This window comes from Mycobacterium parascrofulaceum ATCC BAA-614 (genome assembly GCF_000164135.1).
Taxonomy (GTDB): Bacteria; Actinomycetota; Actinomycetes; order Mycobacteriales; family Mycobacteriaceae; genus Mycobacterium; species Mycobacterium parascrofulaceum.
In genome coordinates this window covers 1,777,530-1,834,067 of the sequence record NZ_GG770553.1, presented here as the reverse complement: position 1 = coordinate 1,834,067, position 56,538 = coordinate 1,777,530, and the positions used below count along the sequence as shown (strand labels likewise).

Below are 56,538 nucleotides of genomic sequence, written 5' to 3'. Positions count from 1 at the left end.
CTGCGGTTCGAGTGTGGTCATATGCCAAACCTCCTTGTGAGTCACGCCACCTTGAAGATTGACAATATCGCCATTTGCGTCTCTTGTCTAGACATACAACATACATTTGTAAAGCCATCGAGCCGAGCGGCGGATGCGGGCGCAGTTCCGCCGCTGGGTGTGCGCCTACGGCATTGAATGTGCGGTCAGGGCGCGGATCCGGCCCGTTTTCCGCCCACGATGCACCGCGAAAGCCGCGCGCGCACGCGCAAAGCCCACGCGCATGGTGGACGGGCTGAACTCCCGCGAGCCGGTCGGCCTACGCCGCCGCGGACGTCGCGTCGGGGTCGGGTTCTTTATCGGGATGCCCGGCGTCCCGGCGGCCCTGCACGGAGTGCCGGTACCCGTAGCCGACGTAGATCGCGGTCCCGACGACCAGCCACACCGCGAATCGCACCCAGGTCAGCGCCGTGAGGTTGACCATCAGCCACACGCACGCGCAGATCGAGGCGATCGGCAACACCGGCACCCACGGCGCCCGGAAGCCGCGCTCCAGGTCCGGCCGGGTGCGGCGCAACACCATGACGCCCGCCGAGACCAGGACGAACGCGAACAGCGTTCCGACGTTGACCATCTCCTCGAGCTTGGCGATCGGGAACACCGACGCGGTCGCGGCCACCACGATCGCGACGAGCACGGTGATCCGGACCGGGGTGCCGTGCGAGCCGGTCTTCGCCAGCTGCCGCGGCAACAGGCCGTCGCGCGCCATCGCGAACAGGACCCGGCACTGGCCGAGCATCAGGACCATCACCACGGTGGTCAACCCGGCCAGCGCCCCGATCGCGATGATCTTGCTGGCCCAGTGGATGCCGTTGGCCGTGAACGCCGTGGCGAGGTTGGCCGGCTTGTGGCCGGGCACGGTCTTGAGCTGGGTGTAGGACACCATCCCGGACAGCACCACCGAGACCGCCACGTAGAGCACGGTCACGATCGCCAGCGACGCCAGGATCCCCCGCGGGACGTCGCGCTGGGGCCGCTTGGTCTCCTCGGCCATGGTCGCGACGATGTCGAACCCGATGAAGGCGAAGAAGACGATCGACGCGCCCGCCAGCACGCCGTACCAGCCGTAGTGGCTGCTGTGCGCCCCGGTCAGCAGCGACAGCACCGACTGGTTGATGCCCGAGGCCTCATGCCCGGCCTCGGGCTTGGGAATGAACGGCGAGTAGTTGGAGCCCTTGATGTAGAAGGCCCCGACGACGACCACCAGCAGCACCACCGACACCTTGATGCCGGTGATCACCGCGGAAAACCGCGACGACAGCTTGGTGCCCAGCGCGATCAGGGTCGCCACCCCGGCCACGATCAGCAGCGCGCCCCAGTCCAGGTTGACCGACCCGAGCTCGGTTGTGCCACCGGCGAATCCGAACACGTTGCCCAGGTAGCTCGACCAGCCCTTGGCCACGACCGCCGCGCCGATCGCCAGCTCCAGCAGCAGGTTCCAGCCGATGATCCAGGCCAGGAACTCCCCGAAGGTGGCGTAGGAGAAGGTGTAGGCGCTGCCCGCGACCGGCAGCGTCGAGGCGAACTCGGCGTAACACAGCGCCGCCAGCGCGCAGGTGATCGCCGCGATCACGAACGAGATCCAGATGGCCGGGCCGGTGATGTCGCCGGTGGTCGACGCGGTCACCGTGAAGATACCGGCGCCGATCACCACCGCGACCCCGAACACGACGAGGTCCAGCCAGGTCAGGTCCTTGCGGAGCCGGGTGTCCGGTTCGTCGGTGTCGGCGATCGATTGTTCGACCGACTTCATCCGCCATCGGTTGGCCATCCGTCGCCCTTTCCCATCTCCTGGGACCCATTGGTCCGTCACAGTACTGGGTACCCTGCCGAAATGGCGGACACCAAAGCAAACACCAGGGACCATGCGGTGGTCATCGGAGGCAGCATCGCCGGCCTGTGCGCCGCGCGGGTGCTCTCGGACCACTACGCCCGCGTCACCGTCTACGAACGCGACGAGTTGCCGAGCACGCCGTCGAACCGGGCGACGGTGCCGCAGGACCGGCACCTGCACATGCTGATGGCCCGCGGCGCAAGGGAGTTCGAGAGCCTGTTCCCCGGACTGCTCGACGACATGGTGGCCGCCGGCGTGCCCATGCTGGAGAACCGGCCCGACTGCATTCACCTCGGCGCCGCGGGCCACGTGCTGGGCACCGGCCACACCCTGCGCGACGAATTCACCGCCTACGTGCCCAGCCGTCCGCACCTGGAGTGGCAGTTGCGCAAACGCGTGCGCGACACCGACAACGTCACGATGGCGCGTCGCTCGGTGACCGAACCGCGGTTCGACCCGGCGCGCCAGCGGGTGACCGGGGTGCTGCTGGACGCCGACGGCGCCGCCGGCGGGGACCCCGAATTCGTCGCCGCGGACCTGGTCGTCGACGCGGCGGGGCGGGGCACCCGGCTGCCGGTGTGGCTGGAGCAGTGGGGATACGACCGGCCGCGGGAAGACCTCCTCGACATCGGCATCAACTACGCCACCCAGCGGTTCCGCATGCCCGAGGGTTTGATCAAGGAGAAGGTCGTGGTCGCCGGCGCCGCCCACGACAAGTCGCTCGGGCTGGGCATGCTCTATTACGAGGACGGGACGTGGGTGCTCACCACGTTCGGGGTGGCCAACGTCAAGCCCCCGCGCACCTTCCCGGAGATGCTGACGCTGGCCGGGGAGCTGCTCCCGGCCCACTTCGGCACCGCCCTGGCGCGGGCGGAACCCTTGGGGGACCCGGCCTTTCATGCCTTCCCGGCCAGCCGATGGCGCCGCTACGACAAGCTGGACCGCTTCCCCGCCGGCATCGTCCCCCTGGGCGACGCCGTTGCCAGCTTCAACCCCACCTTCGGGCAGGGCATGACGATGACGTCCCTGCAGGCCGGTCACCTGCGGCGCGCGCTCGCGGGCCCCGACGACCAGTTGGCCGCCGACCTGAGCCGGGCCACCGCCAAGACCACGTTCCCCGTCTGGATGATGAACGCCATCGGTGACGTCACCTTTCACCACGCCGGCACCAAGGGACCCGTCCCCTGGTGGTGGCGCCCGTCCGGCGCGCTCTTCGACCAATTCCTGGGGGCCGCCGAGACGGATCCGGTTCTGGCGGAATGGTTTTTGCGCCGGTTCTCGCTGCTGGACAGCCTCTATATGATCCCGCCGCCGCGCATCGTCGGCCGGGCCATGGCGCACAACCTGCGGCTGTGGCTGGGCGAGCGCCGCCGGGCCGCCCGTGGCGATCGCGAGCGCGGCGAAGCCGGGCGATGCGGGTCGCCACTATAAGACCGCCGGCGCCCCGTCACAGCCCCACGGTCGCCCTGAACAGCTTGGTGGGCTCGCGCGCGACGAGCCGGATCGGGGTGTCGTCGGCCGCCACCCAGGCGGCCATCCCCCGTCGCAGGGTCAGCGACCCGGACTTGCCGTGCACGGTCGTGCACCCCTCGGTGCACAGCAGGATCTGCGGACCCTCGTGGCTGCACGAGGCGTCGACCTCGTGCCCCAGGTAATCGCCGTCGAGCTCGAGCAGCGCGACCGCGAACTCGTCGGCCGGGGTCTCGTAGATCAGGCCGAAGCCCTCGCGGCGGACCGCCGGCCGCACCTGGGCCTCGGTGGTCGGGGTGAAGTCCAGCACCCGCAGCAGCTCGGGGACATCGACGTGCTTGGGGGTCAGGCCGCCGCGTAACACGTTGTCGGAATTGGCCATCACCTCCACCGCGAAACCGCGCAGATAGGTGTGCAGGCTGCCGGCCGACACGAAGATCGCCTCGCCCGGGGCGAGCATGATGCGGTTGAGCAGCAGGGCCGCCAGCACCCCGGCGTCGCCCGGATAGCGCTCACCGAGCTCGAGCACCGTCTTGGCCTCGCCGGCGAATTCCGTTGCCCCGGAGCTGATGTACTCGATGGCGCCGTCCAGCACGGCGGGCACCAGCGCGTCGATGTCGGGCTGCGGCGCGGTGATCCAGGTGGTGAACAGCGCCCGCAGGCCGTCGGCGTCGGACTGGTCGTTGAGCAATTCGATGTAGGGGTCGAGGTCGGACACGGCCAGGGCCCGCAGCAGCTCGACGGTGCGGGAAGCCTGCCGGAAGCCGGCGAGCGCCTCGAACGGCTGCAGGGCCACCAGCAGTTCGGGTTTGTGCGAGGTGTCGCGGTAGTTGCGCACCGGGGAGGACAGCGGGATGCCCAGCCGCTCCTCACGCAGGTAGCCCTCGGCGGCCTGCGCCGCGCTGGGATGGGCCTGCAGGGACAGCGGCTCGTCGGCCGCGAGCACCTTGACCAAAAACGGCAGCACGTCACCGAACCGGGCGCGCGCCCCGGGGCCGAGCTGCCCCTCGGGGTCGGCGACCAGCGCGTCGAGCAACGAGACCTCGCCGGTGCCGGTTTCCAGCCAGGCCGGGTCGCCCGGGTGCGCGCCGAACCAGAGCTCGGCCTCCGGATGGGCGGCCGGAACCGGGCGTCCGGTGAATTCCGCTATGGCGGTACGCGATCCCCAGGCGTACGTGCGTAAGGCCCCGCGAAGCAGTTCCACTGTCCTATCTATCCCCGCGCCAGGCGCGCGTAAACCGCGGCCATCTCCAGTCGAACGGCCAATACTGCCAGTTGCTGCTCGGCGCTGATGGCGCCACCCAGCGCCGGCGCGACCGTCGAACCGGCCGAGCCGCCGGGTCCGTCGGGCACGTCCTCGGCGGCGAGCAGGTACACGTCGTCGAGCCCGGCGGTGCGGGCCGCCACGATCGGTTGTTCCCCCGACAGCGTCAGGGCCAGCACCAGCAGCCGCCGGGGCAGCGGCCCGTCGATCTGCTCGTCGTGGAAGAGCGCGTCGGCGGGGTCCCCGAAGCCGCCGGACGGCCCGGCCCGCAGCGCGACGACGGCGTCCGACAGCCCGGTGGCGGCGACCACCTCGTGCGCGATCCGCAGCAGCACCGAGCTGCCGTGCCGCGCCAGCGCCAGCGTCGCGGCGCAGTCGCCGGCCAGCGCCACCTGGCGGCCGGCCATGCGCGCGGCGATCGTCTTGGCGGGGTTGGTGAACAGCTCGCGGCCCGCGCTGTTGCGCAGCGCCTCGGCGTCCAGCTCGTCGGCCAGCGCCCGCAGGTCGGTGCCCGGCCGCTGCTCGACCGCGTGCACGACGGCCAGACCGGCGGCCAGGTACCGGCACAACCCGAACTCGTCGGGAATCGGCAGCCGCGGCGCCAGCACCGCGGCCCGGCCGGCCGTGGCGTCCCGCAGCGGACCCTCGTACGGGGCGGCGACCACGACCCGCGCCCCGCGGCGCGCCCCCATCGCGGCGGCCGCGGTCAGCGCGGGATCGCCGGGATCGTCGCCCGCGACGATCAACACGTCGAGCGGGCCGATCCACGGCGGAACCTCGGCGGCCAGCGCGATCGGCTCGGAAGCCGTGCCGCCCACCGTCGCGGCCAGTATGGCGCCGGCGTTGTCGGCGGTGCCGCGACCGGCGACCCAGACCAGGCTGCGCGGCCGGCCGTCGGCGCGCAGCGAATCCAGCGCCCCCTCGTCGACCGCCGCGGTGATCGCGCGCACCTGCGCGCCGGCCGACGACGCCGAGCGCAGCAGGCCGTCGCGGTCGGCGGCCAGCAGGCCCTCGGCGTCCTCGAGATCGATCGCCCCGACGGCGTTCACGGGGCGGCCCCGGCGGGCGCGGACTGCGCCTCGATCTGCGCGCTGATCTGCGCGACCACCGCGCCGACGTCCTCGGCGCTGCGCGCCTCCACGTTGAGCCGCAGCAGCGGCTCGGTGTTGGAGCTGCGCAGGTTGAACCAGCTGCCGTCGCCAAGGTCGACGGTCACCCCGTCGACGTGGTCGATGGAGTGGATCCGGCTGCCGAAGGACTTCAGCACGGCCTCGGTGCACAGCGCGGCGTCGGACACCGTGAAGTTGATTTCGCCCGACGATTCGTAGCGCTGGTAATCGGCGGTCAACTCCGAGAGCGGGCGGTCCTGCTCGCCGAGCGCGGCCAGCACGTACAGCGCCGCCAGCATGCCCGAGTCCGCGCCCCAGAAGTCACGGAAGTAATAGTGCGCCGAATGTTCGCCGCCGAAGATCGCGCCGGTGTCGGCCATCATCGCCTTGATATAGGAGTGTCCGACCCGGGAGCGCAGCGGCGTGCCGCCGCGCTCGGTGACCAGCTCGGGCACCGCGCGGGACGTGATCACGTTGTGGATGATGGTGGCGCCGATCTCCCGGCCGAGCTCGCGGGCCGCCACCAGGCTGGTCACCGTCGAGGGCGACACCGGCCGGCCGCGTTCGTCGACGACGAAGCAGCGGTCGGCGTCCCCGTCGAACGCCAGCCCGACATCGGCGCCGGTCTCACGCACGTAGGCCTGCAGGTCGACCAGGTTGGCCGGATCCAGCGGATTGGCCTCGTGATTGGGAAACGAGCCGTCGAGCTGGAAGTACAACGGCAGCAAGGCGATCGAGTCGATCGCGCCGAGCACCGCGGGCGCGGTGAGACCGGCCATGCCGTTGCCGGCGTCCACGGCCACCCGCAGCGGCCGCAGCCCGGAGGTGCTGACCAGCGAACGCAGGAACGCGCCGTAGTCGTGCAGCACGTCGCGGTCGCTGACCGTCCCGGGCGGACCGTCGTAGCGCTCGACCCCGGCGATCACGTCCTCGGCGATGGTGCCCAGGCCGCTCTCGGCGCCGACCGGCTTGGCCGCCGCCCGGCACAGCTTGATCCCGTTGTAGGCGGCCGGGTTGTGGCTCGCGGTGAACATCGCGCCGGGGCAGTCCAGCGAGCCGGAGGCGAAGTAGAGCTGATCGGTGGAGGCCAACCCGATCCGCACCACGTCCAGGCCCTGGCCCGTCACCCCGGCGGCGAAGGCCGCCGCCAGGGTCGGCGAGCTGTCGCGCATGTCGTGGCCGATCACGACCTGCCGGGCGCCCTCGCCGCGCATCAACCTGGCGAACGCCGCCCCCAACGCGGTGACCAGCGGCTCGTCGAGCTCTTCACCGACCAGGCCTCGCACGTCGTAAGCCTTGACGACGCGGTGCACGGTCGCGGCGAGCCGAGACATGCGGTGGCCTCCTGACGCCTTGAGAGTGTTGCGTTCCTGAGTCTCTTGGCCGCCAGCCTATCGGCCCCGGCGAAACACGGGCCGCAGCGGTGCGCGGGGACCGCGCGCGAAGCCGGAACGGCTAGTCACTGGGGTCGGGCAGCACCCGCAGGTGCCCGCGGCGCCGGCCGGACCGATGCTCGGGCGGCGCGAGCACACTGCTGCTGGGCGCGGTGGCCTGCGACCCGGAGTGGGGGATGTGCGGGTCGGCGAAACCGTTGATCGGCGCGCCGCCGTAGGGCATGGCGCGCTCGCCGGGGGCACCCTCGCGCACCGCGTCGGCCAGGGCGACCAGGTCGTCCTCGTCGGGGTGGGTGGGCTCGGAAAAGAGGGGACCGGCGTGGCGCACGAGATCCCATCCGCGGGGGGCGGTGATCCGGCCGGCATGGCCGACGCACAGGTCCCACGAATGCGGTTCGCGCGCGGTCGCGAGTGGACCGACCACCGCCGTCGAGTCCGAGTAGACGAACGTCAAGGTCGCCACGGCGTAGTGCGGACACCCGGGCCGACAACAGCGACGGGGAACGTTCACGAGCGAAAGGCTATCGTGCGCAAACGTCCGGGAAGCGCCGGACACGCGCAACTTCCCGGCCCCCGATGTCCAACCGTTACCATCGGCGCGTGGGCGATTCGCGCAGCTCCCCGCGAAGGGATCGGTCCCCGGGCCGGTTCGCTTCTCATCGGTCCTCGCGGCGGGGCCGCGATGTGCGCGGCCCGCTGCTGCCCCCGACGGTGCCCGGGTGGCGCAGCCGCGCCGAGCGATTCGACATGGCCGTGCTGGAGGCCTACGAACCCATCGAGCGGCATTGGCAGGCCCGCCTCGCCGACCTCGACGTGGCGGTCGACGAGATTCCCCGCATCGCCGCCAAGGATCCCGACAGCGTGCAGTGGCCGCCGGAGGTGATTGCCGACGGCCCGATCCCGCTGGCGCGATTGATCCCGGCCGGCGTCGACGTCCGCGGCAACGCCACGCGGGCGCGAATCGTCTTGTTCCGCAAGCCGATCGAGCGACGGGCCAAGGACACCGTCGAGCTCGGTGATTTACTGCACGAAATCTTGGTGGCCCAGGTGGCCATCTACCTCGATGTCGAGCCGTCGGTCATCGACCCGACGATCGACGACGAATAGCCCTGACGTGCAGGCGCCTTCGGCGCCTTAGATGATGCCGCGCTTGAGGCGGCGGCGCTCGCGCTCGGAGAGCCCGCCCCAGATGCCGAAGCGCTCGTCGTGCTCCAGGGCGTACTCCAGGCACTCGTGGCGCACCTCGCACCCCAGGCAGATCTTCTTCGCCTCGCGGGTGGAGCCGCCCTTCTCCGGGAAGAACGCCTCGGGATCGGTTTGGGCACACAGCGCCCGGTCCTGCCACTGGTCCGCGACGGGGGCCGGCATCGGCTCGGGCTCGAATGCGACTGGCGCATCGGGAACCACGGTCAGGTGCGGCCGGGCCGGTCGGACCGGCGCCGAGACGATGGGGGTGTGCGGCGTGCTCGCCATGACTCCTCGAAGATGTTCGTAAGACATACGGTCGTCCGCCTCCTCAGTTTCATTGAGAGAGTGAGTGGTTCCCACTATTTCTGATGTACAGACAATTCGAACAAGTGATCGAATCTCGGTCTGCGACACCGGAACCGGCCGGCCAACCGGGAAATGACACTGTTGTGATTAGACACGGGTTGATCTGCCGGGTCAAGCATTAAGGCGCATTTCCATACCATCTCGTGACCGATTTACGGCGTTTCCGTTGTTTTGCGCATTCGGCGTGTCGATCACACCGCCCGCGACTACGCTTAAAGGCCGCGTAACGGCCCCGCCACCGCACGGTCGCCGGGCAGTACTGTCGTCCACGTGAAGGTCACCGTTCTGGTCGGTGGGGTTGGCGGCGCCCGCTTCCTGCTGGGGATTCAACAGTTGCTCGGGCTGGGTCAGTTCGCAACGCAACAGGGCCCAGACGCGGGAGCCGACAACCACGAACTTAGCGCAATCGTCAACATCGGCGACGACGCCTGGATCCACGGACTGCGGGTCTGCCCGGACTTGGACACCTGCATGTACACCTTAGGTGGAGGGGTCGACCCCGAGCGAGGGTGGGGTCACCGCGACGAAACCTGGCATGCCAAAGAGGAATTGGCGCGCTACGGCGTGCAGCCGGATTGGTTCGGGCTCGGCGACCGGGACATCGCCACCCACCTGGTGCGCACCCAGATGCTGGGCGCCGGCTACCCGCTGTCGCAGATCACCACGGCGCTGTGCGACCGCTGGCAACCCGGCGCCCGGTTGTTGCCGGCCAGCGACGACCGCTGCGAGACGCATGTGGTGATCACCGATCCGGACGACGGTACCCGGCGGGCGATCCACTTCCAGGAGTGGTGGGTGCGGTACCGGGCCGACGTGCCCACGCACAGCTTCGCCTTCATCGGCGCCGAAAAGGCCACCGCCACAAGTGAAGCTGTCGAGGCCATCGCCGACGCCGACGTGATCCTGCTGGCGCCGTCCAACCCGGTGGTCAGTGTCGGCGCCATCCTGGCGGTCCCCGGCATTCGGGCCGCGCTGCGCTCGGCGACCGCGCCGGTCGTCGGCTACTCGCCGATCATCGGTGGAAAACCCTTGCGCGGCATGGCCGATGCGTGCCTGTCGGTGATCGGCGTGGAATCCACCGCCGAGGCGGTCGGCCGGCACTACGGGGCGCGCCGCGGCACCGGGATCCTGGATTGCTGGCTGGTGCACGAGGGCGATCACGCCGACATCGATGGTGTGGCGGTGACCCCCGTGCCGCTGTTGATGACCGACCCCAAGGCGACGGCCGAGATGGTGCGCGCCGGGCTCGAGCTGGCGGGCGTGACGGCGTGAGCGGCGCGGGCTCAGCGTCGCCGCCGAGCGGCGAACACGGCACCGGCGCGGCCATCGAGATCCTGCCCGTCGCCGGGCTCCCCGAGTTCCGGCCCGGCGACGACCTGACCGCGGCCCTGGCCGCGGCCGCGCCCTGGCTGCGCGACGGCGACGTCGTGGTGGTCACCAGCAAGGTGGTCTCCAAATGCGAGGGCCGGCTGGTGCCGGCGCCGCGGGACGCCGAGGCCCGCGACGAACTGAGGCGCAAGCTGGTCGACGCCGAGGCGGTGCGGGTGCTGGCGCGCAAGGGCCGCACGCTGATCACCGAGAACCGCATCGGCCTGATCCAGGCCGCCGCCGGCGTCGACGGATCCAACGTGGGCCGCGACGAGCTGGCCCTGCTGCCGGTCGACCCGGACGGCAGCGCCGCGGCGCTGCGCGCCGGGCTGCGCGACCGGCTCGGCGTCGACGTCGCCGTGGTCATCACCGACACGATGGGCCGCGCGTGGCGCAACGGCCAGATCGACGCGGCGGTCGGGTCGGCCGGGCTGGCCGTGCTGCACGGCTACGCGGGGGCGGTCGACAAGCACGGCAACGAGCTCGTCGTCACCGAGATCGCGGTCGCCGACGAGGTCGCGGCGGCGGCCGACCTGGTCAAGGGCAAGCTGACCGCGATGCCGGTGGCGGTCGTGCGCGGCCTGTCCTTCTCCGACGACGGCTCGACGGCCCGGCAGCTGCTGCGGCCCGGCGAGGAGGACCTGTTCTGGCTCGGCACGGCCGAGGCACTCGACATGGGGCGCCGGCAGGCGCAACTGCTGCGCCGGTCGGTGCGCCGGTTCAGCGCCGAGCCGGTCGCCCCCGGGCTGATCGAAGCGGCGGTCGCCGAGGCCCTCACCGCCCCGGCCCCGCACCACACCCGCCCGGTGCGGTTCGTCTGGCTGCAGACGCGCGACATCCGGCTGCGGCTGCTGGACCGCATGAAGGACAAGTGGCGGTCCGATCTCGCCGGCGACGGGCGGCCCGCGGACTCGGTGGAGCGCCGCGTGGCGCGCGGCCAGATCCTCTACGACGCACCCGAGGTCGTCATCCCGATGCTGGTCCCCGAGGGCGCGCACGCGTATCCCGACGCCGCCCGCACCCGGGCCGAGCACACCATGTTCACCGTCGCCGTCGGGGCGGCCGTGCAGGGCCTGCTGGTCGCGCTGGCGGTGCGGGGGGTGGGCAGCTGCTGGATCGGCTCCACGATCTTCGCCGCCGACCTGGTGCGTGCCCAACTCGACCTGCCCGCCGATTGGGAGCCGTTGGGGGCCGTCGCGATCGGCTACCCCGAGGAGCCCCCCGGGCCGCGCGACGCGGCGGACCCCGGAGATTTGTTGCTCCGCAGGTGATACTGGGCCGATGAGATTCGCGGGCAAGGCGGCGGCGTCCGCCGAGAAGGCCCGTGGCGGCTACTACACGCCGGCGCCGGTGGCCCGGTTCCTGGCCCGCTGGGTGCGCGAGGCCGGCCCGCGGATCCTGGAACCCTCCTGCGGCGACGGTGCGATCCTGCGCGAGCTGGCCCGCCTGGGCGGCCGGCCCCGCGGCGTCGAGCTCGTCGCCGAGGAAGCGGCCAAGGCAAGGGAATTCGCCCCCGTCGACGCCGCGAACCTGTTCACCTGGCTCGCCGCCACCGAGCCCGGCGAGTGGGACGGGGTCGCGGGCAACCCGCCCTACATCCGGTTCGGCAACTGGGCGTGCGAGCAGCGCGACCCGGCGCTGGAGCTGATGCGGCGCGAGGGCCTGCGGCCCACGCGGCTGACCAACGCCTGGGTCCCGTTCGTGGTGGCCAGTTCGATCCTGGTGCGCGACGGCGGCCGGGTGGGCCTGGTCCTTCCCGCCGAGTTGCTCCAGGTCACCTACGCCGCACCGCTGCGCGAGTTCCTGCTGAGCCGGTTCCGCGACATCACGCTGGTGACGTTCGAGCGCCTGGTGTTCGACGGCATCCTGCAGGAGGTCGTGTTGTTCTGCGGGCTCGCCGGCGCGGGGCCGGCCCGGGTCCGCACGGTCCACCTGGCCGACGCCGATGCGCTGGCCGCCGCGGACCTGGACGTCGAGGCGGCGCCCGCGCTGCTGCACGAGAACGAGAAGTGGACCCAGTACTTCCTGGACCCGGCCGCGATCCGGCTGCTGCGCTCGCTCAAGGCGTCGACCGCGATGACCCGCCTCGGGTCGGTCGCCGACGTGGACGTCGGGATCGTGACCGGCCGCAACAGCTTCTTCACGTTTACCGACGCGCAGGCCCGCGAGCTCGGGCTGCTCCCCCACTGCGTCCCGCTCGTCTCGCGCAGCGCCCAGCTGTCCGGGTTGGTCTACGACACCGACTGCCGGACAAGCGATGTCGCCGCGGGGCGCCGCGGCTGGCTGCTCAACGCGCCGCGCGACCCGGCCGACCCCGCCCTGCTGGCGCACATCGGGGCCGGCGAGGCCGCCGGGGTGCACCGTGGCTACAAGTGCTCGATCCGCACGCCGTGGTGGACCACGCCGTCGCTGTGGACACCCGACCTGTTCCTGCTGCGCCAGATCCACCTGGCGCCGCGGCTGACCGTCAACGCCGCCGCGGCGACGAGCACCGACACCGTGCACCGGGTCCGGCTCGCGGCCGGTGTCGACGCGACCGCGCTGGCGGCGGTGTTCCACAACAGCGTGACGTTCGCCTTCGCCGAGATCGTCGGCCGCAGCTACGGCGGGGGCATCCTGGAGCTGGAGCCCCGCGAGGCCGAGCAGCTGCCCATTCCCCCGCCGGCGCTCGCCGGCGGGGGGCTCGCCTGCGACGTCGACCTGTTGCTGAAGGCCGACGAGGCCGAGAAGGCGCTCGACCTCGTCGACCGCCACGTCCTGATCGACGGGCTGGGGCTCGAGCCCGGCGTGGTCGCGCAATGCCGCGCCGCCTGGGCCGCGCTGCGGGATCGCCGCACCCGGCGGGGTGCCCGATGAGCGTGCGGGAGTCGGCGATCGCGCTGCTGTCCGGCTGGCGGGCCCCCGACCCGGCGCAGGATTCCCTGCGGCACGCCGTGCTCGCGTTCGTGCACGCCCGCCCCGACGCCTGTCGCCGCGACTGCGTGCCGGGCCACGTCACCGCCTCGGCGCTGGTGCTCGACCACACCGGCTCGCGCGTCCTGCTGACCCTGCATCCGCGTGTGGGCCGCTGGGTGCAACTGGGCGGCCACTGCGACGACGACGACCCCGACGTCGCCGCCGCCGCGCTGCGCGAGGCCACCGAGGAGTCCGGCGTCGCCGGTTTGCGCCTCGAACCGGAATTGGCGGCGGTGCACGTGCATCCGGTCACCTGCTCGTTGGGCGTGCCCACCCGGCACCTGGATCTGCAGTTCGTGGCGCGCGCGCCCGCCGGCGCGCAGATCGCGATCAGCGACGAGTCCGACGACCTGCGGTGGTGGCCCGCCGACGCGCTGCCCGACGGCACCGACCACGCGTTGGCGTATCTGGTGTTGCGAGCCGTCGGCACCGCCAGGCCCCGAGCGTCACGCTAGCGTGGCCGCCGGCGGCGGGCGCCACGCTGGCGTGACGCTCGGCGCGAGGAGGCTCAGACGTCGCTGGAGTACCGGATGCCGCCGTCGGGGATCGACACGCCGGGCCACACCCGCGCGCCGCGCAGCAGCTCGCAGCGCGCGCCGATGTCGGCGCCGTCGCCGATCACGCCGTCGCGGATCAGCGCCCGCGGGCCGATACGCGCGCCGAAGCCGATGATGGAGCGCTCGATCACGCTGCCGGCCTCGACCTTGACGCCGTCGAAGATCACCGCGCCGTCCAGCCGCACCCCCGGCCCGATCTCGGCGCCGCGCCCCACGACCGTGCCGCCGATCAGCACCGCGCCCGGGGACACCGCCGCGCCGTCGTGCACCAGTTGCTCGCCGCGGTGGCCGTGCAGCGCCGGCGACGGCGCGATCCCGCGCACCAGGTCCGCCGACCCCCGCACGAAGTCCTCGGGGGTGCCCATGTCCCGCCAATAGGTGGCGTCGACATAGCCGCACACCTTGACGTCGGGGTCGGAGAGCAGGGCCGGGAACACCTCACGCTCCACCGACACCTCGCGGCCGCGGGGGATCCGGTCGATGATGGCGCGCCTGAAGATGTAGGTGCCGGCGTTGATCTGGTCGGTCGGCGGGTCCTGCGTCTTCTCCAGGAAGGCGGTGACCCGACCGTCCTCGTCGGTGGTGACGCAGCCGAACGCGCGCGGGTCGCTCACCCGCACCAGGTGCAGGGTGACGTCGGACTGCTGGGCGCGGTGGAAGTCGATCATCTGGCCCAGGTCGGCGCCCGAGAGCACGTCGCCGTTGAACACCATCACGGTGTCGTGACGCAGCTGGCCGGCGACGTTGGCGATGCCGCCGCCGGTGCCCAACGGGCGCTCCTCGGTCACGTAGTCGATCTGCAGGCCCAGCTTCGACCCGTCGCCGAACTCGGCCTCGAACACCTGGGCCTGGTACGAGGTGCTCAGGACGACGTGCTCGATGCCCGCCGCGGCGATCCGCGAGAGCAGGTGGGTCAGGAACGGCAGCCCGGCGGTGGGCAGCATGGGCTTGGGCGCCGACAGCGTCAGCGGCCGCAGCCGGGTGCCCTTGCCGCCGACCAGAACCACGGCATCGACCTGCGGGTTAGCCATTTCAGCGCCGCCCTTCCGCCAGTTTGCGTCTCCGACTGCGCAGCGCGCCGCGCACCATCAGGCGGGAACGCAGCGCCAGCGAGGCCCGCAGCATCCAGCGCAGCGGCGCCCGCCACCAGCCCGAATGCCGGTCGGCCAGGAACAGGTAGGTGCTCCGGTGGTGGGCCGCCAGGTGGCTGGCCGGGTCGTCCCCGGTGGAGTGGCCCTTGTGGTGCAGCACCTCGGCCGACGGCACGTAGACGCTCAGCCAGCCGGCGCGGCCCAGGCGGTCCCCGAGGTCGACGTCCTCCATATACATGAAGTAGCGCTCGTCGAACCCGCCGACCTGGGCGAAGGCGGACCGGCGGACCAGCAGGCACGATCCCGACAGCCAGCCCACGGGCCGTTCGGTCGGCTCCAGCCGCTCCTGGCGGTAGGCCGCCGTCCACGGGTTGCGCTTCCAGACCGGGCCGACCACCGCGTGCATGCCGCCCCGGACGAGGCTGGGCAGGTGGCGCGCCGACGGGTACACCGAGCCGTCGGGGTCGCGGATGAGCGGGCCCAGGGCGCCGGCCCGCGGCCAGCGGGCGGCGGCGTCCAGCAGCGCGTCGATGCTGCCCGGCCCCCACTGCACGTCCGGGTTCGCGACGATCACCCAATCGTCGTCGTCGTCCAGCCGCGCGACGGCGCGGTTGACCGCGGTGCCGTACCCGAGGTTGGCCCCGGTGTGGAACAACCGCACGTTCGGGTAGCGCTCGACGGCGGCCTCCGGGGTGCCGTCGGTGGAGCCGTTGTCGGCCATCAGCACGCAGACCGGGCGCTCGGTGGCCAGCGAGAGCGAGGCCAGGAACCGCTCGAGGTGTGGGCCCGGTGAGTAGGTCACCGTCACGACCGGCAGGACGTCAGTCACGCGTAGAGGGTAACGGTCGAGCACCGGCGGATGCGGCCAGCGCCGCGACAAGCGCAGCGCGCCAGGGCCTTAGCGGCCGCAGCCCGGCCGCGGCGGATTCGCGGCCCGACAGCGCCGAGTACGCCGGGCGCGGTGCGGGGCGGGGGAATTCCGCGGTGCTGACCGGCAGCACCCGCTCCGGGTCCGCGCCGCATTCGGCGAAGATCGCCCGGGTCTGTTCGAAACGCGACACCGCGCCCTCGTTGGCGGCGTGCAGGATGGGGCCCGGCACGTCGTCGTCGACGATCTGCAGCAGCGCCTCGGCCAGGTCGCCCACGTAGGTCGGCGAACCCACCTGGTCGGCGACCACCTTCACCGGGCCGTCCCCCGCGGCCAGCCGGCGCATCACGGCGACGAAGTCCTTGCCGTCGCCGCCGGTGTACACCCAGGCGGTCCGCACCACGACCGCCCCGGGCAGCGCCGTCAGCACGGCCTGCTCCCCCGCGAGCTTGCTGCGGCCGTACACGCCGGCCGGGGCGGTCGGATCGCTGGGCTCGTGGGGGCGCGCGCCGCCCGCGTGGTCGCCGCCGAAGACGTAGTCGGTGGAGACGTGGATGAACCGGGCGCCGGCGCGCGCGCAGGCCTTGGCGATGTTCCCCGGGCCGGTGGCGTTGACGGCGTAGGCGCCGGCCTCGTCGCTCTCGGCGCCGTCGACGTTCGTGTATGCCGCGCAGTTGATCACCACGTCGCCGGGCTCGACGATCCGCTCGGCGGCGGCGGGGTCGGTGATGTCCCACTCCGACGACGTCAGCGCCAGCACGTCGCGGCCCTGACTGGCCGCCAGCGAGCGCAAAAAGCCGCCCAGCTGCCCGCCGCCGCCGGCGATCACGATCCTGCTCGACATGGTTCGAGTCTGGCATGCGGGGGACAGCGCGGGTGACGCCCGGGGCGCGCGGGGGTGCGCTACCCGCGAAGCGCCTGTGTCGCAAGTAACCTAGTGGGATGCCTGTGCAACGTGTGATTCGTGTGATTGCCACTGCGCTCGCGCTCGCGGTCGTCCTCGGCACCGGGCTGGCGTGGAGCAACGTCCGCTCCTTCGAGGACGGCATCTTTCACATGTCCGCACCCTCACTCGGCAAGGGCGGCGACGACGGCGCGATCGACATCCTGCTGGTCGGCATGGACAGCCGCACCGACGCCCACGGCAACCCGCTGTCCCAAGAGGAACTGGCCACCCTGCGGGCCGGCGACGAGGAGGCGACCAACACCGACACGATCATCCTGATCCGCATCCCCAACAACGGGAAGTCCGCGACCGCCATCTCGATCCCCCGCGACTCCTACGTCGCGGCCCCCGGGCTGGGCAAGACGAAGATCAACGGCGTCTACGGCCAGACGCGCGAGGCCAAGCGCGTCAACCTGGTCAAGGCCGGCGACTCGGCCGAGGACGCCGCGGCGCAGGGCACCGAGGCCGGGCGCGAGGCGCTGATCAAGACCGTCGCCGACCTGACCGGCGTCACCGTCGACCACTACGCCGAGATCGGCCTGCTCGGGTTCTCGTTGATCACCGACGCGCTGGGCGGCGTGGACGTCTGCCTCAAAGAGCCGGTGTTCGAACCGCTTTCGGGCGCCGACTTCCCGGCCGGCCCGCAGCGCCTCGACGGCCCGGAGGCGCTCAGCTTCGTCCGGCAGCGCCACGAGCTGCCGCGCGGCGATCTGGACCGCGTGGTGCGCCAGCAGGTGGTGATGGCCTCGCTGGCCCACCGGGTCATCTCCGGCAAGACGCTGTCCAGCCCCACCACGCTCAAGCGGCTCGAGGCGGCCGTGCAGCGCTCGGTGGTGATCTCCTCGGGTTGGGACGTCATGGATTTCGTCCAGCAGATGCAGAAGCTGGCCGGCGGCAACGTCGCGTTCGCCACCATCCCGGTGCTGGACGGGGCCGGCTGGAGTGACGACGGCATGCAGAGCGTGGTGCGGGTGGACCCGCGCCAGGTCGCCGACTGGGTCAGCGGGCTGCTGCACGAGCAGGAGCAGGGCAAGACCGAGGAGGTCGCCTACACCCCGGCGAAGACCACCGCCAGCGTGGTCAACGACACCGACATCAACGGGCTGGCGTCGGCGGTCTCGCAGGTGTTGACGGCCAAGGGATTCGGCGCCGGCACGGTCGGCAACAACGACGGCGGCCACGTCAAGGGCAGCCAGGTGCGGGCCGCCAAGACCGACGACCTGGGCGCCCAGGAGGTGTCCAAGGAGCTGGGCGGACTGCCGGTGGTCGCCGATCCGTCGGTCGCGGCCGGCTCGGTCAAGGTGGTGCTGGCCAACGACTACAGCGGCCCCGGCTCGGGGCTTTCCGGCACCGGGACGGTGATGCCGGCCCGGGTGTCCAACGTCGGCGCGGTGGCGGCCGACCCGAACGTCCCCGCGCCCTCACCGATCCTGACCGCCGGTTCCGACAAGCCGGAGTGCATCAACTGAGCACGCTGTCGGGCGCCATCCTGGATCCGCTGCTGCGGGCCGACCCCGTCGGCCCGCGCATCACCTACTACGACGACGCGACCGGCGAGCGCATCGAGCTGTCCGCGGCGACGCTGGCCAACTGGGCGGCCAAGACGGGCAACCTTTTACGCGACGAGCTGGGCGCCGGGCCGGGCAGCCGGGTGGCCATCCTGCTGCCGGCGCACTGGCAGACGGCGGCCGCGTTGTTCGGGGTGTGGTGGATCGGCGCCGAGGCGGTGCTCGAACCGGGCGGAACGGACGTGGCGCTGTGCACCGCCGACCGGCTGGACGAGGCGGAGGCGACCGGGGCCGGGGAGGTCGCGGTGTTGTCGCTGGACCCGTTCGGGCGCCCGGTTCCCGACCTGCCGATCGGTGTGACCGACTACGCCACGGCGGTGCGCGTGCACGGCGACCAGATCGTGGCCGAGCGCCGTCCCGGCCCGGCGCTCGCCGGGCGATCGGTCGACGAGGTCCTGGCCGATTGTCAGAGTTCAGCCGCCGCAAGGGGATTGACTGCCGCCGACCGGGTGCTTTCCACCGCGGCGTGGTCCGGGCCCGACGACTTGGTGGACGGCCTGCTCGCGATCCTGGCCGTCGGCGGGTCGCTGGTGCAGGTGGCCAATCCCGACCCGGCGGCGCAGCAGCGCAGGATCGAGACCGAAAAGGTCACCCGGGCGCTGTAGGCCCCCGCCGGCCCGGACCACGCCGCGGGGCGATTCATATTGATATCGCTATATTTCAATGTTAACGTCGGCAGAACTTGCCCATACGTGTCCGAGGAGGGATTTGTGATAGCGCACGGAGCATTCGGGAAGGCGGCGGCCTGGCTGGCCACCGGAGTCGCGGGTGCGGCCGCGTACGACCTGGTGCGCAAGGCCGTGGCCAAGGCCCCGCTGCACGAGACCGCGGTGTCGGCGGCCGAACTGGGGTTGCGCGGGACCCGCAAGGCCGAGGAGGCCGCCGAGTCGGCGCGCCTGAAGATCTCCGACGTGATGGCCGAAGCCCGCGAGCGCGTCGGCGAGGAGGCGCCCACGCCCGCCGTCGGTAACGGCCACGACCACGAGCACTGATCCGTCGGCATGACCCTCGCGATCACCAAAGACAGCGCAACCACCGACGACCCCACCCTGGCCATCATCTCGGACGCCGCCGGCCGCATGCGGGTCGCCGCGAGCTGGGTGCGCGGCGACTCCCGGCGCGCCGTGGCGGTCGAGGAGGCCGTCGCCCAGCAGGAGGGCGTGCGCGTGGTGCACGCCTACCCGCGCACCGGATCGGTGGTCGTCTGGTATTCGCCGCGGCGCTGCGATCGCTCCGCGGTGCTGGGCGCGATCAGCTCCGCCGCACACGTCGCCGCCGAGCTGATCCCGGCCCGCGCGCCGCATTCGTCGGAGATCCGCAACACCGACGTGTTGCGGATGGTCATCGGCGGGGCCGCGCTGGCCCTGCTGGGCGTGCGCCGCTACGTGTTCGCGCGGCCGCCGCTGCTCGGGCCGAGCGGCCAGCTGGTGGCGGGCGGCGTGGCGATCTTCACCGGCTACCCCTTCCTGCGCGGCGCGCTGCGCTCGCTGCGCTCCGGGAAGGCCGGCACCGACGCCCTGGTGTCGGCGGCGACGGTGGCGAGCCTGGTGCTGCGCGAGAACGTGGTGGCGCTGACGGTGCTGTGGCTGCTCAACATCGGCGAATATTTGCAGGACCTGACCCTGCGCCGCACCCGGCGGGCCATCTCCGAGCTGCTGCGCGGCAGCCAGGACACGGCGTGGATCCGCCTGGCCGACGGGGCCGAGGTCCAGGTGCCCACCGACAGCCTGCAGATCGGCGACGAGGTGATCATTCACGACCACGTCGCCATCCCGGTGGACGGCGAGGTGGTCGACGGCGAGGCCATCGTCAACCAGTCCGCGATCACCGGCGAGAACCTGCCGGTTTCCGTCGTCGTCGGCGCGCACGTGCACGCCGGCTCGGTCGTGGTGCGCGGGCGCCTGGTGGTGCGCGCCGAGGCGGTCGGCAACCAGACCGCGATCGGGCGCATCATCAGCCGCGTCGAGGAGGCCCAACACGACCGGGCGCCGATCCAGACCGTCGGCGAGAACTTCTCCCGGCGCTTCGTCCCCACCTCATTCATCGTCTCGGCCCTCACCCTGGCGGTCACCGGCGACGTGCGCCGCGCGATGACCATGCTGCTGATCGCCTGCCCCTGCGCGGTGGGCCTGTCCACCCCGACCGCGATCAGCGCCGCGATCGGCAACGGGGCGCGCCGCGGCATCCTGATCAAGGGCGGCTCGCACCTCGAACAGGCCGGCCGGGTGGACGCGATCGTGTTCGACAAGACGGGAACGTTGACCGTCGGCCGCCCGGTGGTCACCAATATCATTGCGCTGCACAAGGATTGGGAGCCCGAGCAGGTGCTGGCGTACGCGGCCAGCTCGGAGATCCACTCCCGGCATCCGCTGGCCGAGGCGGTGATCCGCTCGACCGAGGAGCGCCACATCACCATCCCGCCGCACGAGGAGTGCGAGGTGCTGGTGGGTTTGGGCATGCGCACCTGGGCCGACGGCCGCACCCTGCTGCTGGGCAGCCCCGGGCTGCTGCGGGCCGAAAACGTGCGGGTGTCCAAGAAGGCGTCGGAGTGGGTGGACCGGCTGCGGCGCCAGGCCGAGACCCCGCTGTTGCTGGCGGTCGACGGCAAGCTGGTGGGGCTGATCAGCCTGCGCGACGAGGTGCGGACCGAGGCGGTCGAGGTGCTCAAGCAGTTGCGGGACAACGGCATTCGCCGGATCGTGATGCTGACCGGCGACCACCCGGACATCGCGCAGGTGGTCGCCGATGAGCTGGGGATCGACGAGTGGCGCGCCGAGGTGATGCCCGAGGACAAGCTCGAGGTGGTGCGCGGCCTGCAGGACGAGGGCTACGTGGTCGGCATGGTCGGCGACGGCGTCAACGACGCCCCCGCGCTGGCGGCGGCCGACATCGGGATCGCCATGGGCCTGGCCGGAACCGACGTCGCGGTCGAGACCGCGGACGTGGCGCTGGCCAACGACGACCTGCACCGCCTGCTCGACGTGCGGGACCTGGGTGCCCGGGCCGTCGACGTCATCCGGGAGAACTACGGCATGTCCATCGCGGTGAACGCCGCCGGGCTGATCATCGGCGCGGGCGGGGCGCTGTCCCCGGTGCTGGCCGCGATCCTGCACAACGCCTCGTCGGTGGCGGTGGTGGCCAACAGTTCCCGGCTGATCAGGTATCGCCTCTAACCGCCGCGAAACTGTAACTGGCTACGGCATTACCCGGCGAACGCGTCGCGGAATACAGTTTCGCGGCGAAAACTAACAGCAGTCGTGGCCGCGCCAGGCGCGCACGCCCTGCCAGGCGGCAATGACGGCGACGGCGAGGCCGATCGCGGGGTCGAACCACCAACCGTCGGCCCACACGGCGGTGACGCCCAAGCCGGCCAGCACCCCGGCGGCCTGGACGGCGCACAGGTAGTTCTGGGTCCCCTCGCCCTCGGTGGCCGCCGAGCCCAGGCGCGCGCCGACCCGGTGGTTGGCCCAGCCGAGGATCGGCATCAGCATCAGGGCCAGCGCCGTCAGGGCGATGCCGACCACCGAGGTGTCCGCGCGCCGCCCGTCGGCCAGGTGCGCGACGGAATCGGCGGCGATATAGGGGGCGGTCAGCCAGAAGGACACCGCGACGCCGCGCTGCGCGCGCCGCTCGGCCGTCGGCGACAGCGTACGGTCACCGGTGAAGCGCCAGAGCACCATGGCACTGGCCAGGGCCTCCGAACCACCGCCGAGCGCCCAGCCGGTCAGCGCGACCGAGCCGACCGCCAGGCCCTGCCACAGGCCGATGGCGCCCTCGACGAGCAGCGCGGCCAGGCTGATCCAGGCCAGGCGGCGCGCCCACCCCGCGTCGCGCCGCCACCCGGCACCCCGCGTCGCGGCGACGGCGCATTCATCGGCGCTCAGCGAGGAGGCGCTCAGCGAGGAGGTGGTCACCTGCGCGAGGGTAGCGGCGATCGCGGACGGCCGCGACCCCCGACACCCGGTGGTAACACAACCGTTTTCAATGCCCCGACCTGCGCCGGAAAGACATGTCGTTACTGTGGTTAACGACTCCACCGAAAGGGCAATGCCGATGACGCGCACCGACAACGACACTTGGGACCTGGCCACCAGCGTGGGGGCCACCGCAACCATGGTGGCGGCCGGACGGGCCCGGGCCACCCGCGACGGGTTGATCGACGATCCGTTCGCCGAGCCCCTGGTGCGCGCCGTGGGCGTCGACTTCATGACGCGGTGGGCCGCCGGCGAATTGAGCTCGGCCGACGTGGACGAGCCCGGTGCGACGTGGGGCATGCAACGCATGACCGACATGCTGGCCGCGCGCACGCGCTACATCGACGCGTTCTTCGCCGAGGCCGGCGAAGCCGGCATCCGCCAGGTCGTCATCCTGGCCTCCGGCCTGGACGCGCGCGCCTACCGGCTGCCCTGGGCGGCGGGCACCACGGTGTTCGAGATCGACCAGCCGCAGGTCATCGAGTTCAAGACCGCGACCATCGCCGAGCTGGGCGCCGAGCCCACCGCCGAGATCCGCGCCGTCCCGATCGACCTGCGCCACGACTGGCCGGCGGCGCTGCGCGAGGCCGGGTTCGACACCGCTCGGCCGACCGCCTGGGCCGCCGAGGGCCTGCTCGGCTTCCTGCCGCCCGAGGCGCAGGACCGGCTGCTCGACGACGTCACCGCGCTCAGCGCCGACGGCAGCCGGCTGGTGGCCGAGGTCTTCATCAACTCCGGCGACAACGGCGACGCGCTGAACGCCGCGAGCCAGAAGTGGCGGGAGAACGGCCTGGACATCGCGCTGGGCGACCTGGGGTGCCCGGGCGAGCGCAACGACGCGGCGACGCACCTGGAGCGGCACGGCTGGCACCCGGTTCGCACACCCCTGAATCAGTTGTTGGCCGACAACGGGTTACCTTTGCAGCGCACCGACCCCGGTGCGCCGTTCGCGCAGAATTACTACTGCATCGCGGAGTTGCACACGGCCCGTTGACGGAAGGCCACCCATGGCAGACAGCACGCCCGCCAAGCCGCTTGACGGGTTCCGGGTACTGGATTTCACCCAGAACATCGCCGGCCCGCTGGCCGGGCAGGTGCTGGCCGACCTGGGCGCCGAGGTGATCAAGGTCGAGGCGCCCCTCGGTGAGGCGGCCCGGCAGATCACCGCGGTGCTGCCCGGGCGACCGCCGCTGCCCACGCTGTTCCTGCCGCACAACCGCGGCAAGAAGTCGGTCGCGGTGGACCTCACCGACGACGAGGCCAGGCAACAGATCCTGCGGCTGGTCGACACCGCCGACGTGGTGCTGGAGGGGTTCCGCCCGGGCGTGATGGAACGCATGGGGCTGGGCCCCGACGAATTGCGTGCCCGCAACCCCAGGCTCGTCTACGCGCGGCTGTCCGCCTACGGCGGCAACGGCCCGCACGGCAGCAGGCCGGGCGTCGACCTGATGGTGGCGGCCGAGTCCGGCATGACCACCGGGATGCCGACGCCGACCGGCAAACCGCAGATCATCCCCTTCCAGCTCGTCGACGCCGCCAGCGGCCACGTGCTGGCGCAGGCGGTGCTGGCCGCGCTGCTCAACCGGGAGCGCCACGGCGTGGCCGACGTGGTGCGGGTCGCCATGTACGACGTCGCGGTCAACCTGCAGGCCGGCCAGCTCACCATCCACCTGAACAAGCCGAGCGAGGCGCCCGGGCCCGACGCCGCGCCGAAACCCAAGAAGCGCAAGGGAGTCGGCTTCGCCACCCAGCCCTCCGACGCATTCCGGGCAGCCGACGGGTACCTGGTGATCAGTGCGTACGTGCCCAAGCACTGGGCGAAGCTGTGTCAGCTCATCGGCCGGCCGGACCTGCTCACCGACGAGCGGTTCATCGACCAGCGTTCGCGCGCAATGAATTACCCGGAGTTGACCGAGGAGCTCGAGTCGGCGCTGGCCGCCAAGACCGCGGCGGAATGGGTCGAGCTGCTGCAGCAGGGCGGCCTGATGGCGTGCCTGGCCTACACCTGGAAGCAGGTGGTCGACACCCCGCTGTTCGCCGAGAACGAGCTCGCGCTGCGCGTGGGCGCCGGCGACGACGCGATCACGGTGGTCCGCATGCCGGCGCGCTACTCGAGCTTCGACGCGGTGGCCGCCGAACCGCCGCCGGCGCCGGGGCAGCACAACGAGGAGTTCCTCACCGCGCCGCAGACCACCCCGTAAGCCGTCACTGGCTGGGCAGCCGCACCACCTGGACGAAGAACTCGTCGATCTGCCGGACCGCCTTCATGAACTGGTCCAGGTCCACCGGCTTGGTGACATAGGCGTTGGCGTGCAGCTTGTAGCTGCGCAGGATGTCCTCCTCCGCCGAGGAGGTGGTGAGCACGACGACCGGGATGCGGGCCAGGTCCGGGTCGGACTTGATCTTCTCCAGCAGCTGGCGGCCGTCGTATTTCGGCAGGTTCAGGTCCAGCAGGATGAGGTCGGGCCGCGGCGCGTCCTGGAACGGGTCGCGCCGATAGAGGTAGTCGAGGCCTTCCTCGCCGTCGTGGGCGACGTGCAGCCGGTTCTGCAATTTGTTGTGCTCGAACGCTTCGCGCGTGATGAGCTCGTCGCCCGGGTCGTCCTCGACGAGCAGGATGTCGATCGCCCTGCCTTCTGATGTCATTGATGCGCTCCTTCCAAAGCGTCTGAGTCTGCTTCGCCAACGGGCTCGGGCGCGGGCATGGGCAGGGTGAACTCGAACCGTGTTCCCTCGGTACGGGTGGGGTCGATCCGGATGGTGCCGCCGTGGTGCTCCACGATCTTCTTGACCAGCGCGAGGCCCACCCCGGTTCCGGCGTACACCTCGCGGCCGTGCAGGCGCTGGAAGATGACGAAGACCTTGTCGGAGAATTCCTCGGGGATGCCGATGCCGTTGTCCGACACCGTGATCAGCCATTCGCCGTCGTGGCCGCCGGTGCCCGGTTGGCATTCGATGACGACGCGGGGCCGGCGATCCTTGTGCCGGAACTTCACCGCGTTGCCGATGAGGTTCTGCCACAGCATCGTCAGCAGCATCGGGTCGCCCTTGATCCGGGGCAGGGCGTCGGGGCGCACGATCTCGGCGTCCGACTCCTCGATCGCGACGGCCAGGTTGGCCAGGCCGGAATCCAGCGTGGTGTCGAGGTTGACGTCGGTTTCCGTGGTGCCGAGCCGGCCGACGCGGGAGAACGTGAGGAGGTCGTTGATCAGCGCCTGCATCCGTTTGGCGCCGTCGACCGCGAATCCGATGTATTCGATGCCGCGCTCGTCGAGCTGGTCGCCGTACCGCCGCTCCAGCAGCTGACAGAAGGACGCGACCTTGCGCAGTGGCTCCTGCAGGTCGTGCGACGCGACGTAGGCGAACTGCTCGAGTTCGGTGTTGGACCGGCGCAATTCGGCGGTCTGCTCGTCGAGCTGCGCCTGCGCCGAACGGGAGCTCTCGAGCTCCTCGACCATCCGCTTGCGCATGTTCTCCACGTCAAGTGCCATGTCGCGAACGTCCTTGGGCCGGCGCGGCGGCGAGATCCTCTCGTCGAAGCTGCCCTCGGTGATCCGCCGGCACGCCGCGGCCAGCGCCGCCAGCGGGCGGGCGACCGTGTCCCGGATCAGGAGTCCCAGCAGAACGGCGGTGACGAAGAACAGCAGCACCATCGCGCCCAGGGCCCGGTCGCGCCAGGCGTCGACGCGCTTGAGCTCGGCGGCGGCGGCCGCCCGCGCCGCCGCCAGGTTCGCGTCCTGCTTGTCGAAAAGCGTTCGCAGATGGTCGAATTCGGTCTTGCCACGCTCCGCCGACGGCTTGCTGGTGACGTTCTTGCCGTTGGGCAGCACCGTGGCGATGACCGGTTCGGCATAGCTGGCCCGCCACTTGGCGGCGGCGTCCTCGATCGCGTCCAGGTCACCCATGAGGTCGGGGCGCTCGCCCAGGCGGCGCCGGATCTCTTGCGCCGCCGCCTGTTCGCTGTGCTGCCCGTCGTAGTACGGCATGAGGAACTGTCGGTCGCCGGTGATCAGGTAGCCACGGATACCGGTCTCCTGGTCGCGCAGCGCGGCCTGCAGGTGGAAGGCCGCCACCCGCGCCGGCTGGATGTTGTCGACCAGCTCGTGCGTCATCTGGTCGGTGCGGTTCAGCAACGCCGCGCCGACCAGCGCGCCGGCGAGCACCATCACGCCCATGCTGACCAGGACGAGGGCCTGCCATCCGCGCACCGTGAGTTCCGACGGGCGAAGGCGGCGCAACCTCGGGGTCACGCGGTGGTCCTTTCCACCCGCAGCACGGCGATGTCGTCGGTGAGCCCGCCCCGCGGCTGGGCGAGTTGCTGGGCGCCGTCGATCAGCGCGTCGACGAATTCCGGGCCGGGCCTGTCGGCGTGCACCCGGGCCAGCTCGAGCAGGCCGTCCTCGCCGAGGCGCCGGGTGCCCGTTCCCGAGTAACCCTCGAACAGCCCGTCGGTCAACAGCAGCAGGCCGTGACCCGCCGGCAGGTCCATCTCGTGCCGCGGCCAGTCGTCGTCGGCGCGCAGCCCCAGGGCCGGACCGCCCGGGGGCTCGACCCATTCCACGGTGCCGTCGCGCTGCAACAACATGCCGGGGTGGCCGGCGCGAATGGCGGTGATGCGCGGGCTGTCGGGCTGGATCTCCAGGCTGAGCACGGTCGCGAAGACGCCGGTGTCCGTTCGCTCGGAGTGCAGCACCCGCTCGAGCTGCCGCATCAGTTCGACGCCGTGCACCCCGGCGAACGTGAGGGCGCGGAAGGCGATCCGCAACGCCGCGCCCAGGGCGGCCTCGTGCGGCCCGTGCCCAGCGACGTCGCCGATCAGCACGCGGACGACCCGGTCGGGCGTCTGCACCACGTCGTAGAAGTCGCCGCACAGCAGCGCGTCCTCCCGGCTCGGCCGGTACCGGGCGACGATGTCGACGCCCGCGTTGTCCAGCAGCAGCGGGGAGGGCAGCAGGCCGCGCTCGAGCAGCGCGTTCTCGCGGGCGCGCAGCCGGGTCGCGTGCAGGTCGGCGGCGATCAGTTCCGCGCGCTTGCGCTCGATCGCGTACAGCAGCGCGCGCCGCAGCATCTCGGGCTCGACCCGGCCCTTGACCAGATAGTCCTGCGCGCCCGCCGCGACCGCGGAGGCGCCGAAGTACTCGTCGTTCAGCCCGGTCAGCACGACGATCGGAACCGTGGCGTCGTGCTTGGCGATGCGGTCCAGCGCGTCGATGCCGTTGGCGTCGGGCAGGTGCAGGTCCAGCAGCACGCAGTCGGGCCGGGCCGAGGCGAGCTCTCGCTCCGCGTGCGCCATCGACTGCGCCCACACCACCCGGATGTCGGCCACCGCGTCGGCGATCAGGTCTTCCACCAGCACCGCGTCGGCGCGGTCGTCCTCGACCAACAGCAACGACAACGACTGCCAACTCGCGGCCGGGGCCACCGGGGCGCGCACCGGCATCAATTCCCGGTCATCCGGGGATGCGGCGAGGAAGCCACCCTGTTCACTGAGACCCCCTGCCGCGGACAAGACCGATTCGCACGACTCTACGTGCGGCCTCACCACCCCGAATGGTTAACCGTCGGTAGATCCTATAGGTCAGCGCAGCAACGCCCGCGACATGACCACCCGCTGAATCTGGTTCGTGCCCTCGTAGATCTGGGTGATCTTGGCGTCGCGCATCATCCGCTCCACGGGGAAGTCCTGGGTGTAGCCGTAGCCGCCGAAGAGCTGCACCGCGTCGGTGGTCACCTCCATCGCGACGTCGGAAGCCCAGCACTTGGACGCCGCGGAGATGAAGCCCAGGTTGGTTTCGCCGCGCTCGGCGCGGGCGGCCGCGTGGTAGACCATCAGCCGGGCGGACTCCAGCTTCATGGCCATGTCGGCGAGCATGAACTGCACACCCTGGTTGTCGCTGACGGGACGGCCGAACTGCTTGCGGTCCTTGGTGTAGGCGATGGCGGCGTCCAGCGCGCCCTGGGCGATGCCGACCGCCTGGGCGCCGATGGTGGGCCGGGTGTGGTCCAGCGTGGCCAGCGCGGTCTTGAAGCCCGTGCCCGGCTCGCCGATGATCCGGTCCCCCGGGATGCGGCAGTTCTCGAAGTACAACTCGGTGGTCGGCGAGCCCTTGATGCCCAGCTTCTTCTCCTTCGGGCCGACGGTGAAGCCCTCGTCGTCCTTGTGGACCATGAACGACGAGATGCCGTTGGCGCCCTTGTCCGGGTCGGTCACCGCCATCACGGTGTACCAGGACGACTTGCCGCCGTTGGTGATCCAGCACTTGGCGCCGTTGAGGATCCAGTCCTCGCCGTCGGCCTTGGCCCGCGTGCGCATCGAGGCCGCGTCGCTGCCGGCCTCCCGCTCACTGAGCGCGTAGGAGGCCATCGCGGTGCCGTCGGCGATGGACGGCAGGACCTGCTTCTTCAGCTCGTCGGAGCCGCGCAGGATCAGCCCCATGGTGCCCAGCTTGTTCACCGCCGGAATCAGCGACGCCGAGGCGTCGACGCGGGCGACCTCCTCGATCACGATGCACGCCGCCACCGAATCCGCACCCTGGCCGCCGTACTCCTCGGGCACGTGCACGGCGTTGAAGCCGGACGCGTTCAGCGCCTCGAGGGCCTCCTCGGGAAACCGCGAGTTCTCGTCGACGTCGGCGGCGTGCGGGGCGATCTCCTTCTCCGCCAGCGCCCGGATCGCCGCACGCAGCTCCTGGTGTTCCTCGGGCAACTGGAACAAATCGAACGACGGGTCTCCGCCCCAACCAGCCATCTCAAGCCTCCTTGCTACTCGCCGGTAACTTTACCGTGCAGCTCCTGCAGCGCCTCATCCTTGGCCCGCACGCTCTCGGCCAGCCGGCCCTGAAACTCGACGATCCGGGCCCGCAGCGCCGGGTCGGACGCGCCGAGGATGCGCACGGCGAGCAGGCCGGCGTTGCGGGCGCCGCCGATCGAGACCGTGGCGACCGGGACGCCCGCCGGCATCTGCACGATCGACAGCAGCGAGTCCAGGCCGTCGAGGCGCGCCAGCGGCACGGGCACCCCGATCACCGGCAGCGGCGTCGCGGACGCGACCATCCCGGGCAGGTGCGCGGCGCCCCCGGCGCCGGCGATGATCACCTCGATGCCGCGGTCGGCCGCGCCGCGCGCGTAGTCGAACATCACCCCCGGCGTGCGGTGCGCCGAGACGACCCGAACCTCGGCGGGGACGTCGAACTCGGCCAGCGCCTCGGCGGCGTCGGACATCACCGACCAGTCGCTGTCGCTGCCCATGATCACCCCGACCCTGGGTTGCTCACTCATGAGCGCTCCATCCGTCCGTCCACTGCCCGTGTGACAACCAGTGTGCCGCGCGTGCGGCGCGTTCACGCAGCCCAGCCAGCTCGCCCATGTCGGTGCCGAGGAAATTGACGTGGCCGACCTTGCGGCCGGGCCGCTCCTCCTTGCCGTAGAGGTGCACCCGCGCGTCGGGCATCCGCGCGAACAGGTGGTGCAACCGCTCGTCGAGGGTGCTCGCCGGCCGCTGCGGCGCGCCCAGCACGTTGGCCATCACCGTCACCGGCGCGATGGCGTCGGTGTCGCCGAGCGGGTAGTCCAGCACCGCCCGCAGATGCTGTTCGAACTGGCTGGTGCGGGCGCCGTCCATGGTCCAGTGCCCGGAATTGTGCGGCCGCATCGCGAGCTCGTTGACCAGCAGCGCGCCGTCGGTGGTCTCGAACAGCTCGACCGCGAGCACGCCGACCACCCCGAGTTCGCCGGCCAGCCGCAACGCCAGCTGCTGCGCGTCGGCGGCGACGTGCTGGGCCAGGCCGGGCGCGGGCGCGACCACCTGGACGCAGATCCCGTCGCGCTGCACGGTCTCGACGACCGGCCACGCCGCGCCCTGGCCGAACGGCGACCGGGCCACCAGCGCCGACAGTTCTCGGCGCAGGCTGACCTGTTCCTCGGCCATCACCGGCACGCCGTCGGCCAGGAAACCGGCCGCGATCTCGCGGGCATGCGAGGGGTCGCGGGCCATCCGCACCCCGCGCCCGTCGTAGCCGCCGCGCACCGCTTTCACCACCACGGGGCCCGCTATCCGCCGCGCGAAGGCGGCGAGTTCGTCGAGGGTGGCGATCTCGGCGTAGCGGGGCACCGGAACGTCGAGCGCCTCCAGCCGCCGGCGCATGACCAGCTTGTCCTGGGCGTGCACCAGCGCCTGCGGCGGCGGGGCGACGTTGACCCCCTCGGCGACCAGCTTGTCCAGCAGCTCGGTCGGCACGTGCTCGTGGTCGAACGTCAGCACATGGGCGCCGGCGGCGACCCGGCGCAGGTCTTCCAGGTCCGTGTGCGACCCGATCACCACGTCGGGCGTGACCTGCGCGGCCGCTTCGTCGGCGGCGGTGGCCAGCACCCGGAGCGTCTGCCCCAGGGCGATCCCGGCCTGGTGGGTCATCCTTGCCAGCTGGCCGCCGCCGACCATGGCGACCAACGGGGCTACTGCGGGGGCGGCCCCCGGCGGGCGTGTACTCGGCACGGCCATCATGGTGTCACGGCGGCGGCGGCGTGTTGACCGGCGGTGACGCCGAATCGTTATATACGATTTTGCGTCGATTTTGTGTCCGTCCGTACACTGACGACTTGTGCCCTTCGCCGAAGCCGCAATCGAGCGCATGCCCGGGTTTATTCAGCCCTATTTGCAGCGCCACCACGAACTGATCAAATTCGCCATCGTCGGCGGAACCACGTTCGTGATCGACTCGGCGATTTTCTACACGCTGAAGCTGACAATTCTGGACTCCAAGCCGGTCACCGCGAAGGTCATCGCCGGCATCGTCGCGGTCATCGCGTCCTACGTGCTGAACCGCGAATGGAGCTTCCGCGACCGCGGCGGCCGGGAACGCCACCACGAGGCGCTGCTGTTCTTCGCGTTCAGCGGCGTGGGGGTGCTGCTGTCGATGGCGCCGTTGTGGTTCTCCAGCTACGTCCTGCAGCTGCGCGAGCCGATGGTCTCGCTGACCGTGGAGAACATCGCCGACTTCATCTCGGCCTACATCATCGGCAACCTGCTGCAGATGGCGTTCCGCTTCTGGGCGTTCCGGCGCTGGGTGTTCCCCGACGAGTTCGCCCGCAACCCCGAGAAGGCGCTGGAGTCCGCGCTGACCGCCGGCGGCATCGCCGAGATGCTCGAGGACGAGATCGAGGGCGGGAACGTGACGCCGCTGCGGGCCTGGCGCAACCGGGCCAGCCGGTTGACTCAGCTGGGCGACTCCTCGGACCCCAGGGTGTCGAAGACTTCGTGATAAAGCAGCGCGTGCACCTCGCGCAAACGCGGAATGTCGTAGAACTCCAACGGATCCTGTGACGCCGATTCGATAATCAGTGTCCCGGTGCGAAACATTCGTTCGGTAATCCGGTCGCGGAATTCCACGCTGTTGATCCGCGCCAGCGGGATATCGATTCCGGTGCGGGTGGCCACCCCGTGCCGAAACATCACCCGCCGGTTCGTCACGACGAAATGCGTGGTCAGCCAGCTCAGGAACGGCCACAGCGTCAGCCACCCGACGATCACCAGCCACACGCCCCAGATGACGCCGTAAATGATGTTCTTGGCCAGCTGGTCCCAATGCGTCGAGTCGAGGTATCCGGATCCGAACGACGCCAACGCGGTCGCCAGCAGCAGCGCCACGACGGGCCAGATCAACCGCTTCCAATGCGGGTGGCGGTGGACGATCACCTGCTCGCCGGCGGCCAGGACATTGTCCGGATAGCTCACGTGCCCGAAGCTACCGCAAATGCACCACGTCACCCGCGGAAACGACGACGGTCTGTCCCCCGGTGTCGATGCACAGCCTGCCCTGGTCGTCGACGGCCGTCGCGACCCCGACGACCTCCCTGCCGCCGGGCAGGTGGGCCCGCACCCGGTTGCCCAGGGTGAGGCTGCGCGCCCGGTAGTCGGCCGCCAGCGCCCAGTCCGCCCCGCGCGCGGCGCGCCAGGCCACGATCCGCCGGCCCAGCTCGGTCAGCAGACCGCTCACCAGCCGGGTGCGGTCGGGCGATGCCAGGCCGAGGTCGGCCAGCGAGGTCGCCCCCTCGATGCCGTCGGGTGCCTCAAACACGTTGAGCCCCAAGCCGATCACCACCACCGGCCGGGCCACCTCGGCCAGGATGCCGGCCAGCTTGCCCGGGGAGCCCGGGGGACCCGCCAGCACGTCGTTGGGCCACTTGAGCCCCACCTCGACCCCGTCGAGCAGCGGGGCCACCGCGTCGACCACCGCCACCCCGGTCGCCAGGGGCAGCCAGCCCCACCCCGCGGTCGGCACGTCGACGACGCTGACCCCCACCGACATCGTGATCTGGGTCCGCGGCGTGGCCGACCACCCGCGCCCCTGCCGCCCCCGCCCGGCGGTCTGGTGCTCGGCGATCAGCACGGCCCCGGCCAGGTCCGCCCCGGATGCCGCCTGCGCGAGCAGGTCGGCGTTGGTGGAGCCCGTTTCGTCGACGACGTCGAGCCGGCGCCAACCGAGTCCGGTGCCGATCAGCTCGGCTCGTAATGCGGCCTGGTCCAACGGTGCTGGGGACTGGTCTCGGTCCGTCACCGGACCCAGCCTAGAACTCAGCGGCGCCGGTCGAGCATGTCCAGCACGGCCAGGTGACTGAACAGCATGCTGGTCCCGATCGGGTTGCCGCCGCCGGGATACGCGGTGCCGCTGGGTGCGGCCATCGTGTTGCCGGCGGCGTACAAGCCGGGGATCGGGTGGCCGGACGTGTCGAGCACCCGGGCGGCGGTGTCGGTGCGCAGGCCGCCCTTGGTGCCCAGGTCCGAAATGCCGAACGCCGCGGCGTGATACGGCGGTGCGTCGATCGGCACCAGCGGCGAGGCTCCCCCCGAGAACGCGCGGTCGAAGGCCTCGTCGCCCCTGCCGAAGTCCTCGTCGACGCCGGACGCGGCAAAACCGTTGAAGCGGGCCACCGTTGCCGCCAGCCGCCCGCCCGGCACCCCGATCTTGTCCGCGAGGTCCTCCAGGGTGTCGGCGGTGTGCCAGAGGCCGGCGGCGACGTACTTCTGCGTCTCGACGATGGAGACGTTGGCCGCCTTCACCGGCGGCACCTCGCCCTCGCGGTCGTCGTAGATCATCCAGTACGGCAACGCGAGTGAGCCGTCCCGCAGCTGCGCGATGATCTCGCGCCCGGCCCGGTCGTAGGCCCGGGACTCGTTGACGAACCGGTCGCCGTCCTGGTTCACGAAGATGCCGCCGGTGAACCACAGCGCGAACGCCGAGCGGCCGTCGGGATGGGTCAGGCCCGGCGACCACCACGCCTGGTCCAGCAGGTCGGTGGCGGCGCCCGCGGCGATGCCGGCCCGCAGCGCCAGGCCGCGACTTCCCGGGCCGCCCATGGTGTCTCGCGCCGTGCCCGGCACCCCGTACTCGCGGCGCATCTCCTCGTTGTTCTCGAAGCCGCCGGCGGCCAGCAGCACGCCGAGCCGGGTGCGGATCGCGCGGCGCTGACCGTCGCTCTCCACGACCGCGCCGGTCACGGCCCCGTCGGACACGACGAGCCCGACCAGGGCGGTGTTGCGCCGCAGCGACGCGTTCGGGTACTGCCCGATGGCCGTGAGGAACCGCGCGATCAGGGCGCGACCCCCCAGGTAGTAGTCGGAGGGCGGTTCCGCGCCGAGCCGGTCGGTGTCCAGCGGCCCGCGGATCACCTCCCGCAGTTCGGGGGCGGCGGCCACCTTCCAGGGCTTCGCCGCGATGTGGCGCCGGCCGTCCAGCCGCGCCTTCGGCGCCTTGCCGTAGTAGTCCGGCCAGGGCAACGGCACGAACTTCAGCAGCGGGTCGGCCTCGAGGTACTCGATCAGCGGCGCACCGCCACGGACGTAGGTTTCCTGCAGTTCACGGGGGGTCCGGTCGCCGACCACGGCGTGGTAGTAGGTGAGCGCGTCCTCGATGCTGTCGTCGAAGGAGCCCGGCGGGGCGGCCCGGACCAGTACCGGGTTGCAGGGGAACCACACGCCGCCCCCACCGGAGTAGGCGGTGGTCCCACCGAATTTCGACGTCGCCTCGACCAGCAGGACCTCCAGGCCCTCGCGCGCCGCGGTGTAGGCGCCGGTGACCCCGCCGCCCCCCGATCCCGCGACCAGCACATCGCATTCGGCCGCCCAGTCCGCAGTTCCCACCGGGCGGGCGTCCATCAGCGGAGACTACCGCGCCGCTAAGCTCGACTCCCATGACAAGCGTTACCGACCACACCGCGGAGCCCGCAGCCGAGCACACCGTCGACATCCACACCACGGCCGGCAAGCTGGCCGAGCTGCACAAGCGCCGGGAAGAGTCGCTGCATCCGGTGGGCGAAGAGGCCGTCGACAAGGTGCACGCCAAGGGCAAGCTGACCGCCCGGGAGCGCATCTACGCCCTGCTGGACGAGGACTCGTTCGTGGAGCTCGACGCGCTGGCGCGGCATCGCAGCAAGAACTTCGGGCTGGAGAACAACCGCCCCCTCGGCGACGGCGTGGTCACCGGCTACGGCACCATCGACGGCCGCGAGGTGTGCATCTTCAGCCAGGACGCCACGGTGTTCGGCGGCAGCCTCGGCGAGGTGTACGGCGAGAAGATCGTCAAGGTCCAGGAGCTGGCGATCAAGACCGGCCGCCCGCTGATCGGCATCAACGACGGCGCGGGCGCGCGGATCCAGGAGGGCGTGGTCTCGCTCGGCCTGTACAGCAAGATCTTCCGCAACAACATCCTGGCCTCCGGCGTCATCCCGCAGATCTCGCTGATCATGGGCGCCGCCGCCGGTGGGCACGTCTACTCCCCCGCCCTGACCGACTTCGTGGTGATGGTCGACCAGACCAGCCAGATGTTCATCACCGGGCCGGACGTCATCAAGACGGTCACCGGCGAGGACGTCACGATGGAGGAGCTGGGCGGCGCCCACACCCACATGGCCAAGTCGGGCACCCTGCACTACGTCGCCTCGGGCGAGCAGGACGCGTTCGACTGGGTGCGCGACCTGCTGAGCTACCTGCCCCCGAACAACGCCACCGACGCGCCGCGCTACGCCGAGCCCGTCCCCGAGGGCGCGATCGAGGACAACCTCACCGACGAGGACCTCGAGCTGGACACGCTGATCCCGGACTCGGCGAACCAGCCGTACGACATGCACGAGGTGATCACCCGCATCCTCGACGACGACGAGTTCCTGGAGATCCAGAACGGCTACGCCACCAACATCATCGTCGGGTTCGGCCGCATCGAGGGCCGGCCGGTCGGGATCGTGGCCAACCAGCCCACCCAGTTCGCCGGCTGCCTGGACATCAACGCCTCGGAGAAGGCGGCCCGGTTCGTGCGGACCTGCGACTGCTTCAACATCCCGATCATCATGCTGGTGGACGTCCCGGGTTTCCTGCCCGGCACCGGCCAGGAATACAACGGCATCATCCGGCGCGGCGCCAAGCTGCTGTTCGCCTACGGCGAGGCCACCGTCCCGAAGATCACCGTCATCACCCGCAAGGCCTACGGCGGCGCTTACTGCGTCATGGGCTCCAAGGACATGGGCTGCGACGTGAACATCGCCTGGCCCACCGCGCAGATCGCGGTGATGGGCGCCTCCGGGGCCGTCGGGTTCGTCTACCGCAAGCAGCTGGCCGAGGCGGCCAAGGAGGGCAAGGACGTCGACGCGCTGCGGCTGGAGCTGCAGCAGGAGTACGAGGACACGTTGGTCAACCCGTACGTCGCCGCCGAGCGCGGCTACGTCGACGCGGTGATCCCGCCGTCGCACACCCGCGGCTACATCGGCACGGCGCTGCGGCTGCTGGAGCACAAGATCTCGCACCTGCCCCCCAAGAAGCACGGGAACATTCCGCTGTGACGAACGAACTGAACGACGAAAACGGTTCACAGCCAACCGAAGCCGCGCCGCAGGCACACGAGGCACACATCCGCATCCTCAAGGGTCACCCCACCGACGAGGAGGTGGCGGCGCTGGTCGCGGCGCTGGCCTCCGTCGGCGGTGGCGTGCCCGAGCTCGGCGAGCCCGAGCGCACCCGCTGGGGCCTGCCGGTGGACCGGCTGCGGTTCGCGATGTCCAACTACCAGCGGCTCACCTTCCAGCAGATGACGCACATGAAGCGTTGACCCGCCTGATCCTCGCCTCGGCCTCGCCGGGGCGCCGCAAGGTGTTGCGCCAGGCCGGCGTCGATCCGCTAATCGTGGTCTCCGGGGTGGACGAGGACGCCGTCGTCGCCGGATTGCGGCCCGACGCCGCGCCCGCCGAGGTGGTCTGCGCGCTGGCGGCGGCCAAGGCCGACCGGGTGGCGGCCGAGCTGGACGGTGCCGTCGCCGCGGATTGTGTTGTCCTGGGCTGTGATTCGATGCTCTACCTCGACGGCGAGCTGTGCGGCAAGCCCGGGTCGGCCGACGCGGCGGCGGCCCAGTGGCGCCGCATGGGCGGCCGGTCGGGGCGGCTGCACACCGGGCACTGCCTGCTGCGCCTCGAGGGCGGCACCCTCACCCGGCGCGATGTCGAATCCGCCTGCACCACAGTGCGTTTCGCCGCGCCCACGGACGCCGACCTGCTGGCGTACGTCGCCGGCGGCGAGCCGCTGGACGTGGCCGGCGGGTTCACCCTCGACGGGCTGGGCGGCTGGTTCGTCGACGGCATCGAGGGCGACCCGTCGAACGTGATCGGCGTGAGCCTGCCGCTGCTGCGGTCGCTGCTGGGCCGGGCGGGGCTGTCGGTCGCGTCGCTGTGGGCCGCCAACCAAGCGAACCGCGAGACATGATCCTGTGCGACCCGCCACGGCGTGTCGTCGCAAACGTTTATGTGTCGCGGCGTGCGAACGGCGGCAGCCGCGCGTCCAGCCCCTGGCGGTAGGCTCGGGTGCGTGGCATTACCCCCCGATCCGAGTCCGACCCTGCAGGGTTACGCCCACCCCGAACGGCTGGTCACCGCCGACTGGGTGTCCGCCCACCTGGGCACGCCCGGCCTGGTGATCGTCGAATCCGACGAGGACGTCCTGCTCTACGACGTCGGCCACATCCCCGGCGCGGTCAAGATCGACTGGCACACCGACCTCAACGACCCGAGGGTGCGCGATTACATCAACGGCGAGCAGTTCGCCGAACTGATGGACCGCAAGGGCATCGCCCGCGACGACACCGTGGTGATCTACGGCGACAAGAGCAACTGGTGGGCGGCCTACGCGCTGTGGGTCTTCACCCTGTTCGGCCACCCCGACGTGCGCCTGCTCAACGGCGGGCGCGACCTGTGGCTGGCCGAGCGCCGCGAGACCACCCTGGACGTCCCGACCAAGACGTCGACGGGCTACCCCGTCGTCACGCGCAACGACGAACCCATCCGGGCCTTCAAGGACGACGTGCTGGACATCCTGGGCACCCAGCCGCTGATCGACGTGCGCTCGCCGGACGAGTACACCGGCAAGCGCACGCACATGCCCGACTATCCCGAGGAGGGCGTGCTGCGCGGCGGCCACATTCCCACCGCCCGGTCCATCCCGTGGGCGATGGCCGTCGACGAGAGCGGGCGATTCCGCAGCCGCGAGGAGCTCGAGGAGCTCTACGGCTTCCTCAACCCCGACGACAAGACCGTCGTGTACTGCCGCATCGGCGAGCGGTCCAGCCACACCTGGTTCGTGCTCACCTACCTGCTCGGCAAGCCCGGGGTGCGCAACTACGACGGATCGTGGACGGAATGGGGCAACACCGTGCGCACGCCGATCGTCGGCGGTGACGAGCCGGGGGACGCGCCGCCCCGATGACCCTGCCCGCCCCGTTGGCCGAGGTGGTGTCCGACTTCGCCGAAGTGCAGGGCCAGGACAAGCTGGCGCTGCTGCTGGAATTCGCCAACGACCTCCCGGCGCTGCCACCGGAGTTGGAGGAACGGGCCATGGAGCCCGTGCCCGAGTGCCAGACGCCGCTCTTCCTCCACGTCGACGCCAGCGACCCGAACCGGGTGCGGTTGCACTTCAGCGCCCCCGCCGAGGCCCCGACCACCCGGGGGTTCGCGTCGATCCTGGCGGCCGGTCTCGACGAGCAGCCCGCCGCCGACATCCTCGCGGTGCCCGAGGACTTCTACACCGACCTGGGCTTGGCCGCGCTGATCAGCCCGCTGCGACTGCGCGGCATGTCCGCGATGCTCGCCCGCATCAAGCGGCGCCTACGCGAGACGACCTGAGAAATCCGGCACCGCCTGATCCGCGCGACGGCGCGGCGCTTAGACTTCCCAGGAGTTGTAAGAAACTCTCTTAAAGAAGCCCACGGCGGAAACACGTCCGCTTCAGATCTGCCAAACAGGAGGCGCAGTGGCTAGTCACGCCAGCTCGAGGATCTCCAAAGTGCTTGTCGCCAACCGCGGCGAGATCGCTGTCCGGGTGATCCGGGCGGCCCGCGACGCGGGCCTGCCCAGCGTGGCGGTGTACGCCGAGCCCGACGCCGACGCGCCGCACGTGCGCCTCGCCGACGAGGCGTTCGCCCTGGGCGGCCAGACGTCCGCGGAGTCCTACCTGGACTTCGGCAAGCTTCTCGACGCGGCGGCCAAGTCGGGGGCCAACGCGGTCCACCCCGGCTACGGCTTCCTTTCGGAGAACGCCGATTTCGCGCAGGCGGTCATCGACGCCGGCCTGATCTGGATCGGGCCCAGCCCCCAGTCGATCCGCGACCTCGGTGACAAGGTCACCGCCCGCCACATCGCCGCGCGCGCCCAGGCCCCCCTGGTGCCCGGCACCCCCGACCCCGTCAAGGACGCCGACGAGGTGGTGGCCTTCGCCGAGGAGTACGGCGTGCCGATCGCCATCAAGGCGGCCTTCGGCGGCGGCGGCCGCGGCATGAAGGTGGCGCGCACCATCGAGGAGATCCCGCACCTGTACGAGTCGGCGGTGCGCGAGGCCGTCGCCGCCTTCGGCCGCGGCGAGTGCTTCGTCGAGCGTTACCTGGACAAGCCCCGCCACGTCGAGGCGCAGGTGATCGCCGACCAGCACGGCAACGTCATCGTGGCCGGCACCCGCGACTGCTCCCTGCAGCGCCGCTTCCAGAAGCTGGTGGAGGAGGCGCCCGCGCCGTTCCTGACCGACGCGCAGCGCAAGGAGATCCACGAGTCGGCCAAGCGCATCTGCAAGGAGGCGCACTACTACGGCGCGGGGACCGTCGAGTACCTGGTGGGGCAGGACGGCCTGATCTCGTTCCTGGAGGTCAACACCCGCCTGCAGGTCGAGCACCCGGTCACCGAGGAGACCGCGGGCATCGACCTGGTGTTGCAGCAGTTCAAGATCGCCAACGGCGAAAAGCTGGACCTGACCGAGGATCCGACGCCGCGCGGCCACGCCATCGAGTTCCGGATCAACGGCGAGGACGCCGGCCGCGGCTTCCTGCCGGCGCCCGGCCCCGTCACCCGCTACGACACTCCCAGCGGCCCGGGCGTCCGGCTGGACTCGGGGGTCGAGGCCGGTTCGGTGATCGGCGGCCAGTTCGACTCGATGCTGGCCAAGCTGATCGTGTACGGCGCCACCCGCGAAGAGGCCCTGGCCCGCTCGCGGCGCGCCCTTTCTGAATTCCACGTGGAGGGGCTGGCCACCGTCATCCCGTTCCACCGCGCCGTGGTCTCCGATCCCGCCTTCATCGGCGACGGCGAGGGCTTCTCGGTGCACACCCGGTGGATCGAGACCGAGTGGAACAACACCATCGAGCCGTTCACCGGCGGTGAGCCCCTCGACGAGGAGGACACCCGGCCGCGCCAGACGGTGGTCGTGGAGGTCGGCGGGCGCCGGCTCGAAGTGTCGCTGCCCGGCGACCTGGCCATGTCCAACGGCGCCGCAGCCGACCCGGCCGGCGTCATCCGCAAGAAGCCCAAGCCACGCAAGCGCGGCGCGCACGCGGGTGCCGCCGCCTCCGGTGACGCGGTGACCGCCCCGATGCAGGGCACGGTGGTCAAGGTCGCGGTCGAGGAGGGCCAGGAGGTCGCCGCCGGCGACCTGGTCGTGGTCCTCGAGGCGATGAAGATGGAGAACCCGGTCACTGCGCACAAGGACGGTGTCATCACCGGCCTGGCGGTCGAGGCCGGCGCCGCCATCACCCAGGGCACGGTGCTCGCGGAGATCAAGTAAACCTTCGGACGGTATTCCTGGGAAACAGTTGTCGCCCGGGTCCGGCGCGGGTAGCGTTCGGGTCAGGTTGAGTTCACAGCCGTCCGGATCACGTCAAGGGCGCGGAAGCTACGAGCTCCCTGCTCTCCCGTTCATTCCCCGCCTGACGTCTTCCGCAGCATCCTGCTCGGCGGATGGAGTTAGTAATGCCTGTGGCCCAATCTTGGCAGCAAAGCCGCGCGGCGCAGTTCACCGCGCGCTGGGACCCGTCGGGGACCCTGATCACGGTGGACGGTGAACTCGACGCCGCCAACGCCGATCAGCTCGCGGCGTACGTCCGGCACGTCGTCGATCGTTCGCGGCGCGTGATCCTGGACCTGCGCGGCCTGAAATTCATTGGTACGGCCGGTTTTTCGGCACTGCATCGCATCAACGTCGTCTGCTCCGGCGCCCAGGCGCACTGGGCGATGGCGCCCAGCCCGGCCGTGGCGCGGTTGCTGCGCATCTGCGACCCCGACGGCACCCTGCCGGTGACGACGCCCATGGCCGAGCCGCTGCTGGAGCCGCTGCGGGCCGACGGCGACGAAGAGCAGCTATTGCAGCTGGTCACGCAGCCGCGTTAGCGACTTCGCCAGCAACCGGGAAACGTGCATCTGCGAGATGCCGACCCGTTCGGCGATCTGCGTCTGCGTCATCGATTCGAAGAACCTCAGCACCAACACCGTTCGTTCCCGCTCGGGGAGCGCCTCGAGCAGCGGGCGCAGCGACTCCTGATCCTCGATGCGGTCCAAACCGGTGTCCACGTCGCCGAGGGTGTCGGCGATCGCGCGGGCTTCGTCCTCGTCGCTGCCGCCGCCGCTGTCGATGGACAGCGTGTTGTACGAGCTGCCCGCGACCAGGCCCTCGACGACCTCCTCGCGGTCCATGCCGAGTTCGGCGGCGAGTTCGGTTGCGGTCGGGGCCCGTCCGAGTCGTTGCGACAGTTCCGCGGTGGCCGTTCCCAGGCGCAGGTGCAGTTCCTTGAGGCGCCGCGGCACCTTGACCGACCAGCTGTTGTCGCGGAAGTGCCGGCGGACCTCGCCCATGATCGTCGGGACCGCGAACGACACGAAGTCGGAGCCGGCGTCCACGTCGAACCGCACGACCGCGTTGACCAGTCCGACCCGCGCCACCTGGACGAGGTCGTCGCGCGGTTCGCCACGGCCCTCGAACCGGCGGGCGATGTGGTCGGCCAGGGGCAGGCAACGCTCGACGATCTTGTCCCGTTGACGCTGAAACTCCATCGAGCCGGCGCCCACGGTCGCCAACTCACGGAACATGTCCGGGACATCGGCGTATTCGTTCGGGCGCGAGACCGAACCGCCGGCAGCTGGTGGTGTCACCTGCTGGAGGCCGCCCGTCGCGCCGTCAGCGTGATCCCGAAGACGCTGCCGGTTTGGTTGGGTTCGCGACCGTCGTGGAAGGTCTGGACGTCATCGGCCAACGACGTCAGCACGTGCCAGCTGAAGCTGCCCGGCGCGACCACGTCGTGGGTGTCGCACGCCGCGGACGCCTCCACCACCAACTGGTCGTCCTGAGGGTCCACCACCACGACCAGGGTCGCGTCCGGCGTGGCGCAGCGGATCAACCGGGTGCACACTTCGTCGACCGCGAGCCGCAGGTCCGCCACGGCGTCGAAGTCCAAGTCCTCGAAGGTGCCGATCGCACCGACCAGCGTCCGCAGCATCGCGAGGTTCTCCAGCCGCGCCGCGACGCGCAATTCGACCGCGCGACGGCCGCGCTGACGCCTAGTGGTGCGCAATCCCGCATCGTTCATCTGGTCTCCCGGCAATGTTTGACTGACACTACTACCGCCCTGCAGACCGCCGTGGACCGTACGTTCGAGCCGATTAGTCATGGTTGCCGCCGGGTATTCGCCCCCACATGGACGGGCCGGAGACCACAGAAGCGGTTCGGACGCGACGCCTCAGGCGCGTGGCGCTCGTCGCCGGGATCGCGCTGGTCGTGTTGGTGGTTCTCGTTGTAAGCATCTATGTCGGTGTCTTCGTGATCCTGGCCCCCATGATGGGGTGACCACGCAGACGCAACCTTTCCGGCACTCATCATGGTGCACACCTGATACCCACTCGACGGGGCCGGTAACCCCCCGCGTTTGCTTCGCGGCAAATAGCGCGCGGGGTCTCTAGGCGGGCCGCCCCGAAAACCCCGCTAGCTGGCCGGCCACTGCCGGTGGACCTCCGGATGTTCGGCGTACCAGCGCTCCGCGATCCTGCGGATCCGCCAGTGTTCCAACCCGACCCAGACCAATCCGAGGACCGCGGCGATGACCGCCAGCACGCCCGCGGTCATGCCCTCGTTGTGATGGCCGCTACCGAATGCCGCCAGGCTTCCGCACGCGCCGACGACACCAGCAACCACCAGCAGATACCCGGGCCAGTGCAGCACGTCGATCAACGACTCGCCCGCGAGCGGGCGCGTGGTCCTCAGATGGTCGACGGGGTCATGAAAGGTATCTCCCATGGCTGCTCCTCATGCGGAACTTGACTCATGCGCAGCTCAATACGGGTTGCACATCAACGGTAGATCGCCCGGACGGGTTTGGCGAGAGCCGATCAGAGGGTCAGCGCCGGGCCGGCGATCGGGGCCACGCCCAGGGCCCCGGTCAGCACCATCAGGGTGAACAGGAACCAGCCCGCCCCGTGCCATCCCCACCAGGCGCCCTCCGCCTTCCACACCCGATAGGTGCGCAGGAACGCCCACAGCCCGGCCGCGAGCAGGATCAGCGGTCCCCCCAGGGCCAGCAACGTCCGCTGCGGCGCGCCGCAGGCGACCGTATCGACGCCGTCGCCCGGGCAGGTGCTCACCCACAGCGCGGCCATGACCACGAAGCCGACCGCCGCCGCCGCGGCGGTCGCCGCGAACCGGATGGCGGCGCGCACTTCGCGATCTTCCTGTCCCAAGCGATCACCGCCCGATCGCTCTTCCGCTTTGTGCATCGGTGCCCCTCAACATCCCCCGCGTGGCCAACGTCCTATTCATCGTTTGCCGCGCCGCAATAGTTACCGCGCGACGACTCATGGCCCGACGACCGGCCGCCGCAATCGCGCTGGCACTAGCGGAACACCCGCACCGGCACGGATACCCGCCGGCAAACTCGGTAAACCGGCGCGGGCCGGGCCGGCCACCCCCGGGCGCCGCGGCCCGGCGCGCGTAGCCGCCCGATCCGGCCGGGACGTCGCCGGCCCCGTCAACGGTGGCGGCGATTCCCGCTGGCACGGGGCGTGCGGCCCGAAAAGACACAATGTGGTCGGTGTCTCAGAACCGATGAGTACTATCTCTCACATGCCGACAGGCCGAAGGCGGTTGTCCCCCGAGGATCGACGCGCTGAGCTGCTCGCTTTGGGGGCGGAAGTCTTCGGAAAGCGACCCTACGACGAGGTCCGGATCGACGAGATCGCCGAGCGCGCCGGGGTGTCGCGTGCGCTGATGTATCACTACTTCCCCGACAAGCGGGCCTTCTTCGCCGCGGTGGTCAAGGACGAGGCCGACCGCCTTTACGAGACCACCAACATGGACGACGCCACCGGCCTGACCATGTACGAAGAGGTCCGGATGGGGGTCATGGCGTACATGGCCTACCACGAGCAGAACCCCGAGGCCGCGTGGGCCGCCTACGTCGGGCTGGGCCGGTCCGACCCGGTCCTGCTGGGCGTCGACGACGAGGCCAAGAACCGCCAGCTCGAGCACATCATGGGCCGGATCCACGACCTCGTCGCCGACATCTCGGGGGCCAAGCTGGAGGCGGACGTCGAACGCGACCTCCGGGTGATCTGCCACGGCTGGCTGGCGTTCACCTTCGAGCTGTGCCGCCAGCGCATCATCGATCCCACGATCAATGCCGACCGCCTCGCCGACGCGTGCGCGCACTCGCTGTTCGACGCCATCGCCCGGGTGCCGCAGATACCCGAGGAACTGTCCCACGCGATGGCGACGGCCAGCATCCAGCCGCGCTGACCCGCGCCGTTGTCGGTGCGCCTTGGCACCATGGTGGGGTGACCACACGTGACCCGTTGAGCCGGTTCAGCGCGACCACGCGCGAATGGTTCACCAGCACGTTCGCCGGGCCGACCACCGCGCAGGCCCAGGCCTGGGACGCCATCGCCGACGGCGACGACACGTTGGTGGTCGCGCCGACCGGATCCGGCAAGACGCTCGCGGCCTTCTTGTGGGCACTGGATTCCCTCGCCCGATCGGCCGACCGGCCGGCCGGCACCCGCGTTCTCTACGTGTCCCCGCTCAAGGCGCTCGCGGTGGACGTCGAGCGCAACCTGCGCACTCCGCTGGCGGGCCTCACCCGCATCGCCGAGCGGGACGGCCTGCCGCCGCCCGCCATCAGCGTCGGCGTCCGCTCCGGTGACACCCCGCCGACCGAACGCCGCCAGCTGATCGCGCGGCCGCCCGACGTGCTGATCACCACGCCGGAGTCGCTGTTCTTGATGCTCACCTCCGCCGCGCGGGAAACCCTGGCGGGCGTGCAGACGGTGATCGTCGACGAGATCCACGCCATCGCCGCCGGCAAGCGCGGCGCCCACCTGGCGCTGTCGCTGGAACGACTCCAGGATTTGGCGCAAGAGCTGCGCGGGGGGCCGCCCGCGCAGCGCATCGGGCTGTCGGCGACGGTACGCCCGCCCGAGGAGCTGGCCCGGTTTCTGTCCGGGGCCGGCCCGGCGCGACGGACCAGGATAGTGGCGCCGCGTGCGGCCAAGACCGTCGAGCTGTCGGTCCAGGTGCCGGTGCCCGACATGGCCAACCTGGCCAACAACAGCATCTGGCCCGACGTGGAGGCGCGGCTGGTCGACCTGATCGAAGCGCACAATTCGACCATCGTGTTCGCCAATTCGCGGCGGCTGGCCGAGCGACTCACCGCGCGGCTCAACGAGATCCACGCCGAGCGCCTGGGGGTGGGCCCGCGCGACGAGACCAACCCCGAGGTGGCGGGTGGGGCGCCCGCGCACATCATGGGCAGCGGCCAGACCTACGGCGCCGAACCGCTGTTGGCGCGCGCGCACCACGGCTCGGTCAGCAAGGAGCAGCGGGCCCTGGTCGAAGAGGACCTCAAGCGCGGGCTGCTCAAGGCGGTGGTGGCGACGTCGAGCCTGGAGCTGGGCATCGACATGGGCGCCGTCGACCTGGTCATCCAGGTGGAGGCGCCGCCGTCGGTGGCCAGCGGCCTGCAGCGCATCGGGCGGGCCGGCCACCAGGTCGGCGAGGTGTCCCGGGGGGTGCTGTTTCCCAAGCACCGCACCGACCTGATCGGCTGCGCGGTGACCGTGCAGCGGATGCTCTCCGGCGAGATCGAAACGATGCGGGTACCGGCCAACCCGCTGGACATCCTGGCGCAGCAGACGGTGGCGGCGGCGGCGCTGGAGCCGCTGGACGCCGACCGGTGGTTCGACACGGTGCGCCGCAGCGCGCCCTTCGCGACGCTGCCCCGCAGCGTGTACGAGGCCACCCTCGACCTGTTGTCGGGCAAGTACCCGTCCACCGAGTTCGCCGAGCTGCGCCCGCGGCTGGTCTACGACCGCGACACCGGGACGCTGACCGCCCGGCCCGGCGCGCAACGGCTGGCCGTCACCTCCGGCGGCGCCATCCCCGATCGCGGCATGTTCACCGTCTACCTCGCCAGCGAGTCGGAAAAGCCGTCGCGGGTCGGCGAACTGGACGAGGAGATGGTGTACGAGTCGCGGCCCGGTGACGTCATCTCGCTGGGCGCCACCAGCTGGCGGATCACCGAGATCACCCACGACCGGGTGCTGGTGATCCCGGCGCCCGGCCAGCCGGCCCGGCTGCCGTTCTGGCGCGGCGACGACGCCGGCCGCCCGGCCGAGCTGGGCGCCGCGCTGGGCGCGCTCACCGGCGAGCTCGCCGGGTTGGCCCGCGAGAACTTCAACGCCCGGTGCGCCGCTTTGGGTTTCGACGCCTATGCGACCGACAACATGTGGGCGCTGCTGGACGAGCAGCGGGCCGCGGCGGGAGTGGTGCCCACCGACACCACCCTGCTGGTCGAGCGGTTCCGCGACGAGCTGGGCGACTGGCGGGTGATCCTGCACTCGCCGTACGGGCTGCGCGTGAACGGACCGCTCGCGCTGGCGGTGGGCCGCCGGCTGCGCGAACGCTACGGCCTCGACGAGAAGCCGACGGCCTCCGACGACGGCATCGTGGTGCGGCTGCCGGACATGCTTTACGACGACGGCGAGACCCCGCCCGGCGCCGATCTTTTCGTCTTCGAGGCCGACGAGATCGACCCCATCGTCACCGCCGAGGTCGGCGGTTCGGCGCTGTTCGCGTCGCGGTTCCGGGAATGCGCGGCCCGGGCGCTGCTGCTGCCCCGCCGGCACCCGGGCAAGCGATCGCCGCTATGGCACCAGCGTCAGCGGGCCGCCCAACTGCTGGACGTGGCCCGCAAATACCCCGACTTCCCGGTGGTGCTGGAGACCGTCCGCGAATGCCTGCAGGACGTGTACGACGTCCCCGCCCTGGCGGCGCTGATGGCCGGCATCGCGCAGCGCAAGGTGCGGGTCGCCGAGGTCGCGACCGACCGCCCCTCACCGTTCGCGGCGTCGCTGCTGTTCGGCTACGTCGGCGCGTTCATGTACGAGGGCGACACCCCGCTGGCCGAGCGCCGGGCCGCGGCGCTGTCGCTGGACAGCACGCTGCTGGCCGAGCTGCTGGGCCGGGTCGAGCTGCGCGAGCTGCTCGACCCGGACGTCATCGCCGCGACCGGCCGCCAGCTGCAGCACCTGGCGGAGGACCGGGCCGCGCGCGACGCCGAAGGCGTCGCGGACCTGCTGCGACTGCTGGGTCCGATGACCGAGGGCGAGATCGCCGCCCGGTCCGGCGGCGCGGAGGTGGGCGGCTGGCTCGAGGGCCTGCACGCGGCGCGGCGGGCCCTGCCCGTCTCGTTCGCCGGCCGCAGCTGGTGGGTGGCCATCGAGGACATCGGCCGGCTGCGCGACGGGGTCGGCGCGCCGGTCCCGCTGGGCGTGCCCGCCGCCTTCACCGAGGCGGTGGCCGACCCCCTGGGCGAGCTGCTGGGCCGCTACGCCCGCACCCACACCCCGTTCACCACCGCCGAGGCCGCCGCCCGGTTCGGGCTCGGGCTGCGGGTCACCGCCGACGTGCTGGGCCGGCTGGCCGACCCAACCAGTTCGCAAGGCCGGCTGGTGCGCGGCGACTTCGTCGCCGCCACCGAGGTCCCCGGTGCGGCCGGGAGCGAACAGTGGTGCGACGCCGACGTGTTGCGCGTGCTGCGGCGGCGGTCGCTCGCCGCGCTGCGGGCACAGGTCGAGCCGGTGAGCACCGCCGCGTACGGCCGCTTCCTGCCGGCCTGGCACCAGGTGGCCGGCTCGAGTTCGCCGAACCATTCGGGGCTGGACGGGCTGATGTCGGTGGTCGATCAGCTGGCCGGCGTCCGGCTGCCCGCCTCGGCGATCGAACCGCTGGTGCTGGGACCCCGAGTGCGCGACTACTCCCCCGCCATGCTCGACGAGCTGCTGGCCAGCGGTGAGGTCACCTGGCAAGGCGCCGGGACGATCTCGGCCAGCGACGGGTGGGTCGCGCTGCACGTCGGCGAATCCGCGCCGTTGACCCTCGCCGAGCCCGCCGAGATCGACTTCACCGACGCCCACCGGGCGATCCTGGACACGCTGGGCGGCGGGGGCGCCTACTTCTTCCGCCAGCTCGCCCAGAGCGGAATCCCCGATGCGGAACTGAAAACCGCGCTGTGGGAACTGATCTGGGCCGGCTGGGTCACCGGTGACACGTTCGCCCCGGTGCGCGCCGTGCTCGGCGGCGGGGGCGGTCGCAGACGCTCGGTCCCGGCGCACCGGTCGCACCGGCCCCCGCGGCTGAGCCGCTACAGCGTCGCGCACGCGCAGACCCGTCCCGCCGACCCGACGGTGGCGGGGCGATGGTCGGCCCTGCCGGCCGCCGAGACCGATTCCACGATGCGCGCCCACTATCAGGCCGAGCTGCTGTTGGGCCGGCACGGCGTGCTGACCCGGGGGGCGGTGGCCACCGAGGGCGTCACCGGCGGGTTCGCCACGCTTTACAAGGTGTTGAGCACCTTCGAGGAAGCCGGCCGGTGCCAGCGCGGCTACTTCGTCGAGTCGCTGGGCGGCGCGCAGTTCGCCGTCGCGTCGACCGTCGACCGGCTGCGCAGCTACGGAGACGGGATCGACCCCGAACGACCGGACTACCGGGCCGTCGTGCTCGCCGCCGCCGACCCGGCCAACCCCTACGGCGCCGCGCTGCCGTGGCCCGCCTCGAGCGCCGAGGGCGCGCGGCCGGGCCGCAAGGCCGGCGCGCTCGTCGTGCTGGTGGACGGCCACCTGGCCTGGTTCCTCGAACGCGGCGGACGGTCCCTGCTCACCTTCACCGACGACCCCGCCGCCCATGGCGCGGCGGCCGCGGCGCTGGCCGACCTGGTGGGCTCCCGGCGGGTGGCGTCGATCCTGGTCGAGCGCATCGACGGGGTGCCTGCGCTGCAGCCCCGGCCCGGGGGACCCAACCCGGTGGCCGAGGCGCTGGCCGAAGCGGGGTTCGCCCGCACACCGCGCGGGCTGCGGCTGCGGTGAGGCTGCGGTAGGCATGCCCGAGGGAGACACCGTCTGGCACACCGCGGCCCTGCTGCGCCAGCACCTGGTGGGTCGCACCCTGACGCGCTGCGACGTCCGCGTCCCGCGGTACGCGACCGTCGACCTCACCGGCGAAGCGGTCGACGAGGTGCTCAGCCGCGGCAAGCACCTGTTCATCCGGGTAGGCCCGGCGAGCATCCACTCGCATCTGAAGATGGACGGCAGCTGGCGGGTGGGCGAGCGGCCGGTCCGGGTCGACCACCGCGCGCGCATCGTCCTGGAAGCCGGCGGCGTGCGCGCCGTCGGCGTGGACCTTGGCGTCCTGGAGATCCTGGAGCGCGACCGCGACGCGGAAGCGGTCGCGCACCTGGGGCCCGATCTGCTCGGCGAGGACTGGGACGCCGGCCTGGCCGCCGCCAACCTGGCCGCGCACCCGGACCGGCCGCTCGCCGAGACGCTGCTGGACCAGCGGGTGCTGGCCGGGATCGGCAACGTCTACGCCAACGAGCTGTGTTTCGTCAGCGGGCGCCTGCCCACCGCGCCGGTCAGCGCGGTGGGCGACCCGCATCGGCTGGTCTCCCGCGCCCGCGACATGCTGTGGCTGAACCGGTTCCGGTGGAACCGCTGCACCACCGGCGACACCCGGACGGGGCGTCAGCTGTGGGTCTACGGGCGGGCCGGGCAGCGCTGCCGCCGCTGCGGCACCCGCATCGACTACGACGGCTCCGGGGACCGGGTCACCTACTGGTGCCCGCCCTGCCAGCGCTGACGCGCGCCTGGCCGCCTATACCGTCTAGCCCCGGGCGTGCGCCAGGAAGAACTGGGCGATCGCCTCCGACCCGTCGAGCGCGCGGGTTGTGGGCCCGATGATCGCCTTGGGCAGGTACTGCCTGCCGCCCGGCCACGTGTGGCCACCACTGTCGATCCGGTAGAAGGTCACCTCGGTGGACGACGCGCACGCCGTGGAGTCGAAGCGGTGCACGACCGTGCCGTCGCCGACGTTGGGCAGCGCATCGACCGCCGGGTCGCCCCGGCAGCCGTCGGCCGAACGCCACCTGTCCACCATGCTGTTGGCGGAGATGGCGTGGCTGACCCCGCCCCGCCCGCGCACGTCCCCGCCGTTGAACGGCACCAGCGGGTCGGCCGTGCCATGGGCCTCCCAGACCGAGACCGGCCGCGACGGGTTGCAGCCCACGCCCACACCCAAGGTCCCCGCCACGGGCGCGACCGCGGCGAACACGTCGGCGCGGTCACACGCCAGCCGGTTGGACATGAAGCCCCCGTTGGACATGCCGGTGACGAAGACGTGTCCCGGGGCGATGCCGTAGTCGTCCTGCAACTTGCCCACCAGCCCCACCAGGAAGCCGACATCGTCGATGTGCCTGCGGTCCGCGGGCGACGCCCCCCGCCCGTCGGCCCAGCTCTTGTCGTAGCCGTCGGGATAGACGACCAGCAGGTCGTGGGCGTCGGCGACGGTGTCGAAACCGGTCAGCCCACGCTGCGCGTTCCCGGTGCCGCCGCCGCCGTGCAGGCTCAGCACCAGGCCGACCGGGCTACCCGGCGGCACGTGCAGCAGGTAAGTTCGGTCAATGCCGCCGGAACGAAACGTTCCGGAAGCATCCCGAGCGCTGGCCGCCGACACATGCCTCACACCACAACCGACCAAGCACGCCACCACAAGGGCCAGCGACAACCAACGCACGTACGGCATTCCGTCAGCGCACCGACGGGGCCGGCGCCGGAGCAAACCCGGGTGTGGCGATGATCGCAATATCATTGATCCTGCACCGAGCGACGTCGCAGCGTGCAAATATTCGGGCAGCCCCCGCTGTCAGCGAGCAACGGCACTTCGATGTCACGGGAGTATCAGAAATGACGAGGACCCAGATTCGCAACCCCAGCCTGTTGCTGTTGGCTGTCGGTGTTGTGCCGGCGGCTGGGTTGCTCGGTGTGCTGGGGACGACCCCGGCCGCCCGCGCCACCGCCACCGATGACGCCTTTCTCGCGGCGCTGACGGCCAAGGGCATCAACTACGAATCGCCGGAGACCGCCATCCGGTCGGGTCACCTGGTGTGCGCGCAACTCGATTCGGGGATCGCACCACAACAGGTGGCGAACGACGTCATGACCAACAGCCACCTCGACGGCTACCACGCCGGCTACTTCGTCGGCGTCAGCATCCGGGCGTATTGCCCCAAGTACAGCGGCCAGGGCTGAAAACGTAACAGCCAGTTGACAGGCCCGTGACAAGCGCGCCGGTAAAATGAACCCCGAACCAACCGCGAGAACTCGAAGGCCAAATGTCTCCTAAACTTTTGGTCGGCGTTGCACTCACGTTCGGCGCTGCTTGTTGGACGGCAGCATCGGCCAACGCCGACCCAAGCCCCTTCAACACCCTGAGCTGCAGCTGCCAGGAGACGTCTCCGGCGGACGGCGCGACGCTGATGGACAAGGTCGACCGGGGAATCCAGCAAGGCCTTTCGGATCTGCCGGCCATCGAGGTCGCAAACTAAGGCTCAAGCCCGCTTGCGCATCCGCCGCTCGATGTAGTGGTAGCGCGCCGCGCGTCGCCGGATGCGATACGCGCTTCCGCGGGTGCGGTGCGGCCGCCCGACGGGGCGCATCGGCTCGCTGTAGAAGAGCAGCTTGCCCAGCTCGACCAGAACCAGGTAGCACGCGACGAAGGCGCCGAGCACGGCGAAGAACTGCCACGGCAGCGGCGTGAAGCCCAACGTGCGGGCCAGCGGCGAAATCGTCAGCCCGGCACCGACGGCGACCACGGTCAGACTGGTGACGGCCAGCAACGCGCTGGGCCGGCTGCGGAAGAACGGGACCATCCGGGTGCGAATGACGAAGATGATCAGCGTCTGCGTCGCCAGCGACTCCACGAACCACCCGGTGCGGAATTCGACGGCCCCGGCGTGCAGCACGCCCAGCATCAAGCCGAACGTCAAGAAGTCGAACAGCGAACTGATCGGACCGAAGATCAGCATGAACCGGCGGATGAACGCGACGTCCCAATGCGAGGGCGCCTGCAGTTGCGCCGCGTCGACCCGGTCGGTGGGGATCGCCAGCTGCGAGGAGTCGTAGAGCAGGTTGTTCAGCAGGATCTGGCTGGGCAGCATCGGCAGGAACGGCAACAGCGCCGACGCGGCCGCGGCGCTGAACATGTTGCCGAAGTTGCTCGACGTGCCCATCAGGACGTACTTGATGGTGTTGGCGAAGATGCGCCGGCCCTCGGCCACCCCGGTGGCCAGCACCCCGAGGTCCTTTTCCAGCAGCACCACGTCGGCCGCGTCCTTGGCCACGTCGGTGGCACTGTCGACCGAGATCCCCACGTCCGCGGCGTGCAGGGCGAGCGCGTCGTTGACACCGTCGCCCAGGAAGCCGACCGACCGACCCGTGCGCCGCAGCGCGCTGATCAGCCGCGCCTTCTGCTCCGGGGAGATGCGCGCGAAAATGGTGTGGCTCTGCGCGACCCCGGCGAAGGCGTCGTCGCCCAGCCCGTCGAGCCCGGCGCCGGTGATGGTGCCCTTGGACGCCAAACCCAGTTCTGCGCAGACCTTTTCGGCGACCTGGGGGTTGTCGCCGGTGGCGATCTTCAGCTCGATGCCCAGCTCGGCCAGTTCGGCCAGCGATTGCCGCGCGGCGGATTTCGGTTCGTCGGCGAACACCAGGAACCCCGCGAGCGACAGGTCGCATTCGTCCGCCCTGGTGAGCGCCGTCAGCCCCGGCGCCGGCCTGGCGGCCACGGCCACCACCCGGCGTCCCTGCGCGAACAGCGCCGCAAGGACCTCGTCGGTCTCCGGCGCGACGTTCCGGCACCCGGCCAGCACCTGTTCGGGCGCGCCTTTGACCACCAGCACGCGGTTTCCGTCGTCGTCGACCAGTGCCGAGGTCGCCCGGCGTTCGTGATCGAACGGCAGCATCGCGACCCTGCGCACGGCACCGGCCGCCGGTTCGCCCGCCGGCGCGGACTCCCAGAGCGCGGCGTCGAGCGAATTGGCGCTCGCACCACCGGTTTCCGGGTCCACGTCGGTGGCCAGCAGCCCGAGGCGGCGGACGGCGTCGCTGTGCGCACCGGCGGGGTCGACCGTGTCCACCAGGCGGATCCGGCCTTCGGTCAGGGTCCCGGTCTTGTCGGTGATCAGAATGTCGATGTCGCCGAGGTCTTCGATGCACACCAACCGCTTCACCAACACCTTGGCCTTGGCCAGCTGGCGTGATCCGGTGGCCAGCCCCGTGCTGACGACGGCGGGCAGCAACTGCGGTGTGATGCCGACCGCGATCGCCAGCGAGAACAGCACCGAGTCGATGATCGGCTTCGCCAGCAGCAGGTTGCTGACCAAGATGATCACCATCAACGCGATGGCGACCTGCAGCAGCAGGTAGGAGAACCGACGCAACCCGACCTGGAAGCCGGTTTCGGGCTGGCGTTCGTCCAAACCCGCTGCGATTCGGCCGAATTCGGCTTCCTTTCCGGTGGCGTACACCACCCCGGTGCCCTCGCCGGCGCTGACGATGGTGCCCATGAAGGCCAGGTCGGTCGCGTCGGCCACGTCGGTCCCCGGTGGCACGGGTTCCGGCGCCTTCTCCGCTCCGGTCGATTCCCCGGTCAGGATGCTCTCGTTGCATTCCAGGCCGTTGACGGCGATCAGCCGGACGTCGGCCGGCACCGCCTCGCCCAGCGACAGGCGGATCACGTCGCCCGGCACCAGCGCGGTGACGGCGAGCGAGACGAACTTCCCGTCGCGGCGCACCACGGCGTTGTGGTGCACGCTGGCATGCAGGTCGGCGGCCGCCCGTTCGGCGCGGTACTCGTTGACGAAGCCCAGGCCGATGCTGGCCGCCAGGATGATGAAAATGATGACCGCCTGCATGCTGTCGCCCAAAAAGTACGAGACGACCGCGGTGCCGGCCAGCAGGATGAGCACGGCGTTGCGCAGCTGGCGGCCCAGCACCGCAAGGACATTGACGCGATGGGTCCGCACGGCGTTGGGCCCGTAGCGCGCCAGCCGGGCCGCGGCCTCCGCGGCCGACAACCCGGCGGCCGAGCTGTCCAGCCAGCGCAGCACCTCGTCGACGGAAGCGGCGGCGACCCGCTTCGTGGTCGTGGCCGCCGGGTCCGGCCGCGTTTCGGTGGTCATAGCCAGTCGCGCCGCTTGAACATCGCGTAGATGACGACCATCAGGACGAATATCAGGCTGGTGCTGGCGATGAACCCGGCCAGGTGGCCGAAGCCCGGGTAGGGGACGTTCTGGCCGTAGAAGCCCGTGATGGCGGTGGGGACCGCGATGATGGCCGCCCATCCGGTGAGCTTCTTCATGATCGTGTTGAGCCGGGCGTCCTGCAGCGACAGGTTGGTCTCGAAAATCGTTGTGACCATGTCGCGCAACGACTCCGTCCACTCCGACACGCGCAGCACATGGTCGTACAGGTCGGCGTAGAGCGGGTCGAGCTCCGGTGCGGTGCCGACCTCGCGCCGGTGGTGCTGGATCGAGTTCACGACCTCCCGCATCGGCAACGCCACCCGCCGCAGCGCCACCAGGTCTCGCCTCATCTGAAATGTCCTGCGCTGGAAGCTCGCCTGGCGCGGCGTGCCGTCGAAGAGCTCGTCCTCGATGGCCTCGACGCAGTCGTCCAGCGCCTCCACCGCGGCGAAGTGGCTGTCCACCACGACGTCGAGCAACCCGTGCACCAGGGCGCCCACCCCGTACTGCTGGGCCCCGATCTCCTCCCAGCGCCGCGTGAGCTGCGCGATGTCGAAATCCGGCGTCAGGCGCACCGTGATCAACCCGCGGGGCAGGACGAAGGCCGAGATCCGCTGCATCGACAGCAGTCGGCGCGGTTCGTCGCCGGCCTCGGCCTCGACGTGGACGGCGTACACGGTGAAGAACGTGTGGGTGTCGTACGCGGTGGCCTTGACCCGCTCGGCGGCGGCCACGGCGTCTTCGACGGCCCAGGTGTTGAGGCCGAGTTCGGCGGCCAGGCCGCACAACGCGTCGTGGTCCGGCTCGCACAAATCCACCCAAACCAGGGCGTCGGGCTCGCGCAAGTACTCGGAGACCTCGCCGAACACGAAGTCGTCCTGCGGTTTACCGTGGCGCCACAGGCGACCGTGAATGTTGGGCGCGACCTGCACGAGGCCATCCTCTCAGCCGGCGCTGCCAACGCCCGTCAGTAGGTGGTGATCTCGTCGGGCGCGGGCAGGTCGCCGCTGACGATGAAGATGACGCGGCGGCCGACTTCCACGGCATGGTCGGCGAAGCGCTCGTAGAAGCGGCCCAGCAACGCCGCGTCCACGGCGGCGGGGATGTCGTCCGTCCAGCCCTCGTCCAGCAGCACGCTGAACAACCGCCGGTAGAGCTCGTCCATCGCGTCGTCTTGTTCGCGAAGCCGGGCGGCCTGCTGCGGGTCGCGGGAGATCAGCACCTGTCTTGCGCTGTCGCCCAAGGCAATTGCCACCCTGGCCATGTCGGCGAAACTCGCGCGGACCTTATCGGGCAGCACCCGGTCCGGGTGCTCGCGGCGGGCGATCTTGGCGACGTGCACGGCCAGTGCGCCCATCCGTTCGATGTCGGCGATGAGCTGGACCGTGCTGAACACCACCCGCAGCTCGCCGGCCACCGGTTGTTGCAGCGCCAGCAGATCGAACGCCTCCCGTTCCGCCCGCCCCCGCATCGCCACCAGACGGTCGTGCTCGCGGATGACCTGTTCGGCGGCGTCGAGGTCGGCCTCCAACAGGGCGTCGGTGGCGCGCCTCATCGCCTCGGTGGCCATGCCGCACATCTCGCCGAGCTGGACGCTCAACTCGTCCAGCTGATGGTGGTAAGCGGATCGCATAGCGCAACGGTGGCCAATGCGACCGTTTTTCACAAGGGACGAAAGCCCCACGAAAAGGGCCTGAATGACTTTTCCCGTGCGCGTCACCGGCCGTTAAGCTGCCGCTGTAACGCTTGCGGAGCCCAGGACACTCGGGCATCGAGCTGAGCCGGGAGAACACGGTGAGCACACGACGCGGCCTGCCCGGCTTGGGCCTGCTGACGGCGCCCCTGCGCGTCGCCGTCGTGGGCACCGAGATCGCCGCCGGCACCGCCCTGCTGGGCGGCCACGTCGCGGTGAGCATGGGCAGGTCGCTGGCGCGGGCCACGCCGGATGTTCCGGCGCTGACCCGCGCCGCGGCGGGTGCGGTGCTGGAGGCGGCGGGCGGCCCACCGGCCCGGCGCACCAGCAGTAACGGCGCGCGGCGCTGGATCGAGGTACGCGGGCTGGAGGGCGAACACGGCCCGGCGATCGCCACCGACGCGCTCGCCGGGGTCCGCGCGATGCCCGGCGTGCGGCAGGCCCACCTGAACCGCGTGCTGGCGCGGGTGGTGGTGACCGTGGAAGACGACGGGCCCTCGGTGGCCGAGCTCTGCCGCGTCGTCGCCGGCGCCGAGCGGCGGGACCGGGGCGGCGCGCACCGGCACCTGCCGGCCAGCCTGCCGGGCGACGACGCGCTGCTGATGGGCCGGGTGGTCGCGGCCACGGCAGCCTCTGTGGGCTTTGGACTTTCGCTGACCGGGAGCCTGCTGCGGCTGCCCCGGCTGCCCGACCTGGTGGCCGTGCCGCCGACGGTGGCCGACCACCTGCCGCGGGTGCGCCGGGAACTGGAGCGCCGCCTCGGCCCCGAGGGCACCGACGTGTTGTTCGGCATCGTGAACGCGGCCACCGCCGCGCTGACCCTCTCGCCGACGGCGGCGGCCGCCGAGGCCGCCACCCGCACCATGCTGGCGGCCGAGGCGTGGAACGGCAGGTTGGCGTGGAACCGGCACGAACCCGGCTGGGCCGCCGGACCCGCGCCCGACGATGCGACC

General features: G+C 71.1%; 53 protein-coding genes and 1 pseudogene (1 of these 54 cut by a window edge). 26 read left to right on the top strand and 28 right to left on the bottom strand.

The features are described 5' to 3' along the window. Together HMPREF0591_RS08595 and HMPREF0591_RS08590 are read right to left on the bottom strand one after the other, a co-directional pair. Positions 1–21, bottom strand: the beginning of a protein-coding gene (locus HMPREF0591_RS08595; RefSeq protein ID WP_007168091.1) for an alkane 1-monooxygenase. It extends 1,221 nt beyond the left edge of the window; only the first 21 of its 1,242 coding nucleotides appear in the window; it begins with the start codon at positions 19–21; its stop codon lies beyond the left edge, outside the window. Between the two features lie 277 nt (positions 22–298). Further along, a complete protein-coding gene (locus HMPREF0591_RS08590; RefSeq protein WP_007168090.1) occupies positions 299–1,810 on the bottom strand; it encodes an APC family permease in 1,512 nt (503 codons plus the stop codon). A 99-nt stretch (positions 1,811–1,909) separates the two neighbouring features. Between HMPREF0591_RS08590 and HMPREF0591_RS08585 the strand changes: the two genes are divergently transcribed. Further along, positions 1,910–3,304, top strand: coding sequence for an FAD-dependent oxidoreductase (locus HMPREF0591_RS08585; protein ID WP_167310141.1), 1,395 nt, complete (start codon positions 1,910–1,912; stop codon positions 3,302–3,304). Positions 3,305–3,320: 16 nt separating this feature from the next. Here the strand turns inward: HMPREF0591_RS08585 and manA are convergent, their stop codons facing one another. The 4 genes from manA to HMPREF0591_RS08565 all read right to left on the bottom strand — a co-directional run bounded on the left by manA (position 3,321) and on the right by HMPREF0591_RS08565 (position 7,621). Continuing rightward, positions 3,321–4,547, bottom strand: a complete 1,227-nt coding sequence (manA, locus tag HMPREF0591_RS08580; RefSeq protein WP_007168088.1) for a mannose-6-phosphate isomerase, class I — start codon at positions 4,545–4,547, stop codon at positions 3,321–3,323. A gap of 8 nt (positions 4,548–4,555) precedes the next feature. Next, positions 4,556–5,656, bottom strand: a complete 1,101-nt coding sequence (locus HMPREF0591_RS08575) for a hypothetical protein (RefSeq protein ID WP_007168087.1) — start codon at positions 5,654–5,656, stop codon at positions 4,556–4,558. After that, complete coding sequence (locus HMPREF0591_RS08570; protein WP_007168086.1) at positions 5,653–7,050, bottom strand: phosphomannomutase/phosphoglucomutase; 1,398 nt, start codon at positions 7,048–7,050, stop codon at positions 5,653–5,655. Before HMPREF0591_RS08570 ends, HMPREF0591_RS08575 begins: the two co-directional genes overlap by 4 nt. A 121-nt stretch (positions 7,051–7,171) precedes the next feature. Next, positions 7,172–7,621, bottom strand: a complete 450-nt coding sequence (locus HMPREF0591_RS08565; RefSeq protein WP_208857737.1) for a DUF3499 domain-containing protein — start codon at positions 7,619–7,621, stop codon at positions 7,172–7,174. A 173-nt stretch (positions 7,622–7,794) separates the two neighbouring features. Between HMPREF0591_RS08565 and HMPREF0591_RS08560 the strand changes: the two genes are divergently transcribed. Further along, positions 7,795–8,217 (top strand): metallopeptidase family protein, encoded by a 423-nt coding sequence (locus HMPREF0591_RS08560; RefSeq protein WP_007168084.1) that lies wholly within the window; start codon positions 7,795–7,797, stop codon positions 8,215–8,217. A gap of 27 nt (positions 8,218–8,244) precedes the next feature. Here the strand turns inward: HMPREF0591_RS08560 and HMPREF0591_RS08555 are convergent, their stop codons facing one another. Next, a complete protein-coding gene (locus HMPREF0591_RS08555) occupies positions 8,245–8,583 on the bottom strand; it encodes a WhiB family transcriptional regulator (protein WP_007168083.1) in 339 nt (112 codons plus the stop codon). A gap of 351 nt (positions 8,584–8,934) precedes the next feature. On the opposite strand from HMPREF0591_RS08555, the gene cofD reads away from it, so the two are divergent. From cofD to HMPREF0591_RS08535, 4 genes are read left to right on the top strand one after another with little or no spacing between them, the layout of a single operon-like run. Next, positions 8,935–9,936: a 2-phospho-L-lactate transferase gene (gene cofD, locus HMPREF0591_RS08550; protein ID WP_007168082.1), complete on the top strand. Its 1,002-nt coding sequence runs from the start codon at positions 8,935–8,937 to the stop codon at positions 9,934–9,936. Then, complete coding sequence (locus HMPREF0591_RS08545; protein WP_007168081.1) at positions 9,933–11,303, top strand: coenzyme F420-0:L-glutamate ligase; 1,371 nt, start codon at positions 9,933–9,935, stop codon at positions 11,301–11,303. Before cofD ends, HMPREF0591_RS08545 begins: the two co-directional genes overlap by 4 nt. A 10-nt stretch (positions 11,304–11,313) precedes the next feature. Then, a complete protein-coding gene (locus tag HMPREF0591_RS08540; RefSeq protein ID WP_007168080.1) occupies positions 11,314–12,888 on the top strand; it encodes an Eco57I restriction-modification methylase domain-containing protein in 1,575 nt (524 codons plus the stop codon). After that, complete coding sequence (locus HMPREF0591_RS08535) at positions 12,885–13,442, top strand: NUDIX hydrolase (RefSeq protein ID WP_040622115.1); 558 nt, start codon at positions 12,885–12,887, stop codon at positions 13,440–13,442. The genes HMPREF0591_RS08540 and HMPREF0591_RS08535 overlap by 4 nt, the downstream gene beginning before the upstream one ends. Before the next feature lie 53 nt (positions 13,443–13,495). Here the strand turns inward: HMPREF0591_RS08535 and manB are convergent, their stop codons facing one another. The 3 genes from manB to rfbD are packed head-to-tail and all read right to left on the bottom strand — an operon-like array spanning position 13,496 to position 16,347. After that, positions 13,496–14,575: a mannose-1-phosphate guanylyltransferase gene (gene manB / locus HMPREF0591_RS08530; protein WP_007168078.1), complete on the bottom strand. Its 1,080-nt coding sequence runs from the start codon at positions 14,573–14,575 to the stop codon at positions 13,496–13,498. 1 nt (position 14,576) lies between these two features. Further along, positions 14,577–15,464: a glycosyltransferase family 2 protein gene (locus HMPREF0591_RS08525; protein ID WP_007168077.1), complete on the bottom strand. Its 888-nt coding sequence runs from the start codon at positions 15,462–15,464 to the stop codon at positions 14,577–14,579. After that, positions 15,457–16,347 carry a dTDP-4-dehydrorhamnose reductase gene (rfbD, locus tag HMPREF0591_RS08520; RefSeq protein WP_007168076.1) on the bottom strand — a complete coding sequence of 297 codons (891 nt, stop codon included), beginning with the start codon at positions 16,345–16,347 and terminating at the stop codon, positions 15,457–15,459. Before rfbD ends, HMPREF0591_RS08525 begins: the two co-directional genes overlap by 8 nt. A 98-nt stretch (positions 16,348–16,445) precedes the next feature. On the opposite strand from rfbD, the gene HMPREF0591_RS08515 reads away from it, so the two are divergent. From HMPREF0591_RS08515 to ctpC, 4 genes are all read left to right on the top strand, one after another. After that, positions 16,446–17,918: an LCP family protein gene (locus HMPREF0591_RS08515; protein ID WP_007168075.1), complete on the top strand. Its 1,473-nt coding sequence runs from the start codon at positions 16,446–16,448 to the stop codon at positions 17,916–17,918. Further along, positions 17,906–18,622 carry a TIGR03089 family protein gene (locus tag HMPREF0591_RS08510; RefSeq protein ID WP_007168074.1) on the top strand — a complete coding sequence of 239 codons (717 nt, stop codon included), beginning with the start codon at positions 17,906–17,908 and terminating at the stop codon, positions 18,620–18,622. The genes HMPREF0591_RS08515 and HMPREF0591_RS08510 overlap by 13 nt, the downstream gene beginning before the upstream one ends. Positions 18,623–18,727: 105 nt before the next feature. Continuing rightward, positions 18,728–19,009, top strand: coding sequence for a DUF1490 family protein (locus tag HMPREF0591_RS08505; protein WP_040622114.1), 282 nt, complete (start codon positions 18,728–18,730; stop codon positions 19,007–19,009). A gap of 9 nt (positions 19,010–19,018) precedes the next feature. Continuing rightward, the gene (ctpC, locus tag HMPREF0591_RS08500; RefSeq protein ID WP_007168072.1) at positions 19,019–21,190 is read left to right on the top strand and encodes a manganese-exporting P-type ATPase CtpC; all 2,172 of its coding nucleotides are present in this window, start codon (positions 19,019–19,021) and stop codon (positions 21,188–21,190) included. Positions 21,191–21,262: 72 nt separating this feature from the next. On the opposite strand, the gene HMPREF0591_RS08495 is transcribed toward ctpC, so the two are convergent. Then, positions 21,263–21,901, bottom strand: a complete 639-nt coding sequence (locus HMPREF0591_RS08495; protein WP_425270162.1) for a cation efflux transmembrane domain-containing protein — start codon at positions 21,899–21,901, stop codon at positions 21,263–21,265. 169 nt (positions 21,902–22,070) lie between these two features. Here HMPREF0591_RS08495 and HMPREF0591_RS08490 point away from each other — a divergent pair, with 169 nt between their 5' ends. Continuing rightward, on the top strand, positions 22,071–22,985 hold the full coding sequence (locus tag HMPREF0591_RS08490) for a class I SAM-dependent methyltransferase (RefSeq protein WP_040622112.1): 915 nt from the start codon (positions 22,071–22,073) through the stop codon (positions 22,983–22,985). Between the two features lie 13 nt (positions 22,986–22,998). Further along, the gene (locus tag HMPREF0591_RS08485; RefSeq protein ID WP_007168069.1) at positions 22,999–24,192 is read left to right on the top strand and encodes a CoA transferase; all 1,194 of its coding nucleotides are present in this window, start codon (positions 22,999–23,001) and stop codon (positions 24,190–24,192) included. Between the two features lie 4 nt (positions 24,193–24,196). On the opposite strand, the gene HMPREF0591_RS08480 is transcribed toward HMPREF0591_RS08485, so the two are convergent. The 6 genes from HMPREF0591_RS08480 to HMPREF0591_RS08455 all read right to left on the bottom strand — a co-directional run bounded on the left by HMPREF0591_RS08480 (position 24,197) and on the right by HMPREF0591_RS08455 (position 30,491). Continuing rightward, positions 24,197–24,637 carry a response regulator gene (locus HMPREF0591_RS08480; RefSeq protein ID WP_007168068.1) on the bottom strand — a complete coding sequence of 147 codons (441 nt, stop codon included), beginning with the start codon at positions 24,635–24,637 and terminating at the stop codon, positions 24,197–24,199. Continuing rightward, positions 24,634–26,166 carry a sensor histidine kinase gene (locus HMPREF0591_RS08475; protein WP_083801985.1) on the bottom strand — a complete coding sequence of 511 codons (1,533 nt, stop codon included), beginning with the start codon at positions 26,164–26,166 and terminating at the stop codon, positions 24,634–24,636. The genes HMPREF0591_RS08480 and HMPREF0591_RS08475 overlap by 4 nt, the downstream gene beginning before the upstream one ends. Before the next feature lie 71 nt (positions 26,167–26,237). Beyond that, on the bottom strand, positions 26,238–27,431 hold the full coding sequence (locus HMPREF0591_RS08470) for a PP2C family protein-serine/threonine phosphatase (RefSeq protein WP_007168066.1): 1,194 nt from the start codon (positions 27,429–27,431) through the stop codon (positions 26,238–26,240). A gap of 138 nt (positions 27,432–27,569) precedes the next feature. Further along, complete coding sequence (locus HMPREF0591_RS08465; RefSeq protein ID WP_007168065.1) at positions 27,570–28,739, bottom strand: acyl-CoA dehydrogenase; 1,170 nt, start codon at positions 28,737–28,739, stop codon at positions 27,570–27,572. Between the two features lie 14 nt (positions 28,740–28,753). Further along, complete coding sequence (gene purE, locus HMPREF0591_RS08460) at positions 28,754–29,269, bottom strand: 5-(carboxyamino)imidazole ribonucleotide mutase (protein ID WP_007168064.1); 516 nt, start codon at positions 29,267–29,269, stop codon at positions 28,754–28,756. Then, positions 29,262–30,491 (bottom strand): 5-(carboxyamino)imidazole ribonucleotide synthase, encoded by a 1,230-nt coding sequence (locus HMPREF0591_RS08455; protein ID WP_083801945.1) that lies wholly within the window; start codon positions 30,489–30,491, stop codon positions 29,262–29,264. The genes purE and HMPREF0591_RS08455 overlap by 8 nt, the downstream gene beginning before the upstream one ends. A 97-nt stretch (positions 30,492–30,588) precedes the next feature. Between HMPREF0591_RS08455 and HMPREF0591_RS08450 the strand changes: the two genes are divergently transcribed. Beyond that, positions 30,589–31,248 carry a GtrA family protein gene (locus HMPREF0591_RS08450; RefSeq protein ID WP_007168062.1) on the top strand — a complete coding sequence of 220 codons (660 nt, stop codon included), beginning with the start codon at positions 30,589–30,591 and terminating at the stop codon, positions 31,246–31,248. Here HMPREF0591_RS08450 and HMPREF0591_RS08445 read toward each other — a convergent pair. From HMPREF0591_RS08445 to HMPREF0591_RS08435, 3 genes are read right to left on the bottom strand one after another with little or no spacing between them, the layout of a single operon-like run. Next, entirely contained in the window at positions 31,203–31,721 is a 519-nt protein-coding gene (locus HMPREF0591_RS08445) for a PH domain-containing protein (protein WP_007168061.1), read from the bottom strand. The two genes, HMPREF0591_RS08450 and HMPREF0591_RS08445, sit on opposite strands and share 46 nt — an antisense overlap. Before the next feature lie 10 nt (positions 31,722–31,731). Further along, entirely contained in the window at positions 31,732–32,544 is an 813-nt protein-coding gene (locus HMPREF0591_RS08440) for a biotin--[acetyl-CoA-carboxylase] ligase (protein ID WP_040621432.1), read from the bottom strand. Between the two features lie 17 nt (positions 32,545–32,561). Continuing rightward, a complete protein-coding gene (locus HMPREF0591_RS08435) occupies positions 32,562–34,142 on the bottom strand; it encodes an FAD-binding protein (RefSeq protein ID WP_007168059.1) in 1,581 nt (526 codons plus the stop codon). 35 nt (positions 34,143–34,177) lie between these two features. Here HMPREF0591_RS08435 and HMPREF0591_RS08430 point away from each other — a divergent pair, with 35 nt between their 5' ends. From HMPREF0591_RS08430 to HMPREF0591_RS08400, 7 genes are all read left to right on the top strand, one after another. Next, positions 34,178–35,818 (top strand): acyl-CoA carboxylase subunit beta, encoded by a 1,641-nt coding sequence (locus tag HMPREF0591_RS08430; RefSeq protein ID WP_007168058.1) that lies wholly within the window; start codon positions 34,178–34,180, stop codon positions 35,816–35,818. Continuing rightward, a complete protein-coding gene (locus HMPREF0591_RS08425) occupies positions 35,815–36,084 on the top strand; it encodes an acyl-CoA carboxylase epsilon subunit (protein ID WP_007168057.1) in 270 nt (89 codons plus the stop codon). The genes HMPREF0591_RS08430 and HMPREF0591_RS08425 overlap by 4 nt, the downstream gene beginning before the upstream one ends. Then, positions 36,081–36,731: a Maf family protein gene (locus HMPREF0591_RS08420; RefSeq protein WP_007168056.1), complete on the top strand. Its 651-nt coding sequence runs from the start codon at positions 36,081–36,083 to the stop codon at positions 36,729–36,731. Before HMPREF0591_RS08425 ends, HMPREF0591_RS08420 begins: the two co-directional genes overlap by 4 nt. 102 nt (positions 36,732–36,833) lie before the next feature. Next, the gene (locus HMPREF0591_RS08415) at positions 36,834–37,727 is read left to right on the top strand and encodes a sulfurtransferase (RefSeq protein WP_007168055.1); all 894 of its coding nucleotides are present in this window, start codon (positions 36,834–36,836) and stop codon (positions 37,725–37,727) included. Continuing rightward, complete coding sequence (locus tag HMPREF0591_RS08410; protein ID WP_007168054.1) at positions 37,724–38,143, top strand: SufE family protein; 420 nt, start codon at positions 37,724–37,726, stop codon at positions 38,141–38,143. Before HMPREF0591_RS08415 ends, HMPREF0591_RS08410 begins: the two co-directional genes overlap by 4 nt. Before the next feature lie 127 nt (positions 38,144–38,270). Beyond that, positions 38,271–40,067, top strand: a complete 1,797-nt coding sequence (locus HMPREF0591_RS08405) for an acetyl/propionyl/methylcrotonyl-CoA carboxylase subunit alpha (RefSeq protein ID WP_040621430.1) — start codon at positions 38,271–38,273, stop codon at positions 40,065–40,067. 173 nt (positions 40,068–40,240) lie between these two features. Further along, a complete protein-coding gene (locus tag HMPREF0591_RS08400; RefSeq protein ID WP_007168052.1) occupies positions 40,241–40,669 on the top strand; it encodes an STAS domain-containing protein in 429 nt (142 codons plus the stop codon). Here the strand turns inward: HMPREF0591_RS08400 and HMPREF0591_RS08395 are convergent. Further along, positions 40,640–41,428 (bottom strand): RNA polymerase sigma factor SigF, encoded by a 789-nt coding sequence (locus tag HMPREF0591_RS08395; protein ID WP_007168051.1) that lies wholly within the window; start codon positions 41,426–41,428, stop codon positions 40,640–40,642. The genes HMPREF0591_RS08400 and HMPREF0591_RS08395 overlap by 30 nt on opposite strands. Beyond that, positions 41,425–41,862 carry an ATP-binding protein gene (locus HMPREF0591_RS08390; protein WP_007168050.1) on the bottom strand — a complete coding sequence of 146 codons (438 nt, stop codon included), beginning with the start codon at positions 41,860–41,862 and terminating at the stop codon, positions 41,425–41,427. Before HMPREF0591_RS08390 ends, HMPREF0591_RS08395 begins: the two co-directional genes overlap by 4 nt. Positions 41,863–41,969: 107 nt before the next feature. Here HMPREF0591_RS08390 and HMPREF0591_RS33405 point away from each other — a divergent pair, with 107 nt between their 5' ends. Then, on the top strand, positions 41,970–42,119 hold the full coding sequence (locus HMPREF0591_RS33405; RefSeq protein ID WP_007168049.1) for a hypothetical protein: 150 nt from the start codon (positions 41,970–41,972) through the stop codon (positions 42,117–42,119). Between the two features lie 135 nt (positions 42,120–42,254). Here HMPREF0591_RS33405 and usfY read toward each other — a convergent pair whose 3' ends face one another. Next, on the bottom strand, positions 42,255–42,566 hold the full coding sequence (usfY, locus tag HMPREF0591_RS08385; RefSeq protein ID WP_007168048.1) for a protein UsfY: 312 nt from the start codon (positions 42,564–42,566) through the stop codon (positions 42,255–42,257). 92 nt (positions 42,567–42,658) lie between these two features. After that, positions 42,659–43,042 (bottom strand): hypothetical protein, encoded by a 384-nt coding sequence (locus tag HMPREF0591_RS08380; protein ID WP_007168047.1) that lies wholly within the window; start codon positions 43,040–43,042, stop codon positions 42,659–42,661. A gap of 346 nt (positions 43,043–43,388) precedes the next feature. Here HMPREF0591_RS08380 and HMPREF0591_RS08375 point away from each other — a divergent pair, with 346 nt between their 5' ends. Genes HMPREF0591_RS08375 through nei2 form a run of 3 tightly spaced genes read left to right on the top strand, consistent with a single transcriptional unit; the run spans position 43,389 to position 49,451 of the window. Then, complete coding sequence (locus HMPREF0591_RS08375; RefSeq protein WP_040621429.1) at positions 43,389–44,060, top strand: TetR/AcrR family transcriptional regulator; 672 nt, start codon at positions 43,389–43,391, stop codon at positions 44,058–44,060. Between the two features lie 38 nt (positions 44,061–44,098). After that, complete coding sequence (locus HMPREF0591_RS08370; RefSeq protein ID WP_007168045.1) at positions 44,099–48,682, top strand: ATP-dependent helicase; 4,584 nt, start codon at positions 44,099–44,101, stop codon at positions 48,680–48,682. Positions 48,683–48,695: 13 nt separating this feature from the next. Next, positions 48,696–49,451, top strand: coding sequence for an endonuclease VIII Nei2 (gene nei2, locus HMPREF0591_RS08365; RefSeq protein ID WP_007168044.1), 756 nt, complete (start codon positions 48,696–48,698; stop codon positions 49,449–49,451). 24 nt (positions 49,452–49,475) lie between these two features. On the opposite strand, the gene HMPREF0591_RS08360 is transcribed toward nei2, so the two are convergent. Then, positions 49,476–50,393: a CE1 family esterase gene (locus HMPREF0591_RS08360; protein WP_007168043.1), complete on the bottom strand. Its 918-nt coding sequence runs from the start codon at positions 50,391–50,393 to the stop codon at positions 49,476–49,478. Between the two features lie 161 nt (positions 50,394–50,554). Between HMPREF0591_RS08360 and HMPREF0591_RS08355 the strand changes: the two genes are divergently transcribed. Further along, positions 50,555–50,899, top strand: a complete 345-nt coding sequence (locus HMPREF0591_RS08355) for a DUF732 domain-containing protein (protein WP_040621427.1) — start codon at positions 50,555–50,557, stop codon at positions 50,897–50,899. A gap of 299 nt (positions 50,900–51,198) precedes the next feature. Here HMPREF0591_RS08355 and mgtA read toward each other — a convergent pair whose 3' ends face one another. The 3 genes from mgtA to phoU are packed head-to-tail and all read right to left on the bottom strand — an operon-like array spanning position 51,199 to position 55,525. Next, positions 51,199–53,829 carry a magnesium-translocating P-type ATPase gene (gene mgtA, locus HMPREF0591_RS08345; RefSeq protein ID WP_007168040.1) on the bottom strand — a complete coding sequence of 877 codons (2,631 nt, stop codon included), beginning with the start codon at positions 53,827–53,829 and terminating at the stop codon, positions 51,199–51,201. Next, positions 53,826–54,824, bottom strand: coding sequence for a magnesium transporter CorA family protein (locus HMPREF0591_RS08340; protein ID WP_007168039.1), 999 nt, complete (start codon positions 54,822–54,824; stop codon positions 53,826–53,828). Before HMPREF0591_RS08340 ends, mgtA begins: the two co-directional genes overlap by 4 nt. A gap of 35 nt (positions 54,825–54,859) precedes the next feature. After that, positions 54,860–55,525: a phosphate signaling complex protein PhoU gene (gene phoU / locus HMPREF0591_RS08335; RefSeq protein ID WP_007168038.1), complete on the bottom strand. Its 666-nt coding sequence runs from the start codon at positions 55,523–55,525 to the stop codon at positions 54,860–54,862. 161 nt (positions 55,526–55,686) lie between these two features. Here phoU and HMPREF0591_RS33015 point away from each other — a divergent pair. Continuing rightward, positions 55,687–56,538 (top strand): annotated as a pseudogene (locus HMPREF0591_RS33015) (cation-translocating P-type ATPase); the annotation flags it as partial.

Excerpts from the sequence above, each read along its gene's own strand:
- HMPREF0591_RS08355 (WP_040621427.1), top strand. The coding sequence starts at position 50,555 with ATGACGAGGACCCAGATTCGCAACCCCAGCCTGTTGCTGTTGGCTGTC.
- HMPREF0591_RS08590 (WP_007168090.1), bottom strand. The coding sequence starts at position 1,810 with ATGGCCAACCGATGGCGGATGAAGTCGGTCGAACAATCGATCGCCGAC.
- mgtA (WP_007168040.1), bottom strand. The coding sequence starts at position 53,829 with ATGACCACCGAAACGCGGCCGGACCCGGCGGCCACGACCACGAAGCGG.
- rfbD (WP_007168076.1), bottom strand. The coding sequence starts at position 16,347 with ATGTCGAGCAGGATCGTGATCGCCGGCGGCGGCGGGCAGCTGGGCGGC.
- HMPREF0591_RS08570 (WP_007168086.1), bottom strand. The coding sequence starts at position 7,050 with ATGTCTCGGCTCGCCGCGACCGTGCACCGCGTCGTCAAGGCTTACGAC.
- HMPREF0591_RS08540 (WP_007168080.1), top strand. The coding sequence starts at position 11,314 with ATGAGATTCGCGGGCAAGGCGGCGGCGTCCGCCGAGAAGGCCCGTGGC.
- HMPREF0591_RS08515 (WP_007168075.1), top strand. The coding sequence starts at position 16,446 with ATGCCTGTGCAACGTGTGATTCGTGTGATTGCCACTGCGCTCGCGCTC.
- HMPREF0591_RS08435 (WP_007168059.1), bottom strand. The coding sequence starts at position 34,142 with ATGGACGCCCGCCCGGTGGGAACTGCGGACTGGGCGGCCGAATGCGAT.
- HMPREF0591_RS08465 (WP_007168065.1), bottom strand. The coding sequence starts at position 28,739 with ATGGCTGGTTGGGGCGGAGACCCGTCGTTCGATTTGTTCCAGTTGCCC.
- HMPREF0591_RS08470 (WP_007168066.1), bottom strand. The coding sequence starts at position 27,431 with ATGCCGGTGCGCGCCCCGGTGGCCCCGGCCGCGAGTTGGCAGTCGTTG.
- HMPREF0591_RS08430 (WP_007168058.1), top strand. The coding sequence starts at position 34,178 with ATGACAAGCGTTACCGACCACACCGCGGAGCCCGCAGCCGAGCACACC.
- HMPREF0591_RS08380 (WP_007168047.1), bottom strand. The coding sequence starts at position 43,042 with ATGCACAAAGCGGAAGAGCGATCGGGCGGTGATCGCTTGGGACAGGAA.
- ctpC (WP_007168072.1), top strand. The coding sequence starts at position 19,019 with ATGACCCTCGCGATCACCAAAGACAGCGCAACCACCGACGACCCCACC.
- HMPREF0591_RS08375 (WP_040621429.1), top strand. The coding sequence starts at position 43,389 with ATGCCGACAGGCCGAAGGCGGTTGTCCCCCGAGGATCGACGCGCTGAG.
- HMPREF0591_RS08400 (WP_007168052.1), top strand. The coding sequence starts at position 40,241 with ATGGAGTTAGTAATGCCTGTGGCCCAATCTTGGCAGCAAAGCCGCGCG.
- HMPREF0591_RS08410 (WP_007168054.1), top strand. The coding sequence starts at position 37,724 with ATGACCCTGCCCGCCCCGTTGGCCGAGGTGGTGTCCGACTTCGCCGAA.
- HMPREF0591_RS08360 (WP_007168043.1), bottom strand. The coding sequence starts at position 50,393 with ATGCCGTACGTGCGTTGGTTGTCGCTGGCCCTTGTGGTGGCGTGCTTG.
- HMPREF0591_RS08480 (WP_007168068.1), bottom strand. The coding sequence starts at position 24,637 with ATGACATCAGAAGGCAGGGCGATCGACATCCTGCTCGTCGAGGACGAC.
- HMPREF0591_RS08455 (WP_083801945.1), bottom strand. The coding sequence starts at position 30,491 with ATGATGGCCGTGCCGAGTACACGCCCGCCGGGGGCCGCCCCCGCAGTA.
- nei2 (WP_007168044.1), top strand. The coding sequence starts at position 48,696 with ATGCCCGAGGGAGACACCGTCTGGCACACCGCGGCCCTGCTGCGCCAG.
- HMPREF0591_RS08555 (WP_007168083.1), bottom strand. The coding sequence starts at position 8,583 with ATGGCGAGCACGCCGCACACCCCCATCGTCTCGGCGCCGGTCCGACCG.
- HMPREF0591_RS08535 (WP_040622115.1), top strand. The coding sequence starts at position 12,885 with ATGAGCGTGCGGGAGTCGGCGATCGCGCTGCTGTCCGGCTGGCGGGCC.
- HMPREF0591_RS08490 (WP_040622112.1), top strand. The coding sequence starts at position 22,071 with ATGACGCGCACCGACAACGACACTTGGGACCTGGCCACCAGCGTGGGG.
- manB (WP_007168078.1), bottom strand. The coding sequence starts at position 14,575 with ATGGCTAACCCGCAGGTCGATGCCGTGGTTCTGGTCGGCGGCAAGGGC.
- HMPREF0591_RS08485 (WP_007168069.1), top strand. The coding sequence starts at position 22,999 with ATGGCAGACAGCACGCCCGCCAAGCCGCTTGACGGGTTCCGGGTACTG.
- HMPREF0591_RS08475 (WP_083801985.1), bottom strand. The coding sequence starts at position 26,166 with ATGGGCGTGATGGTGCTCGCCGGCGCGCTGGTCGGCGCGGCGTTGCTG.
- usfY (WP_007168048.1), bottom strand. The coding sequence starts at position 42,566 with ATGGGAGATACCTTTCATGACCCCGTCGACCATCTGAGGACCACGCGC.
- HMPREF0591_RS08390 (WP_007168050.1), bottom strand. The coding sequence starts at position 41,862 with ATGAACGATGCGGGATTGCGCACCACTAGGCGTCAGCGCGGCCGTCGC.
- HMPREF0591_RS33405 (WP_007168049.1), top strand. The coding sequence starts at position 41,970 with ATGGACGGGCCGGAGACCACAGAAGCGGTTCGGACGCGACGCCTCAGG.
- purE (WP_007168064.1), bottom strand. The coding sequence starts at position 29,269 with ATGAGTGAGCAACCCAGGGTCGGGGTGATCATGGGCAGCGACAGCGAC.
- phoU (WP_007168038.1), bottom strand. The coding sequence starts at position 55,525 with ATGCGATCCGCTTACCACCATCAGCTGGACGAGTTGAGCGTCCAGCTC.